Annotated in this window: 49 protein-coding genes, 1 pseudogene and 1 riboswitch (1 of these 51 cut by a window edge); of the genes and pseudogenes, 12 read left to right on the top strand and 38 right to left on the bottom strand. The window is 40.9% G+C overall.

The window, feature by feature from the left end; all coding sequences use genetic code 11:
* The first annotated feature begins 218 nt into the window (after positions 1–218).
* Positions 219–1,849 (top strand): annotated as a pseudogene (locus SANK73390_RS15245) (response regulator).
* Here SANK73390_RS15245 and msrB read toward each other — a convergent pair.
* The 3 genes from msrB to SANK73390_RS15230 form a co-directional block, all read right to left on the bottom strand.
* The gene (msrB, locus tag SANK73390_RS15240; protein ID WP_462766949.1) at positions 1,846–2,286 is read right to left on the bottom strand and encodes a peptide-methionine (R)-S-oxide reductase MsrB; all 441 of its coding nucleotides are present in this window, start codon (positions 2,284–2,286) and stop codon (positions 1,846–1,848) included. The pseudogene SANK73390_RS15245 and the gene msrB overlap by 4 nt on opposite strands.
* A 9-nt stretch (positions 2,287–2,295) precedes the next feature.
* The gene (locus SANK73390_RS15235) at positions 2,296–2,781 is read right to left on the bottom strand and encodes a DUF2919 domain-containing protein (protein WP_462766948.1); all 486 of its coding nucleotides are present in this window, start codon (positions 2,779–2,781) and stop codon (positions 2,296–2,298) included.
* A 509-nt stretch (positions 2,782–3,290) separates the two neighbouring features.
* Positions 3,291–3,539: a RebB family R body protein gene (locus SANK73390_RS15230; protein ID WP_462766947.1), complete on the bottom strand. Its 249-nt coding sequence runs from the start codon at positions 3,537–3,539 to the stop codon at positions 3,291–3,293.
* Between the two features lie 223 nt (positions 3,540–3,762).
* Here SANK73390_RS15230 and SANK73390_RS15225 point away from each other — a divergent pair, with 223 nt between their 5' ends.
* On the top strand, positions 3,763–4,185 hold the full coding sequence (locus SANK73390_RS15225; protein ID WP_462766946.1) for a GNAT family N-acetyltransferase: 423 nt from the start codon (positions 3,763–3,765) through the stop codon (positions 4,183–4,185).
* 225 nt (positions 4,186–4,410) lie between these two features.
* Here SANK73390_RS15225 and ligA read toward each other — a convergent pair whose 3' ends face one another.
* The 6 genes from ligA to SANK73390_RS15195 form a co-directional block, all read right to left on the bottom strand.
* Positions 4,411–6,429 carry an NAD-dependent DNA ligase LigA gene (gene ligA, locus SANK73390_RS15220; RefSeq protein WP_462766944.1) on the bottom strand — a complete coding sequence of 673 codons (2,019 nt, stop codon included), beginning with the start codon at positions 6,427–6,429 and terminating at the stop codon, positions 4,411–4,413.
* 69 nt (positions 6,430–6,498) lie between these two features.
* A complete protein-coding gene (gene zipA / locus SANK73390_RS15215) occupies positions 6,499–7,239 on the bottom strand; it encodes a cell division protein ZipA (protein ID WP_462766943.1) in 741 nt (246 codons plus the stop codon).
* A gap of 17 nt (positions 7,240–7,256) precedes the next feature.
* Positions 7,257–10,652 carry a chromosome segregation SMC family protein gene (locus SANK73390_RS15210; RefSeq protein WP_462766941.1) on the bottom strand — a complete coding sequence of 1,132 codons (3,396 nt, stop codon included), beginning with the start codon at positions 10,650–10,652 and terminating at the stop codon, positions 7,257–7,259.
* 55 nt (positions 10,653–10,707) lie between these two features.
* Positions 10,708–11,439 carry a TrmH family RNA methyltransferase gene (locus SANK73390_RS15205; RefSeq protein WP_462766939.1) on the bottom strand — a complete coding sequence of 244 codons (732 nt, stop codon included), beginning with the start codon at positions 11,437–11,439 and terminating at the stop codon, positions 10,708–10,710.
* A gap of 177 nt (positions 11,440–11,616) precedes the next feature.
* Entirely contained in the window at positions 11,617–12,057 is a 441-nt protein-coding gene (locus tag SANK73390_RS15200; protein ID WP_462766938.1) for a DUF6445 family protein, read from the bottom strand.
* A 246-nt stretch (positions 12,058–12,303) separates the two neighbouring features.
* On the bottom strand, positions 12,304–14,799 hold the full coding sequence (locus tag SANK73390_RS15195) for a S8 family serine peptidase (RefSeq protein ID WP_462766937.1): 2,496 nt from the start codon (positions 14,797–14,799) through the stop codon (positions 12,304–12,306).
* Positions 14,800–15,279: 480 nt separating this feature from the next.
* Here SANK73390_RS15195 and SANK73390_RS15190 point away from each other — a divergent pair, with 480 nt between their 5' ends.
* From SANK73390_RS15190 to SANK73390_RS15170, 5 genes are all read left to right on the top strand, one after another.
* Positions 15,280–15,747, top strand: coding sequence for a curlin subunit CsgB (locus SANK73390_RS15190; protein WP_462766936.1), 468 nt, complete (start codon positions 15,280–15,282; stop codon positions 15,745–15,747).
* 24 nt (positions 15,748–15,771) lie between these two features.
* Positions 15,772–17,292: a curlin gene (locus tag SANK73390_RS15185; RefSeq protein ID WP_462766935.1), complete on the top strand. Its 1,521-nt coding sequence runs from the start codon at positions 15,772–15,774 to the stop codon at positions 17,290–17,292.
* Positions 17,293–17,459: 167 nt separating this feature from the next.
* On the top strand, positions 17,460–17,798 hold the full coding sequence (locus tag SANK73390_RS15180) for a CsgE family curli-type amyloid fiber assembly protein (protein WP_462766958.1): 339 nt from the start codon (positions 17,460–17,462) through the stop codon (positions 17,796–17,798).
* Between the two features lie 2 nt (positions 17,799–17,800).
* Complete coding sequence (locus SANK73390_RS15175; RefSeq protein ID WP_462766934.1) at positions 17,801–18,223, top strand: curli assembly protein CsgF; 423 nt, start codon at positions 17,801–17,803, stop codon at positions 18,221–18,223.
* Complete coding sequence (locus SANK73390_RS15170; RefSeq protein ID WP_462766932.1) at positions 18,210–19,052, top strand: CsgG/HfaB family protein; 843 nt, start codon at positions 18,210–18,212, stop codon at positions 19,050–19,052. The genes SANK73390_RS15175 and SANK73390_RS15170 overlap by 14 nt, the downstream gene beginning before the upstream one ends.
* On the opposite strand, the gene SANK73390_RS15165 is transcribed toward SANK73390_RS15170, so the two are convergent.
* Positions 18,997–19,692: a helix-turn-helix transcriptional regulator gene (locus tag SANK73390_RS15165; protein WP_462766930.1), complete on the bottom strand. Its 696-nt coding sequence runs from the start codon at positions 19,690–19,692 to the stop codon at positions 18,997–18,999. The genes SANK73390_RS15170 and SANK73390_RS15165 overlap by 56 nt on opposite strands.
* Before the next feature lie 393 nt (positions 19,693–20,085).
* On the opposite strand from SANK73390_RS15165, the gene SANK73390_RS15160 reads away from it, so the two are divergent.
* Positions 20,086–20,382: a hypothetical protein gene (locus SANK73390_RS15160; RefSeq protein WP_462766928.1), complete on the top strand. Its 297-nt coding sequence runs from the start codon at positions 20,086–20,088 to the stop codon at positions 20,380–20,382.
* Between the two features lie 37 nt (positions 20,383–20,419).
* On the opposite strand, the gene speB is transcribed toward SANK73390_RS15160, so the two are convergent.
* From speB to paeA, 5 genes are all read right to left on the bottom strand, one after another.
* Positions 20,420–21,343, bottom strand: coding sequence for an agmatinase (gene speB, locus SANK73390_RS15155; protein WP_462766926.1), 924 nt, complete (start codon positions 21,341–21,343; stop codon positions 20,420–20,422).
* 3 nt (positions 21,344–21,346) lie between these two features.
* Positions 21,347–23,260 (bottom strand): biosynthetic arginine decarboxylase, encoded by a 1,914-nt coding sequence (gene speA / locus SANK73390_RS15150; protein ID WP_462766924.1) that lies wholly within the window; start codon positions 23,258–23,260, stop codon positions 21,347–21,349.
* 231 nt (positions 23,261–23,491) lie between these two features.
* A complete protein-coding gene (locus tag SANK73390_RS15145) occupies positions 23,492–24,082 on the bottom strand; it encodes a CBS domain-containing protein (protein ID WP_462766922.1) in 591 nt (196 codons plus the stop codon).
* Positions 24,083–24,128: 46 nt separating this feature from the next.
* Complete coding sequence (locus SANK73390_RS15140; RefSeq protein ID WP_462766920.1) at positions 24,129–24,410, bottom strand: hypothetical protein; 282 nt, start codon at positions 24,408–24,410, stop codon at positions 24,129–24,131.
* Positions 24,411–24,493: 83 nt separating this feature from the next.
* The gene (gene paeA, locus SANK73390_RS15135) at positions 24,494–25,789 is read right to left on the bottom strand and encodes a polyamine export protein PaeA (protein WP_462766918.1); all 1,296 of its coding nucleotides are present in this window, start codon (positions 25,787–25,789) and stop codon (positions 24,494–24,496) included.
* Between the two features lie 259 nt (positions 25,790–26,048).
* Between paeA and cysZ the strand changes: the two genes are divergently transcribed.
* Positions 26,049–26,774 (top strand): sulfate transporter CysZ, encoded by a 726-nt coding sequence (cysZ, locus tag SANK73390_RS15130; protein WP_462766916.1) that lies wholly within the window; start codon positions 26,049–26,051, stop codon positions 26,772–26,774.
* A 136-nt stretch (positions 26,775–26,910) separates the two neighbouring features.
* A complete protein-coding gene (locus tag SANK73390_RS15125; protein ID WP_462766914.1) occupies positions 26,911–28,245 on the top strand; it encodes a glycerophosphodiester phosphodiesterase family protein in 1,335 nt (444 codons plus the stop codon).
* A 53-nt stretch (positions 28,246–28,298) separates the two neighbouring features.
* Here SANK73390_RS15125 and SANK73390_RS15120 read toward each other — a convergent pair whose 3' ends face one another.
* From SANK73390_RS15120 to yaaA, 7 genes are all read right to left on the bottom strand, one after another.
* Positions 28,299–28,991, bottom strand: a complete 693-nt coding sequence (locus SANK73390_RS15120) for a substrate-binding periplasmic protein (protein WP_462766912.1) — start codon at positions 28,989–28,991, stop codon at positions 28,299–28,301.
* 248 nt (positions 28,992–29,239) lie between these two features.
* Positions 29,240–31,879: an ATP-binding protein gene (locus SANK73390_RS15115; RefSeq protein WP_462766910.1), complete on the bottom strand. Its 2,640-nt coding sequence runs from the start codon at positions 31,877–31,879 to the stop codon at positions 29,240–29,242.
* Positions 31,880–31,888: 9 nt separating this feature from the next.
* The gene (locus tag SANK73390_RS15110; protein WP_462766957.1) at positions 31,889–33,148 is read right to left on the bottom strand and encodes an ABC transporter substrate-binding protein; all 1,260 of its coding nucleotides are present in this window, start codon (positions 33,146–33,148) and stop codon (positions 31,889–31,891) included.
* Between the two features lie 165 nt (positions 33,149–33,313).
* A complete protein-coding gene (locus SANK73390_RS15105) occupies positions 33,314–33,670 on the bottom strand; it encodes an MFS transporter (RefSeq protein WP_462766908.1) in 357 nt (118 codons plus the stop codon).
* Between the two features lie 124 nt (positions 33,671–33,794).
* Positions 33,795–34,187: a hypothetical protein gene (locus SANK73390_RS15100; protein WP_462766906.1), complete on the bottom strand. Its 393-nt coding sequence runs from the start codon at positions 34,185–34,187 to the stop codon at positions 33,795–33,797.
* A gap of 33 nt (positions 34,188–34,220) precedes the next feature.
* Positions 34,221–34,481 (bottom strand): hypothetical protein, encoded by a 261-nt coding sequence (locus SANK73390_RS15095; RefSeq protein ID WP_462766904.1) that lies wholly within the window; start codon positions 34,479–34,481, stop codon positions 34,221–34,223.
* A 46-nt stretch (positions 34,482–34,527) separates the two neighbouring features.
* Positions 34,528–35,307, bottom strand: coding sequence for a peroxide stress protein YaaA (yaaA, locus tag SANK73390_RS15090; RefSeq protein ID WP_462766903.1), 780 nt, complete (start codon positions 35,305–35,307; stop codon positions 34,528–34,530).
* 266 nt (positions 35,308–35,573) lie between these two features.
* Here yaaA and tal point away from each other — a divergent pair, with 266 nt between their 5' ends.
* Both tal and SANK73390_RS15080 read left to right on the top strand, forming a co-directional pair.
* The gene (gene tal, locus SANK73390_RS15085) at positions 35,574–36,524 is read left to right on the top strand and encodes a transaldolase (RefSeq protein ID WP_462766902.1); all 951 of its coding nucleotides are present in this window, start codon (positions 35,574–35,576) and stop codon (positions 36,522–36,524) included.
* 215 nt (positions 36,525–36,739) lie between these two features.
* Complete coding sequence (locus tag SANK73390_RS15080; protein ID WP_152085136.1) at positions 36,740–36,931, top strand: DUF3545 family protein; 192 nt, start codon at positions 36,740–36,742, stop codon at positions 36,929–36,931.
* Between the two features lie 48 nt (positions 36,932–36,979).
* Here SANK73390_RS15080 and SANK73390_RS15075 read toward each other — a convergent pair whose 3' ends face one another.
* The 16 genes from SANK73390_RS15075 to SANK73390_RS15000 all read right to left on the bottom strand — a co-directional run.
* A complete protein-coding gene (locus SANK73390_RS15075) occupies positions 36,980–37,726 on the bottom strand; it encodes an IS4 family transposase (RefSeq protein ID WP_462766901.1) in 747 nt (248 codons plus the stop codon).
* Entirely contained in the window at positions 37,705–38,301 is a 597-nt protein-coding gene (locus tag SANK73390_RS15070) for a transposase domain-containing protein (RefSeq protein WP_462766900.1), read from the bottom strand. Before SANK73390_RS15070 ends, SANK73390_RS15075 begins: the two co-directional genes overlap by 22 nt.
* A gap of 136 nt (positions 38,302–38,437) precedes the next feature.
* Positions 38,438–39,097 carry a uracil-DNA glycosylase gene (gene ung / locus SANK73390_RS15065; protein WP_462766899.1) on the bottom strand — a complete coding sequence of 220 codons (660 nt, stop codon included), beginning with the start codon at positions 39,095–39,097 and terminating at the stop codon, positions 38,438–38,440.
* Between the two features lie 11 nt (positions 39,098–39,108).
* Entirely contained in the window at positions 39,109–39,951 is an 843-nt protein-coding gene (locus SANK73390_RS15060) for a cobalamin-binding protein (protein WP_462766898.1), read from the bottom strand.
* Positions 39,951–40,562 carry a cob(I)yrinic acid a,c-diamide adenosyltransferase gene (gene cobO / locus SANK73390_RS15055; protein ID WP_462766897.1) on the bottom strand — a complete coding sequence of 204 codons (612 nt, stop codon included), beginning with the start codon at positions 40,560–40,562 and terminating at the stop codon, positions 39,951–39,953. The genes SANK73390_RS15060 and cobO overlap by 1 nt, the downstream gene beginning before the upstream one ends.
* Positions 40,563–40,573: 11 nt before the next feature.
* A complete protein-coding gene (locus tag SANK73390_RS15050) occupies positions 40,574–42,055 on the bottom strand; it encodes a cobyric acid synthase (RefSeq protein ID WP_462766895.1) in 1,482 nt (493 codons plus the stop codon).
* A 50-nt stretch (positions 42,056–42,105) separates the two neighbouring features.
* Positions 42,106–43,104, bottom strand: coding sequence for a FecCD family ABC transporter permease (locus SANK73390_RS15045; protein ID WP_462766893.1), 999 nt, complete (start codon positions 43,102–43,104; stop codon positions 42,106–42,108).
* Positions 43,101–43,913 (bottom strand): ABC transporter ATP-binding protein, encoded by an 813-nt coding sequence (locus SANK73390_RS15040; protein ID WP_462766892.1) that lies wholly within the window; start codon positions 43,911–43,913, stop codon positions 43,101–43,103. The genes SANK73390_RS15045 and SANK73390_RS15040 overlap by 4 nt, the downstream gene beginning before the upstream one ends.
* A gap of 99 nt (positions 43,914–44,012) precedes the next feature.
* Positions 44,013–44,134: riboswitch (cobalamin riboswitch) on the bottom strand.
* A 462-nt stretch (positions 44,135–44,596) separates the two neighbouring features.
* Positions 44,597–44,809 (bottom strand): (Na+)-NQR maturation NqrM, encoded by a 213-nt coding sequence (gene nqrM / locus SANK73390_RS15035; RefSeq protein WP_261591706.1) that lies wholly within the window; start codon positions 44,807–44,809, stop codon positions 44,597–44,599.
* 92 nt (positions 44,810–44,901) lie between these two features.
* Complete coding sequence (locus SANK73390_RS15030; protein ID WP_462766891.1) at positions 44,902–45,921, bottom strand: FAD:protein FMN transferase; 1,020 nt, start codon at positions 45,919–45,921, stop codon at positions 44,902–44,904.
* A 161-nt stretch (positions 45,922–46,082) separates the two neighbouring features.
* Positions 46,083–47,309, bottom strand: a complete 1,227-nt coding sequence (nqrF, locus tag SANK73390_RS15025) for an NADH:ubiquinone reductase (Na(+)-transporting) subunit F (RefSeq protein WP_261591704.1) — start codon at positions 47,307–47,309, stop codon at positions 46,083–46,085.
* Between the two features lie 18 nt (positions 47,310–47,327).
* Positions 47,328–47,936: an NADH:ubiquinone reductase (Na(+)-transporting) subunit E gene (gene nqrE / locus SANK73390_RS15020; protein WP_261591703.1), complete on the bottom strand. Its 609-nt coding sequence runs from the start codon at positions 47,934–47,936 to the stop codon at positions 47,328–47,330.
* 10 nt (positions 47,937–47,946) lie between these two features.
* On the bottom strand, positions 47,947–48,579 hold the full coding sequence (locus tag SANK73390_RS15015) for an NADH:ubiquinone reductase (Na(+)-transporting) subunit D (protein WP_462766890.1): 633 nt from the start codon (positions 48,577–48,579) through the stop codon (positions 47,947–47,949).
* Positions 48,579–49,325: a Na(+)-translocating NADH-quinone reductase subunit C gene (locus SANK73390_RS15010; protein WP_462766888.1), complete on the bottom strand. Its 747-nt coding sequence runs from the start codon at positions 49,323–49,325 to the stop codon at positions 48,579–48,581. The genes SANK73390_RS15015 and SANK73390_RS15010 overlap by 1 nt, the downstream gene beginning before the upstream one ends.
* Positions 49,318–50,517, bottom strand: coding sequence for an NADH:ubiquinone reductase (Na(+)-transporting) subunit B (locus SANK73390_RS15005; protein ID WP_462766887.1), 1,200 nt, complete (start codon positions 50,515–50,517; stop codon positions 49,318–49,320). Before SANK73390_RS15005 ends, SANK73390_RS15010 begins: the two co-directional genes overlap by 8 nt.
* A 1-nt stretch (position 50,518) precedes the next feature.
* Positions 50,519–51,809 carry the 3' portion of a Na(+)-translocating NADH-quinone reductase subunit A gene (locus SANK73390_RS15000; RefSeq protein ID WP_261591699.1) on the bottom strand. It continues 53 nt past the right edge of the window, so 1,291 of the gene's 1,344 nt are visible here — the last part of the coding sequence; its start codon lies beyond the right edge, outside the window; its stop codon occupies positions 50,519–50,521.

Raw genomic sequence — 51,809 nt, 5'->3', positions numbered from 1 at the left:
AGCAAACAGATTAAACTCTCCTCTAACAAAAAGTATGTTAATGAGTCATTTCGCTCGCTAAAATGCCCAATGCTTTAATAAAATTGGTGTAATAGCTACTACCCAAAAAACCAATACTTTAGAATGATTTAATTTGTATCTGGTACTCTAAATATTTTAAATATACAAATAAACGACTAAACTTGAGGCAAGCCAATTGCTAGAAGTTCATTTATTACGTGAGTATTCAACCCTTTGTTAACACGAAAATTTTAATTGTTGAAGAGCAACCTCTAGCGCTTAGCTATATGAAACGCTCTTTGGAACAGTTAAGCTTTCGAGACATACAACTTGCTGAAAGCAGCACGGTCGCAAAAGAACAATGTAAAACGCACAGTTTTGAGCTCATTATATGCTCGTTCGACTTAACACATGGACAAGATGGCTACCAACTATACGAAGAACTCAAACATAAAAAACTCATAAAAAAACAACCGCATTTATTTTTGTTTCGGCCGAAACCAGCCCCACTGTTGTGCACAGCATTTTAGAACTCACTCCTGATGAGTTTTTGGTAAAACCATTCTCAATCAAAGAATTGAAAGTGAGGATAGATCGCGTTTTAAAACGTAAGCATGCTCTAAAGAGTATTTACGCATTCATTGATGACGGCAATGATTCTAAAGCGTTAAAACTCATAGATACGGATCTTGATAAGCAGAACCATGCGTACAGTCCTATTTTACTCAAACTAAAAGGCGAAATTTTACTTAGGCTAAAACGCACCGATGATGCCAAGCACTTTTATAAATCAGCCCTAGAATTACAAAAATTCACGTGGGCAAAAATTGGCTTGATTGAGACGTTAATCATAAACAATGAAGATACGCTGGCACAGCGCATGCTAGCAAGCATGATAGAGCACCCAGAGACTAGGCTCGTTGCTTTAAACTTACTAGGTAAACTTGAAGTTAAACTAAACTTACTTGAACAAGCCCAACAAAGGCTAAAAGAAGCCTCATCTATTGCGCCTCGCAATATCAGTAGGCAAAAGTCACTCGGACGAATTGCGTCTCTAAACCATGACTACGAATCAAACTACAATGCCATGAAGGAAATAGCCCTATATGCAAAAAACTCTATCCATGATGGGCCAGATGTATATTTAAATGCAGTAAGAGCTGGCATCGACTTTGCCTTAACAACTGACCAAAGCGAACAAATACAAAGAGTAACCCGACAAAGTCAGCAATATTTAGGTGACTTAAAAAAACAGTTTCCGGATGCCAGTAATCAAGCACAAATAGATGTGTTGCATGCACGCATTCACTATCTAAAAGACGAAAGTAAAAAAGCCCGTCAACTGATTGAGCAGTTAGATGACGAGCCAGCGATACATTCTGTGGATGCTGCTTTAGATAAGGCAAAAGCCTTTCACGAACTTGGCTTTCAAAATAAAGCACAACATTTGTTTACACAAATCATTGAGCATTGTAAGCATCATAAGCAAGTTAGTGACCCAATTACGATGCGCTATATTGAGCAGCAGCAACAAGAACGTAAAGATATCACCATGGGTCCTAAAGAACTAAATAACCATGCGGTCAACCAATTTAAACGAGGCCAATTAGAGGTTGCAATGGAAGCTTTTACTCAGGCTTTTAGGATCATGCCACGAAACACCAGTATTGCACTTAACTTACTCCAATGCATGTTAGATCACACCGGCAAAAGTGGTGGCACGTTTAACTCCACCCTTGCAAAAAAATGTTATCAAACTTTAAGTACAATGCCCCTTGATGCAGAGCAACATGAACGTTTCGCAAAACTTATCTCGCACATACAAGAACTGGGTTTATCACTCGATTAGAGCTTGACCATTGATAATGCATTAACACAATAACGTAACCCACTTGGCGGTGGACCATCGGGGAAAACATGTCCTAAATGTGCATCACATGCGTTGCAAATGATTTCTATGCGCTGCATACCCGCTGAGCTATCGCCAATATAAGCTATCGCATTATCCTGCACAGGTTGAGTAAAAGAAGGCCAGCCAGAACCGCTCTCAAACTTCTCATGTGCGTCAAATAATACATTATCACAGCATACGCATGCATACTTTCCTGGCTCAAACAAGCTGCAACTAGCGCTGCTATATGGCCTTTCTGTACCTTTGTTGCGTGTAACAAAGTAAACCTCGTCACTAAGCTCACTTTGCCACTGCTGTGGGCTTTTCTCGACTCGAAAGGTAGGCTTAAGGCTACCATCAGCCGCAAAATTTAAAATATCTTTCCATTTTAACATAGTAGTACCTTATTTAACTTTGCTTTGCTCTTCAGGCTCAGGCCAATCATTAAAAAAGCAGCTTAAATATTTACTCTTTAGCAAATATAAAATTACCCATAACAGCATCACCATTTGCACAGCAATAAACATCGAAAACTGATAATGACTTTGCGCAGCCTGCATACTCAACCATGTTAAATCAGCAACCGCTGTCGCTAACAGTGGCCAGCGCATATAACGCCAATACGTTGCTAACTTTTGTGAACTCGTTGGTCTGCGTAACGAAAACACAATGGTCGGCACTAACGCGACAGCACCAATACCCAATGCCACAAAAAAATGCATCTTTGACTGAAAAAACAATGACATTAAATCTAAGTCAGGGCGTCGAGCAACCGCTGAAAAAATCCACAACAGATAAGCTCTTAGAAGCACGATTAAAGTGAGGTTAAACCCGAAAGGTGTACGATATACACCATATTTGTCCCAATATTCTGGGCCATACTGCTTCATTGTTCTACTCCAAACGGGTTCATTTTAGCTATAATTGTGTTTACTCGAAGTTAAGAGCAATTAGAACCATACTGTTCATATTCTATGTATCATGGAGTTTAGCTGGCATAGATTCAAGGCTTATCGTTTAGGTTACTTGAAATTAGCCCAACTTACCGTTTATTAGCTCAAATAAAGTAATACCTGATGGCTTTGATAGGGTATTAAAAAACACTCAAACGCAGTGTTTGTTACTATTGTGTACTTTCCCTTCATTGTTTAAAAAGCACTATACAATGCACATTTATTTCTGCTCACAAATTCTAGGGACTGTGATTCTTTGAGATATGAACTTTTTTCAAATCAAGAGTTTTCAATACTAGGTATGGGCTGTGTAACATAGTAATTGATGTTAATAGCACATGACAACGCAGTGTAATCCATTGGTTGAACCTTTTAGGTATTTTTTCTACATTATCACCGAGCTTACATAGAATATGCGACGCAGGCTCTGCCTTGAGGAAACAAGGCTATTTCTTATTATTTTGCTTAACGAGTGCCATTAAGCCAACAGTGCTCAGCGCATTAACACCCTGCACTGTTGCCGCTTGCATCGTAATTTGAGCCTGCTGCTGAGCCGATATCGCATTATGAGCGTTATAACTCAAAGCCTGACTTCTAGCCATTAACAAATTTCCCATAGCCATTGCTGGCGTTTCTCCCACTACTTTTGTATTTACTTGTGTTACTGAGTCTGTTACTTGTTCATTCACTGGCATAGCATTCACCTTATTTTATGTCGTATTAATCAAGTCTTCTGATGAGTATTAAGTAACATGGCAAAAAAAGCGATTACATACTATTACAGCACTCGACCAACAAGCTTGTTTACATCAGCTTCATCAGGCAAACTAGTTGGGAGCCTATAATTGACCAAATATTTAATTTAAACAATGGAATGACTTATATTACCAAAACGATTAGCTACTTTAGGAACATCATTTGAAAATAGTACTTTCAACTTCCCCCACCCAAACACAGCTCGCAGCTATCCATCAAGGAATAGCTGATTTTAATGCACCGTTTTTGCCAAATGACACCCCACATGGCACTGGACATAAATTTGTGATAACCGCGCAAAATGGTGATGAAATAATAGGTGGTCTGCAGGCAAGTATAGCGTGGAGCCACTGTGTTTTGGAGCTGTTATGGGTGAGTGAAAGTGCCCGAGGTTCAGGTTTAGGTTCGCAATTAATGCAACGATTAGAGGTGTTTGCCCATGAACATAAGCTACATCAAATTCGCACTGAAACGCTCGACTTTCAAGCCAAGCCATTTTATGAAAAATTAGGTTTTAGCGTTTATGGTATCCTCGAAAACACCCCGCCTGAGCACACCAGCTACTTTTTGGTAAAACATTTATAATGTCAGTAGCTGACCTTGGCCTCACGCTATTATTGGCCTAACTTCACGCACATTTTAGGTATAAAGCCAGTTGCATTAAATAAGTGACTCAGCAACCAGAAAAAATATTGGCCAGTCGCTATTCTACATGAGCCATTTTTAACGTAGTTAATGACTCATGTAGCTCGCTAGAATGATCAATGGTTACACATATGTATAAAACCTGCTAGTTGTCTGCGGTCACACTCATTCATGCTCAGCAAATAATGCAATTAGAGCCTGTTCATCTAGCACCTCAATACCTAACTCCTGCGCTTTAGTCAGCTTGGAACCTGCCTTTTCTCCGGCAACTAAAGCATGGGTGTTTTTTGAAACACTACCAGACACTTTAGCACCTAGCACCTGCAACCGCGCTTTCGCATCGTTACGATTTAACTGACTCAATGTACCCGTCAATACGTAAGTTAAGCCCGCAAGCGGCTGTTCTTGCTTTGACTTTTGAGCAATATCAGGCCAATTCAAGCCTACTTCAATTAGCTTATTTACAACCTCTTTGTTATGCCGCTCATTAAAGAATGCATGCAAATGCTTGGCAACAATGACGCCTACATCGCTGACTTCTTGCAACGCATCTATTGGCGCCGCTATCACCTTTTCCAGTGTTAAAAAGTGATTTGCCAAATTTTGGGCAGTCGCTTCACCCACCTCTCGAATGCCTAGTGCATAAAGAAACTTAGCCAATGTCGTCGTTTTTGCACTCTCCAAAGCCTCTACTAAGTTTTTCGCTGATTTTGGACCCATTCGTTCCAAAGATTCAAAGTGGCCCTGCTTTAAAATAAATAAGTCAGCCGGTGTATGAACGAGTTCACGCTCTACCAGCTGTTCAACAATCTTATCTCCCAAGCCATCTACATCCAGCGCCTTTCTCGAGGCAAAGTGCTTAATTGCTTGCTTGCGCTGCGCTTGGCACACCAAGCCGCCTGTACAACGCGTCACGGCCTCCCCTTCAATACGCTCAATATGAGAGTCACACACAGGGCAACTGGCTGGAAATTCGATTTCTTTGGCGTTATCCGGACGACGTTCTAACACAACCTGCGTAACCTGTGGAATAACATCCCCGGCTCGGCGCACGATCACCGTATCACCAACTTTAACGCCTAAACGCTCTATTTCATCACGGTTATGCAAAGTTGCATTCGATACCGTTACACCACCTACAAACACAGGCTCTAAGCGTGCAACGGGTGTAATTGCGCCGGTACGCCCGACTTGAAACTCAACATCAAGTAACTGTGTGATCTCTTCTTGTGCTGGAAACTTAAATGCGATTGCCCAGCGTGGCGCTCGCGCGACAAAGCCTAACTGCAGCTGGTAAGCTTTGTTATTCACTTTAATAACCACGCCATCAATTTCATAAGCCAAGTTAGCACGTCGAGTTAAAATGTCATGATAATAGGCAAGCACCGCTTTGGTGCCTGATACTAATCGTGTTTCAGGGCACATAGGAAAGCCCCACTGCGTTAACTTTTTGAGCTGTGCAAAATGCTCATTAGGTAACTCAGCACCTTGTACCACGCCCAGAGAATAAGCATAAAACATCAATGGCCGCTTAGCCGTCACTTTTGAGTCTAATTGACGCAAGCTGCCAGCTGCTGCATTACGCGGGTTAGCAAAGGTTTTTTCACCTTTGGCTATAGCTGTTTCATTCAAACGTGTAAATCCAGCGCTGTCCATAAAGACTTCGCCACGAACTTCCAGCTCTTGTGGAATATTATCGCCACGTAAGCGCAGTGGAATGTTACGAATAGTTTTCACATTCTCGGTGATATTTTCCCCCACCTGTCCATCACCGCGAGTTGCCGCCTGCACCAATATTCCATCTCGATATAAAATCGATACAGCTAGGCCATCAAGCTTAGGCTCACAGCAAAAATCAAGCTCGTCAGCACTAAGTAAGCGCTCCTTAATTCGGCGATTAAATGCCGAAAACTCTGCGTCATCAAACGCATTGTCAAGCGATAACATAGGTACTTGGTGTGTTACTTGCTCAAATTTCCCCAGTGCTTGACCACCCACTTTTTGTGATGGCGAATCGACAGTTAACAATTCAGGGTTAGCTGTTTCAAGCGCTATTAGAGCTTGCATTAAACGGTCATATTCAGCATCTGGGACCACTGGATTATCCATGACATAATATTGATAATTGTGATCTTCTAACTGTGCTCTCAAACTAAGAATTTGACTATTTATTGACTCTGACATTGCTACCTCTAAAACACAAAAGCCACGACCCTTTAAGAGCGTGGCTTAAAATTAATTTAGCCTTTGGGCTTATGAAAACTCACGTACCTTTTCTACATAAGCGCGTACGGTACTTACACTCAATGGTTCACGATGGCTATCTAATACAGTTGCACCAAATTCATCAGCCAACTTCTTCGCAGCACCGTGGAGCATGTTAAATGCAGCTAAGCCATCACCATCGCATGGTAACGTCATAAACAAGCTCACCCCAGCAGTACTAAATTGTTCCATATTATCAATATCAAACGTACCTGGGTTAAACATATTTACTAACCTAAATAGTACCGGACCATTACCCGAAGGCTCTACATGACGATTAAAAAAGCCCTCATCCGAGTATTTAAAGCCCAGACTCAACACCGATGGCAATAAGCGAGAACCCGCCATTGTTAACCCTTGCGGCATTTCAATGTGCAAAATGATAAACTCCTGGGCTTGTGGGGCATCACTCTTTGCGTCATCAACTTGGCTGGCGCTTTGATCGTCACCCGTTTCATCATGCTCTGCCAACTCTACTGGATCAGAAGTATCATGGTGAGGTTCATCATCGGTTGCAGCAAAACTCAATTCGCCAATATCAGGCTCATCATCAAGCGTTGCTGTGCCATGTTCATCATTCGGTTTTGATTTATGACTATCTGGCTGCACTCTAGGCTGTGGTTGTTCATCACTATTCTTTTTACGCACTGACCAAAGTCCATGGATCAGCAATCCACCAATCACTAATGCGCTGATCACGATTAACGCCCATCTCAATTCTGTGGCCATCACTCACCTTTTTATTATTACGCTTGTGCCATCTGCACTGCTTGTTCAATATCAACGGCAACCATACGCGAAACCCCAGGTTCTGCCATAGTTACCCCCGTCAACCTACCAGCCATTTCCATGGCTATTTTATTGTGGCTGATATAAATAAATTGCACCGTTTGTGACATCTCTTCAACCAAACGACAAAATCGTCCAACATTGGCATCATCAAGCGGCGCATCAACTTCATCAAGCATACAAAATGGTGCAGGATTAAGTCTAAATATAGAAAACACCAATGATAATGCGGTCAGCGCTTTTTCTCCACCACTTAACAGATGAATTGTCGAGTTTTTCTTACCTGGTGGTCTGGCCATGATAGAAACACCACTTTCTAGTAAGTCATCACTGGTTAATTCCAAGTAGGCACTACCACCACCAAATACTTTCGGAAATAACTCGGCTAAGTCTTCATTAACTTGCTCAAATGTAGCTTTAAAGCGCGTTTTAGTTTCTCTGTCTATTTTCTTTATTGCCCCTTCAAGGGTATCAAGTGCGGCACTTAAATCAGCTAATTGAGTATCAAGGTACTCTTTTCGCGTTTTAGTTTGTTCAAATTCGTCAATTGCAGCTAAATTGACAGCCCCTAATTGAGACAAATTTTGGCTTACTTTAGTTAATCGCGCCTGATGTTCGTTTGGTGTTGCTTGACCTGTTAACTGCTCTAACACCGATTTTAAATTTTGCTGTAGCTCTTGCAATGGCTCTAAAGCGCCTTGAGCTTTAATCATTAACCCTTGCTCGTCTAATTTTAATTGCTGCAACTTATCATTGAGCACCTGAACCTCAGATTGCGCACTTTTCAAGCTTGCTTGTTTTTCTTGTAGTTTAGTTTTTGCTTCATTGAGCTGTGCTTGTAGCGCCAATAAAATATTTTGCTGCTGTTCATGTTCTGCTAATAACAAAGCAATTTGCTCATCGGCCTCTGCTTGCGGTTCTTGCAATAACATTTGCTCTTCTAGTAACTCTTGTAAGTGCGCATGAGCTTGTGTTTGACTTTGTGCTAAATGCTCAGCTTTTGATTGGCTTAACTGCCAGTCACTGTTTGCTTGTTGCTGTGCCAATTTTGCATCATGTAACAGGTGCTGCGCTTTTTGTTTAGCACTTAATGCAGCTTGTAGTGCTTTTTTGGCTTGTGTAAATTCACCATCAAAATGCGCATGCTGTTGCGCCAAACTTGTTAGCTGTTGCTTGCAGTCGTCCAACAGCTGCTGACACTGTATCATTTGCTGTTCTTGAAGCGCATACTTTGCTTGTGTACTGAGTAACTGCTCTGAAAGTACCTGCTGTTTTTCTTGCCATACAGCCACTTGCTGTATCAGCATATCGATACGAGTTTGGCTACTTGCCATTTCTTGAGCAAGCTGATGCACCTGTGTTTTATTCAGTTGCTGAGCATGACAGCAGTCTTTATAGGCCAGTTCTAATGTGTCTAACTGCGCACTCAAATCAGTTTTTTTCAACTTGAGTAAAGGCAACTGCTGTTCAAGGTCCCTTAATTTAGCATGCTGTAGCAATACACTACCACTTTGCTCAGCACTTGTATTACTTGAACGCCAATTTGCGCCATACATGCAAGCATTCCTGTCTATGGCAAGCAACCATTTTTCATTATCGGCATAGACTTGCCCTTGCTCAAGTAACTGAATATGGTTCAATAATGCAGGGTAACACCCTGATTCAATCACACTGGCCACAGAACCCAATACACTCGGCTGTTCCAATGGCCAAACAGCATCATTGCTCAATGCTAACGCTGATTTTAACTGTGTTAAGCCAAGCAGTGCACGTTCAACAACCTGTTCATAACCGACCTGTACACGTAAATCTGTTAGATAACTCTGCTCGCTCGTACTATTTTTTTTCACAAGTACTTGATTAAGCGCATTAACATTTGCAACACAGTTAGCATGTTCTGTTTGGCAATCTTGGTACTCATTGTAGAGTACCTCTTTTTTTCCCTGTAACTCAGTCAAACGTTCTGTGAACTCACATGCTTGCGACTGTAAACGCGCCATATCTTGCGTCTTTTCACTGTATAACTGACGTTGCTCAACAAGTTCAGCTTCTAAGTTTTGTTCTTTTAATTGGTATAGCTGCTCATCGATAACTTGATACTTCTCTTGTGCATGGGTGTAAGCCTGTTGTGCAATAGAAAAATTTTGTTGAGCTTGATGTTGTGCTTGTAACGCATTATTTTGTTGGGTTTGTAACGTTTGTTGCTGCGCTTCTAATTCACTAAAGTCTTCTAATAACGATTGATGGTGCTCATCACACTCTTGATGTTTCGCTTGATGAATAAGCCCATCTTCGATGCTTTGTTGCAATACATCATAGTGTTGTGCAACTTGTTCTTTTTGCGCGACTAATAAGTGCCCTGCCTCGCTATAAACCTGTTGCTGTTTATCAATGCTTTGCTGCACATGACGTAACTTATCAACTATGTGTATCTTTTGCTGTTCAGTGCGAGTTAGCTCAGTATGGATTTGATGAATACTATCTTGCTGGACACTTATTTCATCACTAATATGGGCCACTTTGCCCTCTAAAGTGGCAAGCACATCATCATGACCACCATGGGCGGTATTTAAAAAGTTGAGTTGTTGTTGCAATTGACCAATTTGCGCTGATTTTTCTAATTGCTTTTGGTGCAACACTTGCCACTTAAGTACCGCAAGTTCGCCTTTTAAAGTGCGCTCTTGTGCTTTTAATGCCCGGTACGATTTAGCTTCTTCGGCTTGAAGAGCAAGTTTATCGAGTTGGACTTGTAGCTCTTGCCGAACATCTAATAAGCGTTCTAAATTCTCGCGGGTACTTTTAATACGCGTTTGCGTTTCTCTTCGCCGTTCTTTATATTTTGATACGCCCGCAGCTTCTTCTAAAAAAACTCTAAGCTCTTGTGGCTTGCTTTCAATTAAACGCGAGATCATTCCTTGCTCTATAATGGCATAACTACGCGGTCCAAGGCCTGTTCCTAAAAATATATCGGTAATATCGCGTTTTCTGCATTTGCTGCCATTTAGAAAATATAGCGACTGTCCATCTCGAGTCACTAATCGTTTAATTGCTACTTGGTTCCTGTCTACAAGTGTGCCCGGTAAACGCCCTTGAGCATTATCAAATACAAGCTCGACTGAGGCTTGTGAAATTGCTTTGCGGTTAGTTGAGCCATTAAAAATGACATCAATCATCGCATCACCACGCAAATTTTTGGCTGAGCTTTCGCCTAGCACCCAACGCACGGCATCAATCACGTTAGATTTACCACAGCCGTTAGGGCCAACCACACAGGTCATGGGATCAGGGAATGGTATTTTGGTCGGTTCAACAAACGACTTGAAACCCGCCAATTTGATACTGCTTAGCCGCATATTATTATTTTTATTCACTACTTATAGAAAAAGATAGCAAAACAAGTAGTAAAAATTAACTACCGCGCTTTATATTATCTAAAATTATACCCGTTGCCATTGCCACATTAAGCGACTCAGCAGCACCAAATGCAGGTATCGTTATAGATGTATTTATATATTGGCTAGCTTGCTCACGAATACCGTGGGATTCACTGCCCATTACCAGCACTCCTCGCTTTGCAAAAGCCGTAGTATGGACGCTTTGCCCATCTAAGAATGCCCCATAAATTACGCCATCATAGCATGAGAGAAACGCGGGCAAATTAGTGCGTACAACATTAATACGAACAAATGATCCCATCGTTGCGCTGATCACTTTTGGATTTAAATGATCAGCACAGTCATCGCTGAGCACAATTTGTTTAAAACCATACCAATCAGCAACGCGAATAATCGTGCCTAAATTACCGGGGTCAGAAACACCATCTAGGGCTAGGATCATCCCTGATTCGTTTATGGCTTGTGGTTCTGGAAATTTGACTATCGCAATTGCAGCACTGTTGCTGGTTAACGTACTGGCTTTAGTCAAACTTTCATTGTCGGTCTCTATATACTGAATACTTTGCAATTGTGCTTGATGTTCAGCGATAAACTGCGCACTTGCAAACAGCTGTTCAATTGCGACATTGGCAGTCAATAGTTCCTGCACATTCTTCTGGCCTTGCACTAAGTACAGACCATGTTGTTTTCGATATTTTTTTTGCGCCAACGCGCGTAACAACTTTAATTGGTTTTTAGAGATCATAGCTACCCCAGCAGAAGAATAAGGGATTATACCTGAGGCAGCACAGAATGCGAGAGCGCGAAGTGTTAGATTACTCGTCGTCGGTCATCCAAAAAAACGTCACCGCCAAACGTTTATCCACACTGCTATGACCAAAATAATCATTGGCACTGTGTGCCAAATTCCCTTTAAATAATGCTAAACGATTGAAACAGTTTCAATCTCAAGATCTTCATACCAAGCGCTAATTGGCAGAGCCTCTATGTTTAAGGCATCGACTAAGTTTTTATAGGGCGCATATACTGCACTTCCCTCTGCAGCATGATTTGCATAGCGTAAACGGTAAAATGAAGTACCTGAGTGAGCTCTTGGTTTAGGCGTTAAATACAACACAGCCGCATAACGACACAACTGCCTATTATCGACATGTGGGTGTGCTGCACCTTCTTCATCTCCAACTAAAATTGCAGTGTTAGTATCAACCACAACCTGATTAGATTTTGCAACCCAAAACTTATCTTTACCTAACTTTTCTTTCACCCATAGCTCAACTTGCTGACGCTCTTCATCTATCAACGCGTTTGGTATCGCTGGTAATTCCTCTTTACCCGTTAGTTTGATATGGACATATATCGCCAAAATGACTTCTAGCCTAGATATAATGATAAATACCAGTCATTTTATTTCTACCACAATTGAAGTAAATATATTTTTAAAATGGTTTGTAATGACTGATGTTAAATTTAGTCAAATACTCTAAGGGGTTTAGCGAAGGTTTGCACCTTTAAGTGGGTAGGTTTTTAATATTGAAAAAAATAGTGACATAAAAGTGCAGATAATTTTTAAAGAGGGGCTGTTATGCCCCTCTATTTTATATGAAAACGATTATCTAAAAGTCACTGTCACTTCTTCTGAACAGATATTTTCGCCAACACAGATTTTATATACATACTGCTGCTGTGTAGCTTGACGAATAAAGTCACGATAAATACCTGTATTATCCGCTGTGGCTACCTTAGCGCCATCACGATAAACATCGATACTATCTGATGATACCCCATGATAAGCAAGTTCAACACGCGCATAATCTAAGCGTGTTTTGTTTGCACGCTTAACTTTAAGTTCAATTTCTTGGTCAACTACAGTTACTGAATGTACTTTAGTGCTTGTAAGACCGGTTTCATCTGTCACAGTCAATGTCACGTCATAAGTGCCTGCACTTGCAAACTCATGTGTAGGGTTTTGCTCAGTTGATGCATTACCATCACCAAAGTCCCAAGCCCAACTAGCAATATCGTTATTTGCATCAGTACTTGTATCTGTGAAAGTCGCGGTTAGCATATCAGCGACAAAGCTAAAGCCTGCCACAGGTTCTGCAGGTGACACATCACCCAAACCGGTCAACGTTAATGACCACTGGTTTAATGTGCCTGTATCTTGCGCAAAAGTATCTTCTACTGTTAATACCCAATCACCGGCTGCATTCTCACCATTGAACGCATCTGACTCAAACGAGTCATTAATATCATCAGCACTGCCACCCGCTTTATTATGAAGCGTTGCAGTTGTACCTGCAGGTGACGTTAATGTCACAACCAAATCACCAATGTATGTATGGGTAATGTCTAAGAAAGTACTTGAGTCAAACACAACTACATCATCATTTACACTAATAACTGAAGTCACAGCCGTTGGGTCATTATCAGGGATGTCTACACTTGTATCATTGCTATAGTTGAACTCATTTAATCCTTGAGGATAAACAAACAACGACACTTGTTTAGTCTCAACAAGCTCTCCACTGGTTGCGGTTACATTAAATGTATAGCTGCCCCAACTGGTATCGTCTGATGTTGGTACTGTTAATGAGAAGCTTAGACCTGGTTGCACAACATCTGTTGACAATACAGCACCTGGTAAATCACTTTCTACTGTAAGTGCAACATCACCCGTCCAATCAGCAACTGATAACACATCAAAGTTATAAGTGGCACTTTCACCAGCAACAATTTCTTGCGAAGCAGGGCTTGCTGATAATCTAAAGCCAGGCTCAGGATCGGCATATTCAAGCGCACTAGCTGCATTTAAACGCTTACCTGATACAACTTTGCCGTTTAACGCTTCATTATCATCACCAGAGTCCATAAGTACTGCTTTAAGCTCTTGCGTTGTTAAAGTTGGATTAACAGAAAGTGTTAATGCTGCGACACCCGCAACGTGTGGAGTAGCCATTGACGTACCAGAATAAGTATCATAACCGCCACCTGGAACAGTAGATAAAATAGCTGAACCTGGTGCGCCTAAATCAACACTAACCAAACCCCACTGAGAAAAGCCTGACATCGCATCGGTATCAGTGGTACTTGCAACAGATAACACTGACTCATGCTCATAGCTTGATGGGTAATGTGGGCTTAAGTCATTATCAACCGCACTGTTACCTGCTGCGGCAACGAATAAAATACCCGCTTGCTCAGATGCGGTTAATGCATCTGCCATTGCTTGGTTAAAACCACCGCCGCCCCAGCTATTGTTTGACACTCGCACATCAACACCCGCTTCACGTAAACCAACTAGGTAATCGATACACTTGATAGCATCTGAGGTTGAACCACTACCAGATGCATCTAAGAATTTACAACCAACAATGGATACTTCATGGTTCACACCGACTACACCTGTAGCATCGTTACCCACTGCACCAATAGTTCCTGATACGTGTGTTCCGTGGCCTTGGTCATCCATAGGGTCGCCTACATTAGTAATCGCGTTGATACCGTGGATATCATCAATGTAACCATTACCATCGTTATCGATGCCATCTCCTGGGATTTCATTAGGGTTTATCCACATATTTGCAGCAAGATCTGGATGCGTATGATCAACACCCGTGTCAATAACACCAACCACCACATCGCGGCTACCAATAGACACATCCCATGCTTCGGGTGCATCAATATCCGCATCTGCAACACCACCAGTTTGACCTGTATTATTTAAACCCCAAAGCTCACCAAATCTAGGATCATCTGGCATACCCTGAACACTCACTTTATAATCAGGCTCTGCATATTCAATTGCTGGATGATTATTTAAAGCTTTAAGTGCATCCTTTACATCACTTTTGTCTAACTTGAATTTAGCCAAGCGACCTTTTAGAACATGTCGATATGCATCATCAATTTCATCTTGGTTAAGGTCACTGATTTTAGCTGCAACTAGCTTTCTCGCCGAAATACGCTGCTCTTTTGATGCATTTTTCTTATAAACAACGATTAGCGCGTCATCAGCAGCACTTATTGTTTCTTTATCAATATGAATAGCAGCCTGTGAAAGACAAGGAATTAATGCAAGAGTTAGAGCTGATAATTTTAATTTCATTGTTGGGATCCATTAAGTTTATTGTATTAAGCCGCATGCAACACGCATACAACCTAAGTAACAAGTAGCTTCAAATATTGACGCTACTCACTTAGAGTTCCCGCTTATTTAAATTGAGTATAAAATAAATCTACTAGCACTTTGTCATGCACAATAACAAAGTGCTCAAACATAAAATTTAGCAACGCACTTAGCAAACACCAAAAACATGCATCGTGCAAGCAAGTAAGTCTAAAATCACAAAAACTGATTAAAAGCATAAGAAAGCACATTAAATTAACAATAATGTATGAATAAAGTATTCTAACCACCCAAATAAAACCAATACTTTTTTACTGCATCTTATGAATAGCTTCATTAAAAAATTTCAAATTACTGTTTTATTTACACTTTTAATTCATTAAAATTTCGTATTCCTTCTTCAGGTACTCTTCTCTAATGTGGGGTACAAGGTAATCAGTGACGTAAAATTGAAACAATATGATAACAAAGAACAGGGCTCACCTAGCAACATCACACCGCACTCGCTTTAACAAGCTCGCGGCAATGCTAGCTACCTTGATAAGTTGTCATGGCGCTTTTGCAAGCTCTGAAGACCTAAAAGAGTCCCCCTTATCTTTGAGTATAAACCCTTCGTTGTCGGTACATGCACAGTTACAAGCAACGATAAAGCAAAACGGAACATTCAATAAAGCAACGATAAAGCAAATAGGTAACGAGTTGAACTTGGTGTCACTCGTGCAATTGGGTTCAAACAACTTGGCCGAAATAACACAAGCAGGCGCTAACAATAGCGTTAACTTGGTTCAATATGGCGATAACAACTTTACGTCCATAGTGCAGCAAGGTGACGCCAATATCGTAAATCTAACGCAACTTGGTGAACAAACACTGCTGATAAACCAACTTGGTAATGAGATGGTGCTCAACGTCAGCGTTACAAAATAAAACTGGATACACAAGGACAATATCATGCTTAAAAAATCACTCATCACCTGCGCCATTGCAATGGCGCTAGGTTATGGTACTGCAGCTTTCGCAGCACAGCCTGATAGTAAAAATACGCAAGATACAATTCAAAGCGACTTCATGGCTGGCGCACAACAAAACCGTGTAGAAATCACACAAAACTCTACAGCGGGTGCCACTACTGGTAACGAAATTAACTTATTGCAAAGTGGTGAAACCAATGGAGCACAAACCAGCGTAACTGGCGATGCAAACCAAATTTCAGCAGAGCAAAAAGGTAATAACAATGTTCAACTTACTCAAGTTAACGGGCAAAGTAATCATATAACTAACTACCAAACAGGTAACGATGCTGCCACAAAAATTGAACTAACTGGCGACGCTAATATGTTGTCGTTTGCGCAAAGCGGCGATGCGGGCCAAGGTGGGATTGGTAATCAAATAAGGCTAAAGGCACAAGGCGATGATAATATCGTCAATGTGACTCAAAGCGCGGGCGGACATTGGGCATTTATTGATGACTTAGAAGGTCACAATAATGAAATCACAATTGATCAGCACGGCGAATGGCACGAAGTCAAACTTAATGAAATCATTGGCGAAGACAATGAATTTGAAATTAAGCAAGAGGGTTATTGGAATGTAGTCGAAGTTAATGAGTTAACGGGGAACGACAACGACCTAGAAATAAAACAAGAAGGTGACCGTAATAACTTTCAAATTGATTTATTAAATGGTGATGACAACAACCTCAACACGCAGCAATTTGGCAACACAAACTCAATTGAGTTTGCTGTTATCGAAGGTGAAGAAAATACATTAATCGTTCAACAACGTGGCGATGATAATGACTTTACCAGCGGTATGATTTTAGGTGCCGACAATACCCTAAATGCACAACAATCTGGCGAACTAAATGAGCTAGAAGTTGACATTGTAGGGGATGATAACGCCTTTAACTCAACACAAATAGGCGATCAAAACAAAGCGTATATGGGCACAATTGGTGATAATAACCTATTTACCAATATCCAGCTCGGTGATAATAATGACAGTCACATTGCCAACTTTAATGGCTCAGACAACACCTTTGCAATTAACCAAGTTGGAGACGCCAACAAAGCACTAATACAAACGTCTTACCCTGATACGGCTTTAGCAACAACAGGTAACTCAATATCTGCTACCCAAAATGGTAATGAAAATGGTGTGAGTGTGACTTTGAGCAGCGAAGTAGCTAGTCAAAATAACACCATCGATTTGATGCAAGACGGTAATTTAAATGCCATCGACTTAATGCTAGAAGGCTCTAACAACAGCGTTGATATTGCCCAAACGGGTGACATGAATATGGTTGTCGGCCTTAACCAAGGTGCTTTTGAAATAGCTGGTAACGACTTAAGCTTTAATGTTGTGCAAGACGGCACTGGAAACTTAGTTGAAGGCAGCATGTCTCAGCTAAACGGTGATGTATCTGTGACCCAACTCGGTGATTACAACACGACTACAATCGTACAGCAGTAATTTAATAGACAACCAATTAAAAGTGGTGCCTCAGGGCACCTTTTTATTCCTAGGTACAACCTATGTCAATAGAGTGCATTAGCAAATTAATACCTGAGCGCTTTAGTCTCTTCATCAAGTCAATACGTGTATTCATCACGACAGTGACTATGTGTTCGCTTCTGCTGATGAGCACAGTGAGTAAATCAGTCGACATTGGTGGCTTTTTATTAGATCAAAGTATCAGCCGCTCTGGGCATAATTTTTACCGGCAGCTGAGTGTCCTTTGGCAAGATATTCCTTCAACAGCAGGCGCAACTGTGACTATCAAGGAAACATTAATACCTAAAGCTGGAACAATTTTAACCGTAGAACTAAATAATCAGATGGTCTACACCACCTACTTAGGTCGGCGTTTAAAACCCATTGACGACCAAGTAGAACAAGCGGCACTTATTTTAATTAAAGTACTTGCTAGTAATAACTTCAGCAAGTTTAGTGATGACTTATCAAGCAGTGGTCTATAACTATGAAAAAACACCTACTCTTTATGTTGGCTATAAGCCAAAGTAGCTACGCCAGTGAGCTAGTCTACACACCTATCAACCCTAGTTTCGGCGGTAGTCCGCTCAATGCTAGTATGCTAATGAATAAAGCCCAGGCACAAAACAAACACAAAGCGCATACGGAACCAAAAAGTTATGCTGAAAAAATGCAGGAGTCACTTGAGCGATCTTATATCAATAGAATCGTACGTGAAGTAACTGACTTAGCATTTGGTGAAAGCTCTGACGAAAACGTCTTTGGTCAGGATTCAATATTTACCAGCGGGGACCACCAAATTAGAATGCTAACCAGTAACCCCGATAGCATTACAATAGAGATTACGAACCTTATCTCTGGAGAAGTAACCACAATAGAGATCCCGAGGTTTGCTAATGCGCTTCCATAAAATACAATTTATTAGCTTATTTTTCATAACCTTAATTTCAAGCGGGTGCTCTCATATCGCAAATACCCTACCGCCAGAAATAACTAAAGCGCAAACATTAGCACCAACAGATACCTATGAGGATCTCAATTCATTACCAAAACCGATGGGCAGCATTCCTGTTTCAGTTTATTCATTTCGCGATCAAACAGGCCAATACAAACCAATTGCCAACGTTAGTTCATTTTCTACTGCGGTGACACAAGGTGCCTCTGCGATACTGGTTCAAGCACTCAGTGAAACGCCATGGTTTGTCCCCGTTGAACGTGAAGGTTTGCAAAATATTCTCACGGAGAGAAAAATCATCCGTGCAGCACAAGACAGTAATGGCAATGAAAGTGACAAACTCCCACCACTTAAAACGGCTAAAATTATTCTCGAAGGCGGTATTATTAGTTACGACTCAAACACTAAAACCGGAGGTTTGGGTGCTGAATACTTTGGTATTGGCTTATCTGAGCTATATCGCGAGGATGTGATTTCTATTTATATGCGAGCAGTAGATGTACGCACAGGCGTTGTATTGACCTCCGTTGCAACAACAAAAACCGTGTTAAGCTTTGAAGTACGAGCTGGTTTTTTTAGATATGTCAGCTACAAGCGACTTGCTGAAGCTGAAGGGGGTTATACTAATAACGAGCCTATGCATATCTGTGTAAAGCAAGCTATCGAAAAAGCATTAGTAGACCTTATCCATAGCGGCATAGATAAAGGTATTTGGTCTGCCCGCCCCCCTACTCAGAATAAGACCGAGTCAACGCATCAGGAAAAAATTGCCTCGCCCAGTTAAGCAACTCTATACGGTTTCTTGATTTAGTTTTTCGAAAAGCGCTATAGAGATGAGTCTTTACAGTATGATCGCTAATATGTAATCGATTAGCGATCTCTTTGTTTTGCGCCCCTTCAGCAATTAACTTAACGATAGTTTTCTCACGTTTGGTTAAATTAAAGGTGCCATCTTCAAGTTGCGGTGCCGGCGATGGACTGCTGAAGATAGCATGCTCTATTAATAGTTCAGAAAAAGTGCTACTGATAATGCTGCGTCGAAACCAGAGTTCACCTTCTTTCATCGCTTTGATGCCTTTTAGTTTTATATCCGGCTCATCTTTGGCATAAATGACCCCCTTAACTCCCGCTAACAAGGCTCGGCGTTCATCAACCAGACCTTCCGAGGCGTTAAATAATATAAGTGACTTTCTTTTCGCTAGTACCGCCATATCAAAAGAATATACTTCTTCACATGAAAAGCCGGTTAAGTCTACAAAAACCATTTGCTCAATGGGAAGCTCCATCAGTGCTTTATCGCATTGAAGTACATTGGCAGTTATATTTAAAAGTTTAAGTAAGCTTCTAATGCTATCAAGGTTTTCATCCGATCTACATACAGCAGTTCGGGTTACTATCGTCGCTTTACAATTTACTTTGCCCATATTCGTTCCTACTATACTGAGTGGCATATTAAACCTATGCCTATGCTGTTCCCGTGTATCTTCAAGCTACACAAAATCCACTTATATGTAAATATTATGTTTTATAACCAATTGAGTCATATTTTATAAAAAAACAATAAAATCATTTACATCATGAATTTAGGCAAAAAAAGACAATAAATATTTCGAACTTTTTTTTAACAAACCATACATAAATTATTATTCTTTAAACATCAGCACCTAAAACTAATAAATTTTTATTAAAGTAAACTCTCTCACGGCCGATTTATCTAAAGTATGAGTGGATGATTACGATATTCTTTTTGTCGTGATTAACATTACACAGCAAATTAGTGTATGTGGTAATAATGAAAAAATGTAGGCTAAATAAGTATGGGGATTGAGTTTAATGTGATCATATTAAATATGATCGTGCTTAGTATTGCGTATGGGCTTATTTATCCTTACTGCGCCAACACACTGAAAAAAATATCATTGCAAGATGCGATAGCTGCAAGTGTATCTTTATCCGTTGTCGGGTCAGTTTTTTATCACAGTGACGCACGCTTTAGCTTTATATTTACTGATATGAATTGGTTTTGGTTTACACTGGTCTCCTTTATTGCTCTCGAAGTTCCACTGTTTATCTGGTACGCCAAGCGTTACCACTTACCTTTTCCTAGTCGCTAATAAATGCCAAACATGTCATTCGACATTTATTAAATGGTTAGGGTCGATGTTTTATAGCCCAAAGGTGCAATAACTCATATGCAATGGTCGCAGCCATAATTGCTGTTAACTCACTTTGATCGTATGCTGGTGAAACTTCAACAACATCCATACCTATGATATTAACCCCTTGTAGAGCACGTAAAATCTTTAATACTTTGTCGCTACTTAATCCTCCACACACTGGCGTGCCAGTACCTGGCGCAAAAGCGGGGTCTAAACAGTCAATATCAAACGTTACATATACAGGTAAATCCCCCACCCGTGATTTAATCAGTTGCGCTATTTGAGTCGCGCTTAAATCATTTGCTAGCATCGCATCAATAACATCAAAATCATGATTATCTTGATTGTACTCGGTACGTATACCAATCTGCACTGAATGCTTTGCGCTTATTAGGCCTTCTTTTGGTGCATGATAAAACATGGTGCCATGATCATAGCGTGAGCCCTGACTATAAGTATCAGTATGTGCATCAAAATGAACCAATGCCATTTGCCCATAGACTTTATGATGCGCTCGCAACAGTGGTAAAGTTACAAAATGATCTCCACCTAACCCTAACAACGCTTTACCTTGTTGTATTATTTGCTGCACTGCCAGTTCGAGCTGAGCGGTAAAATATTCAGGATCACCTACAGGATAAGTAAAATCCCCCGCATCAGACACACTCAACTTATCCCACAATGAAAAATTCCAAGGGTATTTCCTCGACTCCCATGCTAAATGTACTGAGGCTCGACGAATCGCATCAGGTCCGAGGCGCGCCCCCGGACGACCCGATGTTGCTAAATCAAACGGTAACCCTAGCACCACGACATCAGAGTTAATATTCGTCATATCATGCACCATCGGCTGGCGTAAAAATGTCATACCATTTGAATATAAAGAATGATCGGTATGATCAAATAGCTGGCTCATAAGTTACACACCTTCTAGATAAGTATACCCATCAAGCCCGTGCTCAAGCTCAGCAAGATAAATTGTTTGCTCATGCTTAGGTAATTTGCTTTTTACCAACTTCGCAAAGTTAGCTTTAAACTGTGCGACATCTAAGTGCACATACCTCATCATATCAGCAACACTATCACCAACATCTACTTCGCCTAAGTGTAACAAACCATCATTGTCTAGTGTTGCAACGACCGTATGCGTATCTCCAAATAAGTTGTGCATATCACCCAGTATCTCTTGGTAGGCACCCACTAGAAAAAAGCCAAGTAAGTAGGGCTGGCTAGCATGGTACTCAGGCACTGGTAATGTACTTTCAATACCTTGTCCATCTACATAATGTTCGATAGCACCGTCAGAGTCACACGTTATATCCAATAGTACTGCACGCTTTTTAGGCTGAACATTTAAACCGCTTAATGGCAATACAGGAAAAACCTGCTCAATACCCCATGCATCCGGCAAAGATTGAAATAATGAAAAGTTAACAAAGAACTTGTCAGCTAACTTAGCACTGAGTTCATCAATGATTGGACGATGAAAACGGTTTTTGTTATCCATACGCATATTAAGTTCATAACATACTCTGAGGTTAACTTGCTCAGCCCAAGCTCGCTGCTCTAAGCTCAATAGCCCCATAGCAAATTGATCATGAGCTTGGGTTATATCACTTTGTGTATCATGATAAATTTCAATCAAAGCACGGTCATCTCGCTGTCCATTTAGCGCTTGCCATGATGTCCACATATTATGTAACAAATGAGGGGCGTCTTGAACTGGCGCAACCATCACTTCAGGCTGATAACTCTCTGTACCAATCACATCAGTGATCAGTACCGCGTGATGTGCCGTAAGCGCACGTCCTGATTCAGAGATAATCTTTGGCATCGGTTGCTGATACTGTTTGCATGTATCACCTATAGTATGCACGATGTTATTGGCATATTCCGCCAAACTATAATTCATCGAGTTATGTGATTGGCTTCGAGTTCCATCGTAATCAACTGCAAGCCCACCACCCACATCTAAGCATTGTAACTTGGCACCCAAACGGCGCAATTCACAATAAAAGCGTGCGGCTTCACCCACACCAACCCTTACATCTCTAATATTGGCCATTTGCGAGCCAAGGTGAAAATGCACTAATTGTAATGCACTTAACAACTTAGCCTGCGCTAGCTGATTTATCACCGTCAATACTTGAGACGCAGATAAACCAAACTTAGACTTTTCTCCACCACTAGCTTGCCACTTGCCTTTACCTTGGGAAGCTAATCTAACGCGCAGCCCTAAACGTGGTGTTACGTTCATCTCTTTGGCTTGCGCCATAACAATATCTAACTCTGAGCGTTTTTCTAAAACAATATAAACTTGGTGACCAAGCTTCTCACCTAGCAGCGCTAAACGCACATATTCTTTATCTTTATAACCATTACACACGATAACTGCGGAAGTTTGTTCACTCATGGCAAGCACAGTTAATAGCTCAGCCTTACTACCAGCCTCTAAGCCTAATTGTTTTTTTGGTGCTTTGGCTTGGCTCGCTATAATTCCTTCAACAACCTCACGTTGTTGATTAACTTTAATTGGATATACCAACAAGTAGTCTTCAGGATATTGATAATTCGCAATTGCTTGGTTAAATGCATCACAAATACTATGTACACGCTGGCTTAAAATTTGAGGAAAACGTATCAAAGCAGGTAAAGTATACCCTTGAGACTGAATCTGCTGAGCGATGTTTTCTAAAGTCACGGCATGCTCTGGCTGCGCCAGTTTAGGCATTGCGGTAACCGCTCCTTGCTCATTAATGCCAAAGAAACCTTGGCTCCAGTGGCGCACGTTATAACAATCACGCGCGTGTTCAGAAGAAATATCTTTGGTCATTATCGTTCCTTAAAAAGGTAAAATACTCAATGCTTATTTTTGCGCATTAAAATAAATTCACGCTCGTATGTCTAACGAAATATTTCACTCGTCTAGAGCAATAAAATCACTTATTAACAACAAAAAATTACACACGAAAAAGGCACCTTTCGGTGCCTTGGTTTTCATTAACTTTATTTTACAAGGAACATCAAATTACTCTGACTTATCAATCAAAGTGATTGGAATTAGTTAAATCTCAGCATGATGCAATAAGCTATCAACAATTTCGCTAAATGAATTTGCAGACTTCACTTGATTTAGTGAAGACCCCGTCATACGACTAATATCAATCAAATCAAAATAGCCACATATCTGCTGTGGAGTTTGACTGACCACCAACAAATGTTCGTGACCGGCCATTTCCATACTTTCTACTATGTCTCCAACACGCGCACTACCCACGGCAAGTTCATTCACACTATTTAAAGATGATAAGGGAGTCATGACATCAGATACCGTCATATCTGCACGAGGAATGCCTTTTTTAGCTGATATTTTAAGTACATAGCTACTAGATAGCCTCGCTTTTGAAATGAGACCCAGCATATTATTATGTGCATCTACAACAAAGCTGATACGCATATGCGTTTGCTGCATAATTAATAAAGCATCATCTAACACTGTATTGCTATCAATGAGTTGTGGTGGTACTTGAGCAAAGCCATGCATCACTTCACGAGCTGGGCTATCAAGAGAAGTTATTACGCTATTATCAAGCGCAATATCAAAATGAGTATCTATAGCAAGCGCTTGGCTGCCAATTGTTTGGTATTTAGACATGAGAACACCTTTATATAAGCTGACGAAAAAAGTTTTTTTAATATGCTTATACAGTAGGTGGGGCGCGAATGCTTAATTGTAGGTATTGTGATACACGAGGTGACTTTGCACCTTGCTCCGCACAAGCAGTACTAGCCGTCTCTAACTGATAGTTTACGGAGCCAACTATCAGCTCTTGAGGGTCGTGGTCAATTGGGTCTGAATCTATAAAAACACTTTGTTGCTGTTCGTAGTGATTTTCAACTTTTGCATAACTCATCGGCGCGTTGATCACAGATAGGAACAACACACACAAACAAGATACGACAAACCACTGACTAAAACGCATTCAGACTCCAAAATAAGATAGGCAAAAACTACCAGTGCCTAACTTTAGTGTATGGGCATGATTTAAAATTATCAAGTGTAAAATTACAACTCTGCTGCACCGCCATTGACGCGACTCACTAATAGCTGCTCTACTCTCACTCCTTTAATATCGATGGCTTCAAACTTAAACCCATTACAAATAATATGGTCAGCTCGCTTTGGCAGACGCTTTAACCGATAAATTAAAAAACCAGCGACTGTTTCATACTGATTAGCCTCTGGCGGTTCTTGCCAATCAATGACACGGCATAAATCAACTATGGGTGTAGCACCATCTACTAACCAAGACTCATTATCACGTTGCACGATTTGCTCTTCGTCGTAAAACGTAACTAAGTCTCCCATAAAACTGCTCATTAAATCTTTGATAGTGACAAGCCCAACAATCAAGGCATATTCATTTACCACCACAGCAAATTGTTCACTTGCTGACTTAAACGCATTTAGAGCTTCGGATAAGGTCAGCGTTTCTGGCAAATAAAAAATTTCTTTTTCAATTATTTGCTCGTTTAAATGAATGGCTTCGCCACGCAGCAATTGTTTGAGTATTTGTTTGGTATCAACAAATCCAATCAGCTTATCTAAATGGCCATCACATACCAAAAACTGGTTATGAGGATTGCCTAATATTTTTTGACTTATAACGCTACTATCATCGTCAATATCTAAAAATACGATTGACTCACGTGTTGTCATTGCCATAGGCAAAGTACGACACTCTAACTCTAAGACATTACCAATTAGCTGATACTCTTGTGCTTGCAAAGAACCACTTTTTGCACCCGCATCCATCATTGCCACAATTTCTTCTGTGGTAACTTCATCTTTGCGCTCTGTTGGCAAGCCAAATAGCTTTAACAGAAGATTTGTAACACCATTAAAAAACAGTACCATAGGCTTAAATGCAATCGTAACTGCATTCATCAGCCCAACCACTCGAACCCCAACCGCTTCAGGCATGATCATGGCGATACGCTTAGGCAGTAAATCTGCAAATAAAATAAACAACGAAGTGATAATTACAAATGAGATAACAAAGCTCACTTGCCCAAGTAAAGGCCCTTGATAAAACAAACTAATGTAGTAGCTTACCGATTCAGTAATGGCTTGCTCACCCAAAATTCCACCCAAAATTGCGATGGCATTTAAAGCGATTTGGATCATGGCAAAAAACGCCCCTGGTTGCGCTTGCAGTTTGAGCACTTGCTCCGCACCATGATGCCCTTCATCCATCATTATTTTTAGCTTAATTTTTCGCGCAGCTGCAATCGAAATCTCAGACATAGCAAACAAAGCACTAATCAAAATTAAACACACAATCCCAAGCAACTCGGCCACTTATCGGTTCTCCAGTAAAAATTGGTTACTACTTTATGAATTAGTCAAAAAGCGAGCAATTGTATCTCAACCACCGGACTTAGCAACACATATAAATCAAGCTAAATCATAAGGTTAAAATATATTTTTTAAAAAGTTTATGCTAAATTGATAAATAGATGGGCAATCAGCAATAGTTTGTTACGTATTTTGGTTTATTCGCAGGTTTAGCCCAGCGTATACTGTGGTAAAAATTTAACGTATTAATTTGGGGGTTGTGGTGCAGTTAACGCAAGGTATAGAGTATTTTCTCTCTGGTTTTTCTCTGATCACTCAAAAAGGATTAAAACGTTTTGTTTTTATTCCATTACTGATCAACATTCTACTATTTGGTAGCTCACTATTCTTTTTATATGATTGGTTAATCCAAGGGTTTGATTATTTAAATAACCTTTTACCTAGCTGGCTAAGTTGGTTGGAATGGTTAATGTGGCCCATTGCTGTCATGGTGATTTTGTTTAGCTATAGCATGGTGTTTACGGTAATCACCAATTTTATCGCGGCACCATTCAATGGCTTATTAAGTGAAAAAGTAGAGCTTCACTTAACAGGCCAAAAAATTAATGATGATTCTTTGGCTGACTTACTCAAAGATGTGCCTCGTATGCTAGGCCGAGAATGGACTAAATTATGTTATTACCTACCTAGAGCGCTCGGCTTTTTTATTTTGCTGTGGATTTTACCGCTTGTGGGCCAAGTACTGTGGGTCATGTTCACTTGCTGGATGTACACCGTGCAATATAACGACTACCCTTTTGATAATCATAAGATTCATTTCAAGCAAATGAAAGATGATTTAAAAAGCAAGCAAGGGTTATCTTACGGGTTTGGTTTTGCAGTATTTGTGCTAACTTCCATTCCAATTGTAAACCTAATCGTTATGCCAGTCGCTGTATGTGGCGCTACACGCTTGTGGGTAAACAACTATCGTACAAGTTATCGTTAATCCAATTGATAAATAATCATTAGAGCTAGTGTTCTAACACTCGCTCTAATGTGTTACTTGTCATAGTGTTATCATTTTTCCTTCACGTAACTTAATTAACATTTGTTTTCCTTATAAAAACAGATGATGTACTAACATGAAGTATAAAATATTACTCTCTATGACGACCTTGTTCGCTTTAAGCGGCTGTGGCGATGACACTAAAATAAAAGAAGTAACCAAAGAGGTGGTGGTTGAAAAACCAGTCACCATCATTGAAAAGGTTGAAGTACCCGTAATTGTCGAAGTACCTAAAGGTAGCGCTAACGATGTGCAACTGGGTACACGCGTACAGTTTTTAGTTAACCAACTCCCACAAAGCGAACTAAAAACAAAACTACAAGCCTGTCAGGATGGTCCCTTTTATAAAACCGACTTTTCAATTGGTCACCGTGGTGCACCAATGCAATACCCAGAACACACCAAAGAGTCTTACATAGCTGCAGCTAAAATGGGTGCGGGCATTTTAGAGTGCGATGTAACTTTTACAAAGGACAAAGAATTGGTTTGTCGCCACTCACAATGCGACTTGCATACGACGACTAATATTTTGGCCATTGAAGAGTTGGCTGCTAAGTGCTCGCAACCGTTCACTCCAGCAGATGCTGCTAGCGGCACACCTGCTAGTGCACAATGTTGTACATCAGACATCACCCTGGCTGAATTTAGGCAGTTAAAAGGTAAAATGGATGGTGCAAACCCTGATGCAACAACCGTAGAGGAATACCTCAAAGGCACCGCTAATTGGCGTACGGATTTATATTCAACTCAAGGTACTTTGCTTACTCACAAAGAGAGTATCGCGCTATTTAAATCGCTGAATGTAAAAATGACTCCGGAGTTAAAATCTGCCAGTGTAGATATGCCTTATGAGGGAATGAGCCAAGCTATGTATGCACAGAAAATGATTGATGAGTACAAAGCGGCGGGTGTTGCAGCCAAAGACGTTTTTGCCCAATCATTTAACCTAGACGATGTAAAATATTGGGTAAACAACGAAGCTGACTTTGGTGCTCAAGCTGTTTACTTAGATGATCGATACGATGTTGCAGGCTTTAACCCAAATAACCCTGATACATGGCAACCAACCATGGCTGAGCTTAGCAATGATGGTATAAAAATCATTGCTCCACCACTTTGGATGTTAGTCACCTTAGATAATGATAAAAACATCGTACCTTCTGAATATGCTAAGGCAGCAACAGCCGCTGGACTTGATATTATAACGTGGACACTAGAGCGTTCAGGTCCACTTACAACAGGGGGGGGCTGGTATTATCAGTCTATTTCTGATGCCATTGATAACGATGCTGACGCACTCGTTTTACTCGATGTACTTGCTAAACAAGTCGGCGTAATCGGTGTATTTAGTGACTGGCCGGCAACAACCACATTCTATGCCAGCTGCATGGGCATGACACCAAGTATATAAGTTTTATGTGAAGGGCCATTGCGCCCTTTTTCAAAGCAAATTTTTATAAAGAGTTATCTGATCTGCAAACGCAGCTGCTCATAGCGCCCCGATGCTTTTAACTGTTGTAACGCGAAATTAAAACTACTTCTCAGTGCCTCGTTGCGAAACCCAACATAAAACCACAGTGGGTTATTAACTGCAGGCAACAGTGCTTTTCCCCAATTATCAGGAGAATATTGATATCGACCCTCTTTGAGGTGGGCTAAATGCCAGCTTAATAACGTATCATCAATTAAAATAACTTCACACTTACCTGATAACCAATCAATCACTTGTTCTTGTTGCTTTGAATACTCACTGTAATCTTCTTTATCTTTAAATGCTTTATCCAAAAAAAGGTGCTCTGCGGCATTTTGCCACGCGCAAACACTATATTTTAACAGCTCGCTCATTGAGCTGAGCTTAAACTCAGAGTAACGATTATGGATAGCATAATTACTGTACGAAATAAATGGCATTGAGTAGTACATTTGCTTATCGCTATTTTGAACTTCAACCGCAATGTCTACCTTACCCTTTGCCAGTAACCTAACCATACGTTTATTCGAGACAAAAATGGGGTGATACTGCCAATTCAAAGTTTTAGCAATCGTGTCAAACAACTCAACACTAATACCTGATTGTGAAGATTCATTGACATAGGGTGGGCGACTTTGACCAAACGCAACCGTTAATGGCTCATTCGCAAAAGCTACATGGCTCATCACAGTCGCTAAAAAAGGAAATAAGTAAACGAATTTAACTAAAGCATAATAAGCAGAAATAACGAGTCCCACCGTGTTTGTGTCGTTGTTAATAATTCTAGCACAAACCAAATGCGTCATTAGTTAGCAAATAGTCTGATGAGTTTAATAGATAACTGCAAGGGATTAAAGTATCCCCCCCCATTGCTGCTTGGTCTTAGCGATACAATAGAAAATTTGCGCATTTCTCACTTAAGGTCAGTCACACTTCACCCTAAATACTGCTCCAACACAGCTTTTAGCTTATCCATTGCAATTGGTTTAGTGATAAAATTATCCATCCCATGGGCTATGGCTTTATCAAAGTCTTCTGACATTGCATTTGCTGACAAACCACAAATGGGCGTCTCTAATTTGAGCTCATTACGAATAAAGAGAGTGGCACTAAAACCATCCATTACTGGCATTTGCACATCCATAAATATCAAATCATACGCATAAGGTGTATTACTCAGCTTATCAACAGCTTGACGCCCATCTTCAGCAATATCTGTTTCTAATCCTAATGAGCTAAGAAGCTTCTCAGCAACCATTTGATTCACCGCATTGTCTTCTACTAATAACACTCGCCCTTGTAAGTTCAATGTTATTTCAGATTCAGTTAAAGCTTGCTCACCACCACTGTCATATTTGAACAGTTTGCATATTTGGCTGTAAAAAGTACCGTAAGTGAATGGCATTTCTAACACCCGAATATCTTTAAAAATTCCAACTCGTGTAAGCAACACTGAATCTCGTTTATCTAGTACAATGCATAAATCTACATTGTCACGCTGCAATAACGCAATATCAGATAGCGATAGTTGCTGAGACATTTCATGATCTAACACCAATAACATGCAGCAACCCTTGCCTAGCTGCTTTTTTTCACTTAGCTCTTTACTGTTAAGGTAATTAATTACACATTTATTCGCCTTTAAATAGCTTGCTAAAATCTGTGTAGTCTTGTTTGAACGATTACAGGTCAAAATAGAAATCGCGAATGGTTTGCCCTCAGGTAATTTATGCTGAGCACACTCCGTTGCATGCTTTAAGCGAAGAAATACAGAAAATGTAGAACCTTTATCTTTTTGTGAATGCACGCTCACACTTCCGTTCATCAACTCACATAGCTGCTTAACAATAGCCAATCCTAGCCCCGTTCCACCAAACCGTCTGCTGGTCGAGACGTCCGCCTGAGAAAATTGCTCAAACACATCGTTTTGATGTTCCTGTGTCATACCAATCCCGGTATCTTCCACATCTATATTTAAGATGATCTCTCCTGTAGCGCTATCATTTACCGATATACGCAGCTCTACGCCTCCCAAGGCCGTAAACTTAATGGCGTTATTGCATAGGTTTAAAATTATCTGAGTTATCCTAACCTCATCTCCAACTAAATGGGTTAACCCAACAGGGCTTATACACCGAAAGTATAAGTTTTTTTCCGCCGCCCGTAAGCTCACCGAGGCTAATACATTGTCTAGCATTTTACCCAGTGCAAACTCTTTTTCTTCTATATCAAGTTTACCCGCTTCAATCTTTGAAAAATCTAAAATATCGTTAATCACGGCCAATAATACACCACTTGAGTAACTAATTTTATCAATGCACTCTTGTTGTTCCGCAGCCAAATTTGAGCCTTTTAGCAATTCAACTAAACCAATAATGCCGTTCATTGGCGTTCGTATCTCATGACTCATATTCGCTAAAAACAAGCTTTTTGATACCGTAGCTTGCTCAGCTTCATTACGTTTGACTTCTAGTTCTTTATTTAGCTCTTTTTGTTCAATCACTAGCTCTTTTGTACGTTCCAACAAGTCATTTGTTTGCAGATTTTTATTATGAAATACACTGGCCGCCACAGACAACTGACCAATTTCATCTTCTCGTTTTAGATATGGGATATGCTCAACATGCAAATTATTGCTTAAGCGTTTAAATAGCGCAGTAAGCGATCTAATAGGACTAATTACTCTTATTATTAAAAACGCGGCATAAATCACTACCAGCACCATGCTCAGAAAAATAAATAGCTCACTACGTGCTTGCAAAGAACTAGTCACTTCTTTCGCTTTAACTAACTTTTCCTGCATACCTTGCTCTTCATAAACCCTAAGCCTCGAAGATAAGTGTAATATTTCATTGGCTGTGCCCGGTAAAACAACATTGGTTAAATATAAGTACCCCCTTATGGTTTGGTGAAGCCTTCTAAAAGACATGCTAATGGCGTTGAATTGACTAGCAATGGGACGTTTTGCAAACTGTGCTCGAATAGTTGACATATGTTGGTTAAACTCTTTCACATGCGCTGCATTTTGTGTTATTAAATAAGCTAATACAGCGTTGTGTGCTTTGGTCAGCTGCAAAGAAGCAGCTGTCTTACCCTCAACATCTTGTTCATTATTTATGTCTTTTTGCGCAGTATTGATTAAAACTAATAGGTCTTTTTGATACAATGCTTGGCGCTTTTCTCGACCGTTAACCGCCACAAGTAAGTTTTCTTTATAGTCAGTCAAATGGTTTTGCATACGCGTTACCATATCAACTGCTTCTTCACTGCGATATGACGCTTGGTTTATTTCTGCTAAGGCAGCCTGTATTTTCTCAATTAGCTCATTACTGCGATTTATTGCAGCAGCACTGGCAGACTGTTTATAAATTAGAACGTTACGCTGTAAGTCAATAACAGACGACTCAAGCAAATACCCTGTTTCTGCCAACTGTGCCGCACTGGCTATTTCATCATCACGTTGCTCAAGTAATTGATAACTCACATTCGTTAAATAGGCCGATGTTAAAATTAAAGCACCTATACAAAGCAGGCCTAAGCTAAGTTGAAATGTTAAGGAGCGATAAAAACTCATGCACTTCTCCTAGCTAATAAACTCATACCATTTTTGTAAGCTATAGTCATAACTAGGCATAACAGTGTTCCACACTGCCACATTACTAAAACGTTTAAGATAGCTGCCACCTGTGCGCACTTCTGCTTTTTTAACCGACAGTTTTCCATCCGTACCCGTTAAATTATGTGCTGCAGGTAGACCTTCATACCAATAGTCCCACTCAGCTTTTGACAAAAAGTTTTTTGCGCGCTGAGGATTAGATATGTAATAGCCTTGCCTGGCGATAAATGCTCCAGGCCAGCCTGATAACCACCAGTTCATATAATCATAAGCAGCATCTTTCACTGACCCTTGAGTCGCAGAAGACAAACACATAACCCCATGCCACCCTCTATAACCCTCTTTCGGCGCGGCATAAATAACGGGCACATTTTGACCGTTAAGAGCAGAAACTGCCGGTGAGAACATACTTTCTATGACCACGCGATTACTTTTCATAAAATCAACAGATTCAGGAACCGATGTCCAAAAGCCACTGAAGTGACCCTGCTGTTTAAATTCGCTCAATATTTTAAAAAGTTGATCAAGCTCACTGTTAGTGATGTTGCCTATATTTGAAAAACGCATCAAACCCTGCGCTTGCGCTGCCAATGCTAAGTCAAACAAACCAATTGTAGGTGCGTTCACTACTGCCACTTTACCTCGGTACTGCTGTTCAAGAAGCCACCCCCAACTTTCTGTTTCATAAGGTACGCCCGGTTTAATTACCTGCGTGTTGTAGCCAAATGAATCTACGTTGTGTACATAGGGTAAATAGCTAATAAAATCACTCTGCGCATCTGAGAGCGTTAAGTCCTCTTGCACATGAAGTAATTTATAGGGAGCATCACCGGCACCAATACCAGCACTGGGTTGAATACGTCCAGTTTTAGTTAATGCGTTGATTTCATCCCAGTATGTAAGGCGCTTTTTTTCGATAGGCTGTATTGAACCTGAGTACCACAACACATTGATACTATTTGACCATTGCTCATACAAATCAAATGACTCTGGTGCCATTGCTGCTTTTTGTAATACTGCAGCACTACCTCTGGGTTCAAATTCTAAATTTATTCCTAAATCTTTTTGAGCTTGCTCTTTGAGCGCAGGTTGCAAAGTCACATGCGTACCCAATACCCTTACAGTGTATGTTTTTTTAGCAAAAACATAAGGCGCTTTAAAGCCCAGTGCTGCGCATACGCCTAAACCTGCCGCTTGTTTAAGTAACTTCCGTTTGCCTTGATCAATGCCATAACGCAAAGGTTTGCCTGTCATAATATGTCCTTAAAAAACGCATTTTTTAACGCATTCTCATTCACTTTCTCCAAGTATAGGTGACACAAAGATATTTGACAGAACCTCATACAAACAAGTGCCCGTTCAAAATAAGGCGCTACAACAAGAACTACTCAGTTAAATTGATATTTCTAGCCTTTTTTGAGTAAATTGGTAGATGGCAACAATCAATAGTGTGCATATCATCATTGGCATAGCGGCAATATTTAATGCTTGCCAGCCAATTTCCGACTCTAACCAACCCGCCGCTAAAGAGGAAATAGCAACCATACTAAATACCAAAAACTCATTGCTCGCTTGAGCTTTACCACGCTCATGATCTTGATATGTTTCGCTCACCATATGAGTCGCTGCAATAAACATAAAATTCCAACCAATTCCCAATAAAGACAAAGCCAACAAAAAATGCCAGTGAGTTACACCTAACAAATTAACGACGCAGCACCCGAGTACCACTAACGCCCATGAAGCCATCGCAGTTGATTGCCCAAATCGGGCGATAAGCTTGCCTGTAAAAAAGAGGGAACAAACATGCCAAGCACATGCCATTCAATGACTAATGCCGATGCACTTAAATCAAAGCCATGACGGTGCATTGCTAACGGGGTTCGGTCATCAAAAGGTTCATGGTGGTGTAACTAGTCATTGCCACCAGCACCGCAGTAATAAATTTAGGTTGCCCAATTATTTGCTTAAGAGGGCGTGGAGTAAGTTGTTTTGTTGTATGATTTATTTCATTAAAAGTAACCAGTTGCAATAAACACAAAGCCACACAATATAATGCTGATAACGCGGTAAATACATTGGCATAGTTTATAGACGCAAAATGTGCATTCACCCAAACCGCAATATTTGGCCCTAATATAGCGGCTACAACCCCACTTGCCATTACTGTTGCAATCGCAGTAGCTGGGTTATCACTGGCTTCAATAGCAGCAAACCGATATAAAGTCGCAAAGCCAATACCAATACCAATCAAAAAAGTAGCCAAACTAAACAGCCAAAAATCACTTGTAGTTAACGATCAAAAGCCTAAAAGTGTGCCACTAATGCCAATCAAATTACCAAAAGAAAACCCCACCTTTCGGCCAACTTTTGCCATAATTAACGATGCTGGAATCGTGGTCAGTAGTAAACCTATCATTTGAGTTGCAACAGGAAAGGTCGTGAACCCTGCACTTGGGCTAAGAGCTTGTCCTACTAGCGCCGCTATTGTAACCAGTAAAATATTTCCTGTGGTGATCAACCCCTGACAAGTCGCCAGCAACAATACATTTTTATTCATACTACTTCCGTTGTTTTTGCTGACTTATCAGACCAGTATTGTAAAATTAATTTTGCTCAGCTCTTAAAAACACTGGCTCATTGGCTTTGTTGGTCGCCTCTTCACTAAAGTAATACCCAGCTACATCAAATTGCTTTAAAGACTCAAGTGACGATACCTGTTGCTCCATAATATATCGAGCCATCATGCCACGGGCTTTTTTGGCATAAAAGCTAATGACTTTGTATTGGCCATTTTTGCAGTCTTTAAAAATAGGCGTGATAATGCCTGCATTTAATACTTTTTTATCCACCGCTTTAAAATACTCATTTGAGGCTAAATTAACCAACTGAGTTGTATTAGCTTGCGCTAGCGTTTCGTTGAGCTTTTGCGCTATGATTGAGCCCCAAAATTCATACAGATTTTTGCCTCGACTGTTTTCTAATTTGGTGCCCATTTCTAATCGATACGCTTGCATTAAATCAAGTGGCTTTAGTACACCGTAGAGGCCCGATAAAATTCGTAAATGCTGCTGTGTGTACTCAAGTGCTTTATCACTTAAAGTGGTTGCCTCAAGTCCTGTGTATACATCACCATTAAAAGCCAATACAGCCTGTTTAGCATTACCTGTGGTAAAAGGCTGCGACCACTCACTAAAGCGTGCCACATTTAACCCTGCCAATTTGTCACTTATTTTCATCAAACTAGCAACTTGTTGAGAAGACAATGTACGACACACTGTCATTAATTCTTCACTGTGTTCTAGCAATTCAGGTTGCGAATACGTTGATACATTAGCGGGAGTTTCAAAATCCAAGTTTTTTGCAGGTGAGATTACCGTGATCATAGCGCGCCTATTGACTTAAAATATGTTTAGTGTCAATTTCAACACTATCCTTTGTTTACTTCAAGTACAGAATAACCTTTGAATTTATAAGGGGTAACTACAATTTAATCAAAGTACTTCTTGCGTTGCAGTCCATTAGCACCTAACAAGCATGTTATCCGAGTAAATACGGACAATTGACCTATTAAAGGTCGTCATGGTACTGCAACATAGTAACACTAAAATTTTTAATAATTTTTGCTGCAAAATAGGAATGAGGAATACCAATGACATCAGCACTAGATAGGCTAAAACAACACTCTTCGATTGTTGCTGACACAGGCGACATAGAAGCCATTCGCAAACACCAACCTGAAGATGCGACAACAAACCCGTCACTCCTTCTAAAAGCAAGCGAAATGCCTGCATATCAAGCCTATCTGCAACGCGCTTGGGATTATGCTAAAAGTGTTGAAACGGATGAAAACAAGCAGCTAGAACTGGCTTGTGACTATTTTGCAGTACTGATTGGCAAAGAGATTGCAGATATTGTGCCTGGTTACATTTCAACCGAAGTAGATGCTCGATTGTCGTTCGATACGCAAGCGATGATTGCAAAAGCAAAAACGTTGCTATCGCTGTACCAAAAAGAAGGTGTTAGCCAAGATAAAATTCTTATTAAGATTGCTTCAACGTGGGAAGGTATCAAAGCCGCAGAGCAATTAGAGCAAGAAGGCATTAAGTGTAATCTAACGTTATTGTTCAGCCAAGCACAAGCAAGAGCCTGCGCCGATGCCAAAGTATTTTTAATTTCGCCTTTTGTGGGCAGAATTTTAGACTGGCACGTTGCTAATGGCCTTGAAAAACCAACTGACCCATTAAACGACCCAGGCGTACAGTCAGTGCGTACTATTTACGAATTTTATAAACGTCACGATTATAAAACCGTAGTAATGGGTGCAAGTTTTCGTAACACCGGTGAGATCATTGCACTCACAGGTTGTGACAAATTGACTATTAGCCCCGCACTACTTGAAGAGCTTGGTCAGTTAACTGCTGCGCAAGAGTATCTATTAGACAATGACTACCCAGTAGAGGCAAAGCCTGCACCATTAAGCGAAGCCCAATTCCGTTGGTTGCACAATGAAGATGCCATGGCAACCGAAAAACTAGCTGAAGGTATTCGCGCATTCGCTAAAGCGCAAGAAGAGTTAGAAGCACGCTTTAAAGCCCTATAAGCCTCTACCTAAATCACATCCCTATTAACGCCGCTTTTTGCGGCGTTTTTTATTTCACCTCTTTTTATTGATTGTAATCAAACTGTCACTTATCTCTAACCTAACCGACACATTATTGTTTTATTTTCACACTCGTTATGGTATACCAAAGTTGCTTGCAGCGCGGTTTTATGTGCGAGAGCGTTATTGAGGTTAATAATCAATAGGAGAAATTCATGGATAGCCTAGACGATATTATTGCAGTATTAGAAGGTCCTGAAACAACAAAGCGAACCTCTCAAAAAAAGCAAAAACGAAAGTGGCGTGAAATTGAAGCGCTAAAAGATAAACAGCGTCTTCGCAAAGAACTACAGGAACTGGATTACTTCGCAGACAACTTAGATTTAGATGATTTAGATTTTATCTAACCCGCCTAACTCATATAAATTTAAAAAGGCTCCGAGGAGTAATGCCAGTCAGTTAAGCTGATTGGCATTTTTATTAGTCGGATATTTAGAAGGCTTTGGCTTAATCCATCTACGATAACGCCTATCTTCTCGTTTTGGTAGTAATTTAAAGTAACTTAATTGGGCGTAATGCTTCGGAATGTTCCCCGACGATGTGATTGGTATTGTGGCAAAAAATTGAGTCACAGCCATTGAACAACTCGCAAAACTTAACTCATTCGGATACACATTGTCGAATCGATTTGCTGCCGCAGTGATCGCTTGGCGGATCAGGTTATACGTCAACAAAATACCCCATAGCTCTTGCTCTACCATCTCTGGTCGCTTGCTGCGCAAGGTATATTTACTATTGAGTAAAGTTTGTTTCGTTTCCCTAAAACCTATTCCTATCTCCCAACGATAACGGTAAAGCTCAACGATTTCCTCTCTTACGAATCGCTTAGGATCTGTCATTGACGTTAGAATACGGTAACTTTTACCATTGATGACTTTTGTCACTAACCTTGCTTCTAGCTGAGCAGGTAAATCATCAAATTTGGTTCGTGACTGCGGGGTTGTTGTTAGCTTTATCCTTGCATCGTTTGTACTAAGTCGTTGTATGACCTCATATTGTAGGTCTTTGCGTGCAGGTATCATCCAATGTCGATGCTCACCAGCTTGGTGCCAACGATTTAATAGCCCAAGTGAGTAGTAACCCTTATCAAATATAGTCAGATAGTTATCAGGTGTATTCTTTATAAGTTGCTCTGCAAACATAACATCATTTCATTTGTTCGATAATCTGAAAAAGCACTATTGATAAGTTGATGGATTGATAACTCCATATGACAAACCATTCGTATTTTAGGAAATATATTGTCACTATGTCCGTTGCTTTGCGCTTTAAAGGTTTGATGACTTTCTGGTGTATCGGTTGTTCGCCATACCACCCCATCAACGGCTAGCAAATTCAACCCAGACCATGTTTCAAATTGATTATGTTGGTAACTTTGCTCAGACATTGCTAAGAATACTTGCTTAACAGCTTCAGCTCCTAATCGCTGTCTAGCTTGTTCTAATGCGCTTGGGGCCATTAATGGCTTTTTACCTGGCAACATAATATCCATCTGTGTTGCAATATCCCAAACTGAACGCTGTCGAAATAAACTCATCCCTACGATTGAACAAAGTACAGTTTCTAAAGGTAATCGACGCTTTCTAACTGTTGCTACACCTGCTTGCTTAAAGCCTTGCTCAATTAATTGAGGCGATAGTATTTCTGCAAACTTTTCAAAAGTATGAAAAGTATTACAAGCATCAAAAGTTGTAGCTAATTCTGTTTCAAAGCGCATAAAAAATCCGACATCAATAACTGATATCGGATTTTGAAGCATTCAAAAGATCGGTCAATGGATCGTTAAATATTTCTTAACTGATCAGCATTACTCCGAGGAGCCTTTTTTATTACAAACATTTGCACTAAAAAAATCACACCTGCCAGTTAATCGGCTGCTTGCCCATCGTGTTTAACAGCTCATTAGTTTTAGAAAAGTGCTGGCACCCAAAGAACCCTCGGTGCGCTGACAGTGGCGAAGGGTGTGGTGCGTGTAATACATAGTGGCGTTGTTTATCGATATTCTTACCTTTTTTCTGGGCGTGTGCGCCCCAAAGTAAAAATATAACGCCTTCACTATGTCCGTTTAACTGCTCAATAACCACATCGGTAAAACGCTCCCAACCTAGCTTTTTATGAGAGTGCGCCGCACCTTGTTCAACCGTTAATACCGTATTGAGTAGCAAAACTCCTTGCTCTGCCCAAGGCAGTAAGTAGCCATGTTCTGGAATGCTAAAACCGTCGATATCTTGCGCTAACTCTTTGTACATATTCGCCAGCGATGGGGGTGGCTTAACGCCCGGCAACACCGAAAAGCATAAACCATGCGCTTGATTGGATCCGTGGTAAGGATCTTGTCCCAAAATAACAACCTTCACTTGCTCAAAAGGCGTCACCTCAAATGCACCAAACACTTGTGATTGTGGTGGATATACAGTCACACCTTCGCTACGGCGTTGCGCTACATAGTTGAGTGTTTCTTGTAAGTAAGATTGTTGTTTTTGCTGATTTAGTAAGTCTTGCCACGTTGCCATGGAGCTATCCTTTATTGTTGTTGATAGTGGGTGCGTGCGCGCTGCAATTTATCACACATGTCGGTTACCCCATCAAGTGCCCGAGTGCTGAACCGATGCAATAAATCGGCATCCACTTCAATAAATTGCTTATGCTTCACTGCGGGGATCTCAGGCCAAGCTTGCCAATCAATAGTCGGCATCACTTTTTTACTTTTTTCAACTGGTAATACAATCACTTGAGGTTTGGTTTGCAGCACATTTTCAATACTAATTTGTGGGTAGTCTGTGGCGTTATCGGCAAATGCGTTTTCAACAGCGCACACGTCGAGCAATTGATGCACTACCGTATTATTATTAATCGTCATCATAGGTTCGGGCCACAATTGATAAAATACACGCAGTGGCGCGCTATTTTTGTATTGTGTTTTTAGCGCCTGTAAGCGCGCTGTAAAATGCTCCGCGAGCCTTTTTGCTTGTTGATTTTGCCCTGTTAAGCGACCAAACAATTGCAGCTCATCAGCCACTTTAGTAATATCTTTTGTATTACTATAAATAACTTTTATACCTAGCTTTTCAAGCTTATCTAAATCGGCTTTTTTATTGCCTGATTGCCAAGCAATCACAAGATCAGGTTGCAGCGCAAGCACCCTCTCAAGCGCAATACCATTGTGGCCACCAATACGCATAATGTCGCTCGCTTCTTGAGGGTAATCTGCATATTCAACTGTGCCTACAATACGCTCTCCAGCGCCAATGGCGAACAGGTTTTCTACAATATGAGGGGCAAGCGCAATGATACGCTGTGCTTCTTTAGCCTGTACAACACAACAAGTAAACAAAACACATATACAAGCAAAGTAACGCAACTGCATCAGTAATCAAAACCTTCTAACGCTTTAACACCCGCTTCAAAAGCATGTTTTACATTACGCACTTCACTCACCGTATCAGCCAACTCTGTTAACTTGCGATGAGCACCACGCCCGGTCACAATCACCGACTGCATTTTTGGCCTACTGCTAAGTGCATCCAGCACTTCATCCAAGTTGATGTAATCATACGTCACCATATAAGTCAGCTCGTCTAATAGAACGAGATCTATGCTTTCATCTGCCAGCCACGCCTTTGCTTGTTGCCAAGTTTGTTGTGCAGCTTGGGTATCTGTTTCACGGTTTTGTGTTTCCCATGTAAAACCTGTTTTCATTACAGCAAATGGGACACCCGCCTTTTCAAGTAGATTACGCTCTCCACACGCCCACATACCTTTAATAAACTGTGCCACTGCGGCATTTTGACCATGACCTACACAACGGGCAACCGTGCCAAAACCTGAAGTAGATTTACCTTTACCATTACCGGTAATAACTTGAAAAATACCCTGAACTTTATCAGCAGCTGCAACTTTCGCATCAACTTGATCTTTTACTTTTTGTTGCCTTTGTTGGTGTTTTTCTTGACTTTTATTGTCGTGTGAATCGCTCATAGCTTCCTCATTCAATTATCATTATTTAACATTAAGGCGAGAATTTTATTCATATCAAGGTATTGCTCACAGCTGTCAGCTAGTCGCTCAAGTTGCAGCTCTCGGTGGGTGGCCAAATCAAACGCAGGCGCTTGCAAACGCCCACCGCTGGCCCAATCCAATATTGTTTTGGCCGCATCAGGGCTATCAAATAAACCATGTAAGTAAGTACCTGCTATTTGTCTATCTTCTGAAATAAAGCCATCATGCTTTATACCATTTGGATGTGCGGTAAAACGCATAAATGGATTGCTCAAAGCCCAACCTTCGCTTACTCCACAATGAATTTCATAGCCGTTGATAGCAACAGGTGTTTTGTCTAACAAACATTCACCCGTTACTTGCGTTAGGGTTTTGCTAGGCATCAACGTGGTCGTAAAATCAGCTAAGTTTAACCCTTGTATCTCGTTTTTACTCGACTCAATACCGCTGGGGTCATAAATAGCTTTACCTAGCATTTGTAATCCACCACAAATACCTAGCACTTTACCACCAAAGCGCAAATGTCGAATTATCTCGCCTTGCCAGCTCTCGTTTTGCAAAAAAGCCAAATCAGCTATCACATTTTTACTACCCGGAATAATAATTAGATCGGTAGCAGCAATTTGCTCACCATGACGTACATAACGTAAATCAATATTTGGATGTAAGCGTAAGCTATCAAAGTCAGTATGATTACTAATATGAGGCACTAATAGCACGCTAATAGATAACTGGCTATCAGTCACATGATTATCGAGCGTAACGGCATCTTCGGCATCAAGATTTAATGAGTGAAAATACGGCAATACACCTAATACAGGCTTACCCGTGTATTGCTCTAACCAGTCTAAACCCGATTGCAACAAGCTAATATCACCACGAAAACGGTTAATCACAAAACCTTTTACTAATGCCTGTTCTGCCTCACTTAGTAACGCCAACGTGCCAACCAAATGTGCAAATACGCCACCTTTATCAATATCGGCAATAATTATCACAGGGCAATTTACCTCACACGCAAAACCCATATTAGCAATGTCATTTTCACGCAAGTTAATTTCCGCAGGGCTGCCAGCCCCTTCAACTAACACGGCTTCAAACTGACTTTCTAAGCGTTGATGAGATTGCAGCACCGCTTGCATCGCAACCTTTTTGTAATCATGGTATTTGACCGCTTCCATATTACCGATAGAGCGACCATGAATGATCACTTGCGCGCCCGTATCACTGTTTGGTTTAAGCAAAATAGGATTAAAATCAGTGCTTAATTCAACCTTTGCCGCAATAGCTTGTAGTGACTGTGCTCGACCGATTTCACCGCCACAGGGAGTAACCGCACTATTGAGTGCCATATTTTGCGGTTTAAACGGCGCAACATTCACACCTCTTCGTGCCAATACCCGACACAAGCCCGCAACTAAAGTACTTTTCCCCGCATCGGAGGTTGTGCCTTGCACCATAAGAGTTTTCAATTTAGTTCCCATTATTTTAATTTCAGTGGTAAACCTGCCATCATATTGCTCTACATTGATGGCGAGCTGCGCTTACGTAGCACCAGCAATAATAAGAAAAATACACTACCTACCGCAGCGGTAATAACACCAACAGGCAGTTCTTGGTTATCTAGCACTGAACGTGCAATGACATCAACCCAGATCATAAATAGGCCGCCACAGAAAGCGGTTGCGAGCAAGCCTGCGGTACTCGCTTGAGAGATAAAAAACCGCACTATGTGTGGTACCATTAACCCTACGAATCCCACACCACCACATATAGCAACGAGCACAGCCGTTAACAGCGAACTTAATAGCAACATACCTAAACGTAGTTTGGTAACATGCACACCCAGCGTTGTTGCATTTTCATCTCCGAGTAATAACGCATTGAGTGTGCGACGAAAAAGTAGCATACAGGCAATACATAAACTGACAACCAATGCAGGCAGCCATAACGTTTGCCAATCGGCCCGCGAAAAACTACCCAAGGTCCAAAATACAATCGCACTGATTGCTTGTGGGTCACTCCAATATAATAATAAGCTGGTACAAGCACTAAACAAGAACGACAACGCCACACCTGCTAACACCAAAGACTCTACTTGGTTGCTCATCTGTGTACGGGTGATAACAATGAGCGCAGTCATTGCCAGTAAACTACCAATAAATGCAGCGCCAGATAGCGCCAAACCGGCTTGAACCCCCGTTAATGTAAATAATACCACCACACCTAATGAGGCACCTGACGAGATCCCGAATAGATACGGATCGGCCAGAGGGTTTCGAGTAACGGTTTGTAAAATCAGGCCAGCCATAGCCAACCCACACCCTGCTAAAAAAGCCAAAATTGTACGAGGTAAACGCAACTCAACGATTACTTTTTGCTCAAGGTGACGACTATCGTATGATAATAAAGCCTGCCACACATCGAGTAAGTCTATCGAGATTGCACCTAAGCTCAAGGCCCCTATAAAGCTAACCAAAGTCAGTAATACAAAGATGCAAAGTAATCCTAATCGACTCATTTTACATAACCATAATGGTAGCGAATATGAGGTACAACATTATGAATATCGCTTGCACTTTGCACCAAGCTTACATCCGCACACACACCAAAAACATCACTGAGTAAATGAGAGGTAAGTACATTTTGAGGTTTACCCTGCGCTTTCAAACTGCCTTGATGTAACACCAGTAAGCTATCTGAGATGGCACAAGCGAGGTTAAGATCATGAAAAGAAGCCAGCACACTCACGCCTAAAGATTTTGCCAATTCCATAATTTGAATTTGATACTTCACATCAAGGTGGCTTGTAGGTTCATCCATTATTAATAGTTTAGGGCGTTGCACCATTGCTCTGGCAATCATTACTCGTTGCTTTTCTCCACCAGATAAAGAGCAAAACATTTGTGTGTTCTTATGTGTTAAGCCAACCTTTTCAAGTGCTGTATAAACATAATTTCTATCGTCTTGGTCCATTGATGAAAACAAAGGTTTGTGTGGTGTTAACCCCATTGCAACCACATCAAATACCGCGAGATTAAACTGCTCAGGTACCTCTTGCAATACCACCGCAACTTGTTGAGCATAGGCTTGTCGAGAATAATCATCGATGGATTTATCAAGCAATTGAATAAAGCCATATGATGGCTTGGTATAGCGATAAATACAGCGCAGCAATGACGATTTACCCGCACCATTGGGACCTAATAATCCTATAAACTGACCCGTTTTTATATCAAAACTTATGTCGTCGAGGATAGTGGATTGATTAACCTTCAGCCCTAGCTGCTTAACACTCAACATAGGAGGTGGTGAACTTGCTTGTATCATGCCTACCTTAAAACATCATTGAGGGCGCTAAGCACATACAATACAGCCATCAAAAACGACCGCTATTTAATAAATTGAATGTGACTCACAGTACGCCCGCTAAGAGTGTATCTGCTGGTCTTGGTATCTGACTTGAGCCACCGAGGCGACTTTTACAGTTGCGGGGACAGTTGAGTATTTGCAACTCATTCCCAAGAATTACCAGCAAAGTAATCCGTTATTATGCTGTCTAGACGTCTAAAAAACAACTTATAGCCGCGCTTTCTCCTGCTCGAAATAAGAAACCTCAGTCTTATACCAATTACATTTAATAAATGCCCAGATATTGCGACGGATAAAGGGCTTGGTGACCAGACAGGAATTTTGATATGTGGTTATTCTACATGAGCCATTTTTAACGCAGTTAATAAACCATTTAGCTCGCTAAAGTGATCAATGTTTTAATAAAACGAATGAGTTAGTCGCTGCAACACTTCAATGAAGAGCAAATCATAGAGTCAGCTGCAATCGATTGCTCAAGTTACCACCAATTTGCATTGCTAAAAGGCATATCACTCTTACATTAACGACGTTACCCGAGGCTGGCCATAACGAACAAAGTACCAAGCTTGCTGTATGTAAACCTGCAGAGAACAATCAAAAATGCGAGCCGTAGCTCGCATTCTATATTAATTAAAGCAGACTTATAAAATCTGGTTCTCTTTCCACGCTTGCTCTTTGGCTAAACGCTTTTTGCGTCTATCACAAGGGTCATCACAGTCACACGCCTTTTCCACACCTGCAGCACCTAAACCACCACAACTACTAGCCATTGATTTTTTCTGTACAATAACACCTACCGCCATCGCAGTAACAATTAGAATAAGTAACCCAAAAGTAAGTAAAAACAGCGACATTGAACTGGCCCCTAATAATATAAAAGTTGGCCCAGCGTTGCTGGGCCAGTGACGGTCTGTTACTTTGCTATTATAACCCGCTTATCCACGACTCACAAATAAGGTTTAAATGACTTACTTGCATAGGTGACTAAGCCATCAGATGATTTACTAATTAGATATACCGCCAGGTTATGCTTTTCAGCATAAACTTTAGCACGCTCTGTTCCCATTACTGTCAGCGCCGTAGCAAGACCATCTGCCGTCATGGCTGAAGGGTGCAATACCGTCACGGATACTAAGTCATGCTTGACGGGCATACCCGTAGCAGGGTCAATTAAATGGGTAAAAGTTTCCCCGTCCATTTCATAAAAAATACGGTAATCCCCTGATGTAGCAATACCATTGCTGCCTGGCTTTAATGCTTTATGTACTTGACGCTGCCCCATAGGCGCATCGGGTTGCTCAATTGCAATAACCCATGGCTTATTATTTGGTTTAACCCCCGAAACTCGAAGCTCTCCGCCGATTTCTACCATATAATTATCAATGCCTAGCTGCTCTAGCAATAATGCAACCTTGTCTATACCATAGCCTTTTGCCGTCGCTGAAAAAGAAACTTCTAAGCCTGCTATTGTTTTCGCTAAACCTTGCTCATTAAGTACCAGCTTATCAACCCCAATGCGGCTGCGCATATCATCAAGTTGAATTTGAGTTGGCCGCTGAGTTGGGCGTTTATCAGGACCAAATCCCCATAAATCGATAAGCGGTCCCATAGTCACATCAAGCGTTTCGGTTGATTTTCCTAGCCGAATTGATTCAGCAATCACCGTTCTAAAGTCGTCACTAATAACCATTATTTCATTGTTTGACAAGGCATTAAACTGGTTAATTTCAGAACCTTTTACCCATGGAGACATTGACTGATTCACTACTATTAATGTGTCATCAATTTGCTTTTGTAGCTGCTCTTTCGTTAATTCAAGCTCAGGGGGGTAAGCTTTAATATTGTAGGTTGTCCCCATCGTTTTTCCCGTGAGTACTAACGCCTGAGGGGTATTCTCATGATGATTATCACAACCAGTTAATACAATAGTGGCCAAAATGATTATGGGTAAAAAAATACGTACCATCTTCCCTTCCTTAAATTCTTAAAATATGGCTATGTAACCCATACAAACGATTACCCTAATACTATATCAACTCAGTCATAGGTAATAAAAAAACCCCAAAGCATGCTTTGGGGTTTATATTTTATCTCAAAATTCTGTTTTGAGCATGCACGAAAGCCTAATTAGCCACCGAAGTCATCTAGTAAGATGTTTTCGTCTTCTACACCTAGGTCTTTGAGCAAATTAATTACAGCCGCGTTCATCATTGGAGGACCACACATGTAGAACTCGCAATCTTCTGGTGCTTCATGATCTTTTAAGTAGTTCTCATAAAGTACATTATGGATGAAGCCTGTATAACCTTCCCAGTTATCTTCTGGTTGTGGGTCTGACAATGCAGTGTGCCATACGAAGTTTTCGTTCTCTGCCGCTAGGCCATCAAAGTCTTCAACGTAGAACATCTCACGTTTAGAGCGCGCACCATACCAAAAAGACATCTTACGTGAAGAGTTAAGACGTTTAAGCTGGTCAAAAATATGCGAACGCATCGGAGCCATACCTGCACCACCACCAACAAATACCATTTCTGCATCCGTGTCTTTAGCAAAGAACTCACCAAATGGACCTGAAATAGTTACTTTATCACCTTCTTTCAATGACCAAATGTACGAAGACATTTTACCACATGGTAGTGACAAGTTATTTGGTGGCGGAGTCGCAATACGTACATTAAGCATGATAATGCCAAACTCTTCTGGATAGTTTGCCATTGAGTATGCACGAATGGTTTCTTCATCCACTTTAGACTCAAGATTAAAGAAGCCAAAGCGCTCCCAATCTGGACGATACTCATCAGGAACATCGAAGTCTGCATATTTAACGTGGTGTGCTGGCGCTTCAATCTGAATATAACCACCGGCACGAAATGGCACAGACTCACCATCAGGAATAGCTAGTTTTAGCTCCTTGATGAAAGTTGCTTTGTTATCATTAGAGATAACTTCACAGTCCCACTTCTTAACCCCGAAAATTGATTCTTCAAGTTCAATTTCCATATCGTTTTTAACATTAACCTGACATGCTAAGCGACAGCCTTCACGTGCCTCACCTTTAGATATGTGGTCAAGTTCGGTTGGCAGAATATCACCGCCACCTTCTTTGATGTGTACGCGACACTGGCCACATGAGCCACCGCCACCACAGGCTGACGATACAAAGATACCAGCATCTGACAAAGCACCAAGTAACTTACTACCTGCAGATGTAGTGATGCCTTTGTCAGTATCACCATTAATTCCAATTGTAATGTCACCGCTTGCTACTAGCTTAGATTTAGCGGCAATAATCACTAAAACTAAGACAACAACGATAGCAATGAACATCCCTACGCCTAAATATACCTCAAGCATGATTTTTCCTCGCTACCTTTACAGTGAAATACCAGAGAATGACATAAAGCCAAAGCCCATTAAACCTACGGTGATAAAGGTAATACCTAAACCACGTAGACCATCTGGCACGTCTGCATATTTCATTTTCTCACGGATACCAGCAAGCAATACGATTGCCAGCGCCCAACCCACTCCAGAACCAATACCAAATACCACTGACTCACCAAAGTTAAGATTACGCTCAACCATGAATGAAACCGCACCGAATATTGCACAGTTAACAGTAATAAGTGGTAAGAAGATGCCCAGAGCGTTGTAAAGTGCAGGGAAAAACTTGTCCAAAGCCATTTCTAGGATTTGTACAAGTGCTGCAATAACACCAATGAAAGTTAAAAAGCGTAAGAAGCTTAAATCAGCTTCAACAAAACCTAACCACTCCAGCGCTCCCGGTGCCAACACGGCATAATATACTAGGTTGTTAACTGGAACAGCCACACCCAATACAAAAATTACAGCAATACCTAGGCCTAGTGACGTAGTTACTTTCTTAGATACTGCTAAAAAAGTACACATACCTAAGAAGAAAGATAAAGCTAAGTTTTCAACAAAAACCGCTTTAACGAATAAGCTAATATATTGTTCCATCTTTCTCCCCTTACGCCTTCGCTTCTACTTGGTCTTTCTTATATGTGCGAAGTATCCAAATAAAGATACCCACTAAGAAGAACGAGCTAAATGGCATAATTAGTAGACCCATTGGACGGTACCAGCCACCATCAGAAACAAGTGGTAAGATTTCAACACCAAATAATGTACCAGAACCAAACAGTTCACGCACAAAACCAACCGTTAGAAGTACCACTGAGTAGCCTAAGCCATTACCAATACCATCTAAGAATGACATAGCTGGTGGTGATTTCATTGCATAGGCTTCTGCACGGCCCATTACAATACAGTTGGTAATGATCAAACCGATAAAGGTTGATAACTCTTTAGCCGTTGTATAAACAACTGCCTGTAAGACTTGGTCAACAACAATTACCAGTGACGCGATAATAGTCATCTGCACTATGATACGCACACTCGAAGGAATGTGATTACGGATCATTGAGATGAATAAGCTTGAGAAGCCAGTTACCAATGTCAAAGCAATTGACATGATCAAGGCGTTTTTAAGGCTTGATGTTACCGCCAAAGCAGAGCAAATACCAAGCACCTGAAGGGCAATTGGGTTGTTTGCAAAGACAGGGCCAAACAAGACTTCTTTCATTTCTTTAGTATTAGCCATTAGTTCAATGCTCCTTTACGTACTTTCGCAAGGAATGGACCAAAACCTTTATTACTAGTCCAAAAGTCAATGGTGTTATCTACACCGTTTGAAGTCAACGTAGCGCCAGACAAGCCATCAATTTTATGTTCATTGCTGCCAGCTGTACCCTTAACGATATCAATTGGAAGCTGTTTACCTTCCCACGTAGCAGTCCACTTAGGGTTTTGGATTTCACCACCTAAGCCAGCTGTTTCATTGTGTTTGTAGAACTGAATCGCTTTAATTGTTTGACCATCGTCATCAATTGCAAGGAAACCGAACATGATACCCCAAAGACCATAGCCTTGGATTGGCAAAATAACCGTTGAAACCTCACCATTGTCACCTTTTGCAAGATAAACTGGCGAGTTGTTAGTCATGCGTTGAACACCTGCTAAGTCATCCTCTTTTGCTAATGCAAAACTACGCTTAGCATCGAACTTAGTACTTTCAAAATCAAAAGTGCTATGGTCAATATCAACATATTCACCAGTATCCATATCGATAACACGAGGTTCAATATTAGCTTTAAACGTTTCTTCAACGTTTTCTACATCTTTGAAACCTGCAGCAGCGAGAATATTACGTTGAACATCTTTAATTTTGTTAGCTTGCTGAAGTGGGCGAAGCTGTACAGACGCAAAAGATACAACTATCGCACATACCAAACATAGGCCAACAACAACGCCTAGCGTTTTGCCTATAGATTCATTGTTACTAGACACGTGCTAATCTCCTCTTAACATTAGACTGCACAACAAAGTGGTCAAATAGTGGAGCAAATAGGTTGGCGAATAGAATTGCTAACATCATGCCTTCAGGATATGCTGGGTTAACCACACGGATTAATACCACCATAATGCCAATTAGCGCACCGTATGCAAATTTACCTTTATTAGTGAAAGATGCCGATACCGGGTCAGTCGCCATAAAGAACATACCAAATGCAAATCCACCCAACACTAAGTGCCAGTACCAAGGCATTGCAAAAGCAGCGTTAGTATCAGAACCTAATGCATTAAATAAGCTTGCCATCGCAACCATACCAAGGAATACACCCAGTACGATACGCCAAGATGCAATACGCACATACATTAAGAAGAAACCACCTAACATCAGTGCTAGCGTTGACGTTTCACCCATAGAGCCCTGAATGAAACCGTAAAAAGCATCCCACCAAAGAACCATGTTGTTAAAATCTAACGCGCCTTGAGCTACTTGCCCTAAATATGTTGCACCAGAGAACGAATCTACTGCTGTCCATACCGTGTCACCTGAAATGTCAGCTGGGTAGGCAAAGAACAAAAATGCACGACCAGCAAGTGCAGGATTTAAGAAGTTACGACCAGTGCCACCAAATACTTCTTTTGCAACAACAACACCAAAAGTAATACCTAGTGCAGCTTGCCATAGTGGAATAGTCGAAGGAAGAATAAGCGAAAACAGCACTGAAGTTACAAAGAAACCTTCGTTTACTTCATGTTTACGGATAGACGCAAATAAAACTTCCCAGAAACCACCTACTAAAAAAACAGTTCCATAAATAGGTAAGTAAAAGCACGCACCATAGAACATTTTAGCGCCCCAACCTGCTTCGGCAGTTAATTCACCACCCAGCGCTTGGAAAATCGCAACTTGCCATGTATTGGCAATTTCAAAACCGTTACCAAGTGCCATTGCAGCTTGGTGACCAATGTTGAACATACCAAAAAACATTGCAGGGAATGTTGCCATCCACACTAAAATCATAATACGTTTTAAGTCGATATTATCACGTACGTGCGTTGCACCTTTATTTACATAACCTGGTGTGTAAAAAACGGTTGCAACTGCTTCATACAATGCATACCACTTTTCATGTTTACCACCTGCTTCAAAGTGAGGTTCAATGTCTTCTAAAAATTTCTTTAAGGCCATTTTAACCCTCCTTCTCGATAGTAGTAAGGCAATCGCGAAGGATTGAACCGTACTCATACTTGCCAGGGCATACGAAAGTACATAGCGCTAAATCTTCTTCATCTAGCTCTAATGCGCCCAATGTGATTGCACTATCCAAATCACCTGATATTAAATCTCGTAATAATGGCGTTGGTAAGATATCGAGTGGCATAACACGTTCATAGTTACCAATTGGCACCATGGCACGATTAGACCCACCCGTCGACGTTGTCATTTTAAATAAACGACTTGGCGCTAAATGTGAAATAAACGTACGTGTTACTGAAAATTTGTCACTACCTGGTGCTATCCAGCCGAATAGCTCTTTTTCACGACCTTCAAGTAATACTGACACTTGAACATGGTGACGACCTAGGAAAGCGTGAGGGCCGGTTGCTGTTTTACCAGCTAACACAGAGCCAGAAATGACTCGGTTATCACCGTCTTCAAGCTCACCTGCCACTAAATCAGTTAGCGAGGCACCTAATTGAGTTTTAACTAAGCGAGGGTTTTTAACACGAGGACCTGCCAAAGCAACAACTCGCTCAGCGTTAATTTCACCAGTTAAAAATAGCTGACCGAAAGCAATCACATCTTGATAACCTAAATGCCATACCTGCTTATTAGCAGATACAGGGTCCAGGTGATGAATGTGAGTACCCACTAAGCCTGCAGGGTGAAGGCCGTCAAATTCATGCACCTCAACTTGTGAAAGTGATGAACTTGGCACCTTGCTACTTGCATGCTTACAAACAAACACTTTACCATCAGTTAAACGAGATACTACCGCAAGACCAGCTTCAAATGCTTCCACATTTTCAGCAATAATCACAGCAGGATCCGCAGCTAACGGGTTAGTATCGATTGCAGTCACAAAAATAGAACTAGGTGTGGCATCGATTGCAGCTACTTTGCTAAAAGGACGTGCTCTTAGCGCAGGCCATTGACCTGAATCAACAAGCACTTTTATCACTTTATCGCGCTCTACACTGCTTAAATCAGCAGCAGAGAACTTGTCAAAAGTGATTTGCTCATTGCCTTGCACTTCAATCACAACGGATTGCAGTACACGCTTAGCACCACGGTTAATTTCTTTAACTACACCAGCAGCTGGTGCAGTAAACTTGACGCCAGGGTTCTTTTTATCTTCAAAAAGAACTTGGCCTTTTTTGACTTGGTCATCCACACGAACATGCATGGTTGGACGCATACCAATAAACTCTTCGCCAAGCACAGCAACTCGTTTGACGGCAGAACCATCATGAATCACT

This window comes from Pseudoalteromonas sp. SANK 73390 (assembly GCF_054966645.1).
Note: the sequence above shows the minus strand (reverse complement) of the source record. Positions and strands in the feature narration are given on the sequence as shown.

What these genes read in the sequence shown, in the direction of transcription:
- msrB (WP_462766949.1), bottom strand. Translation starts at nt 2,286, where the DNA reads ATGTTAAAATGGAAAGATATTTTAAATTTTGCGGCTGATGGTAGCCTT.
- SANK73390_RS15235 (WP_462766948.1), bottom strand. Translation starts at nt 2,781, where the DNA reads ATGAAGCAGTATGGCCCAGAATATTGGGACAAATATGGTGTATATCGT.
- SANK73390_RS15230 (WP_462766947.1), bottom strand. Translation starts at nt 3,539, where the DNA reads ATGCCAGTGAATGAACAAGTAACAGACTCAGTAACACAAGTAAATACA.
- ligA (WP_462766944.1), bottom strand. Translation starts at nt 6,429, where the DNA reads ATGTCAGAGTCAATAAATAGTCAAATTCTTAGTTTGAGAGCACAGTTA.
- zipA (WP_462766943.1), bottom strand. Translation starts at nt 7,239, where the DNA reads ATGGCCACAGAATTGAGATGGGCGTTAATCGTGATCAGCGCATTAGTG.
- SANK73390_RS15210 (WP_462766941.1), bottom strand. Translation starts at nt 10,652, where the DNA reads ATGCGGCTAAGCAGTATCAAATTGGCGGGTTTCAAGTCGTTTGTTGAA.
- SANK73390_RS15205 (WP_462766939.1), bottom strand. Translation starts at nt 11,439, where the DNA reads ATGATCTCTAAAAACCAATTAAAGTTGTTACGCGCGTTGGCGCAAAAA.
- SANK73390_RS15195 (WP_462766937.1), bottom strand. Translation starts at nt 14,799, where the DNA reads ATGAAATTAAAATTATCAGCTCTAACTCTTGCATTAATTCCTTGTCTT.
- SANK73390_RS15190 (WP_462766936.1), top strand. Translation starts at nt 15,280, where the DNA reads ATGATAACAAAGAACAGGGCTCACCTAGCAACATCACACCGCACTCGC.
- SANK73390_RS15185 (WP_462766935.1), top strand. Translation starts at nt 15,772, where the DNA reads ATGCTTAAAAAATCACTCATCACCTGCGCCATTGCAATGGCGCTAGGT.
- SANK73390_RS15180 (WP_462766958.1), top strand. Translation starts at nt 17,460, where the DNA reads ATGAGCACAGTGAGTAAATCAGTCGACATTGGTGGCTTTTTATTAGAT.
- SANK73390_RS15175 (WP_462766934.1), top strand. Translation starts at nt 17,801, where the DNA reads ATGAAAAAACACCTACTCTTTATGTTGGCTATAAGCCAAAGTAGCTAC.
- SANK73390_RS15170 (WP_462766932.1), top strand. Translation starts at nt 18,210, where the DNA reads ATGCGCTTCCATAAAATACAATTTATTAGCTTATTTTTCATAACCTTA.
- SANK73390_RS15165 (WP_462766930.1), bottom strand. Translation starts at nt 19,692, where the DNA reads ATGGGCAAAGTAAATTGTAAAGCGACGATAGTAACCCGAACTGCTGTA.
- SANK73390_RS15160 (WP_462766928.1), top strand. Translation starts at nt 20,086, where the DNA reads ATGGGGATTGAGTTTAATGTGATCATATTAAATATGATCGTGCTTAGT.
- speB (WP_462766926.1), bottom strand. Translation starts at nt 21,343, where the DNA reads ATGAGCCAGCTATTTGATCATACCGATCATTCTTTATATTCAAATGGT.
- speA (WP_462766924.1), bottom strand. Translation starts at nt 23,260, where the DNA reads ATGACCAAAGATATTTCTTCTGAACACGCGCGTGATTGTTATAACGTG.
- SANK73390_RS15145 (WP_462766922.1), bottom strand. Translation starts at nt 24,082, where the DNA reads ATGTCTAAATACCAAACAATTGGCAGCCAAGCGCTTGCTATAGATACT.
- SANK73390_RS15140 (WP_462766920.1), bottom strand. Translation starts at nt 24,410, where the DNA reads ATGCGTTTTAGTCAGTGGTTTGTCGTATCTTGTTTGTGTGTGTTGTTC.
- SANK73390_RS15125 (WP_462766914.1), top strand. Translation starts at nt 26,911, where the DNA reads ATGAAGTATAAAATATTACTCTCTATGACGACCTTGTTCGCTTTAAGC.
- SANK73390_RS15120 (WP_462766912.1), bottom strand. Translation starts at nt 28,991, where the DNA reads ATGAGCCATGTAGCTTTTGCGAATGAGCCATTAACGGTTGCGTTTGGT.
- SANK73390_RS15115 (WP_462766910.1), bottom strand. Translation starts at nt 31,879, where the DNA reads ATGAGTTTTTATCGCTCCTTAACATTTCAACTTAGCTTAGGCCTGCTT.
- SANK73390_RS15105 (WP_462766908.1), bottom strand. Translation starts at nt 33,670, where the DNA reads ATGGCTTCATGGGCGTTAGTGGTACTCGGGTGCTGCGTCGTTAATTTG.
- SANK73390_RS15095 (WP_462766904.1), bottom strand. Translation starts at nt 34,481, where the DNA reads ATGAATAAAAATGTATTGTTGCTGGCGACTTGTCAGGGGTTGATCACC.
- yaaA (WP_462766903.1), bottom strand. Translation starts at nt 35,307, where the DNA reads ATGATCACGGTAATCTCACCTGCAAAAAACTTGGATTTTGAAACTCCC.
- tal (WP_462766902.1), top strand. Translation starts at nt 35,574, where the DNA reads ATGACATCAGCACTAGATAGGCTAAAACAACACTCTTCGATTGTTGCT.
- SANK73390_RS15080 (WP_152085136.1), top strand. Translation starts at nt 36,740, where the DNA reads ATGGATAGCCTAGACGATATTATTGCAGTATTAGAAGGTCCTGAAACA.
- SANK73390_RS15075 (WP_462766901.1), bottom strand. Translation starts at nt 37,726, where the DNA reads ATGTTTGCAGAGCAACTTATAAAGAATACACCTGATAACTATCTGACT.
- SANK73390_RS15070 (WP_462766900.1), bottom strand. Translation starts at nt 38,301, where the DNA reads ATGCGCTTTGAAACAGAATTAGCTACAACTTTTGATGCTTGTAATACT.
- ung (WP_462766899.1), bottom strand. Translation starts at nt 39,097, where the DNA reads ATGGCAACGTGGCAAGACTTACTAAATCAGCAAAAACAACAATCTTAC.
- SANK73390_RS15060 (WP_462766898.1), bottom strand. Translation starts at nt 39,951, where the DNA reads ATGCAGTTGCGTTACTTTGCTTGTATATGTGTTTTGTTTACTTGTTGT.
- cobO (WP_462766897.1), bottom strand. Translation starts at nt 40,562, where the DNA reads ATGAGCGATTCACACGACAATAAAAGTCAAGAAAAACACCAACAAAGG.
- SANK73390_RS15045 (WP_462766893.1), bottom strand. Translation starts at nt 43,104, where the DNA reads ATGAGTCGATTAGGATTACTTTGCATCTTTGTATTACTGACTTTGGTT.
- SANK73390_RS15040 (WP_462766892.1), bottom strand. Translation starts at nt 43,913, where the DNA reads ATGATACAAGCAAGTTCACCACCTCCTATGTTGAGTGTTAAGCAGCTA.
- nqrM (WP_261591706.1), bottom strand. Translation starts at nt 44,809, where the DNA reads ATGTCGCTGTTTTTACTTACTTTTGGGTTACTTATTCTAATTGTTACT.
- SANK73390_RS15030 (WP_462766891.1), bottom strand. Translation starts at nt 45,921, where the DNA reads ATGGTACGTATTTTTTTACCCATAATCATTTTGGCCACTATTGTATTA.
- nqrF (WP_261591704.1), bottom strand. Translation starts at nt 47,309, where the DNA reads ATGCTTGAGGTATATTTAGGCGTAGGGATGTTCATTGCTATCGTTGTT.
- nqrE (WP_261591703.1), bottom strand. Translation starts at nt 47,936, where the DNA reads ATGGAACAATATATTAGCTTATTCGTTAAAGCGGTTTTTGTTGAAAAC.
- SANK73390_RS15015 (WP_462766890.1), bottom strand. Translation starts at nt 48,579, where the DNA reads ATGGCTAATACTAAAGAAATGAAAGAAGTCTTGTTTGGCCCTGTCTTT.
- SANK73390_RS15005 (WP_462766887.1), bottom strand. Translation starts at nt 50,517, where the DNA reads ATGGCCTTAAAGAAATTTTTAGAAGACATTGAACCTCACTTTGAAGCA.